The organism is Acinetobacter sp. HY1485, from assembly GCF_027568475.1.
In the GTDB taxonomy this organism is placed as follows: Bacteria; Pseudomonadota; Gammaproteobacteria; order Pseudomonadales; family Moraxellaceae; genus Acinetobacter.
The window spans coordinates 1-41347 of record NZ_JANKZG010000013.1 but is presented as its reverse complement, the minus strand read 5'-3'; the positions used below and the strand labels follow the sequence as shown (position 1 = coordinate 41347).

Annotated in this window: 50 protein-coding genes and 1 riboswitch; of the genes, 10 read left to right on the top strand and 40 right to left on the bottom strand. The window is 35.6% G+C overall.

The genetic code is table 11. The annotated features are described in order from the left end of the window. Positions 1-173: 173 nt before the first annotated feature. Together PCI70_RS11265 and PCI70_RS11260 are read right to left on the bottom strand one after the other, a co-directional pair. Positions 174-755, bottom strand: coding sequence for a hypothetical protein (locus tag PCI70_RS11265; RefSeq protein ID WP_269915391.1), 582 nt, complete (start codon positions 753-755; stop codon positions 174-176). 151 nt (positions 756-906) lie between these two features. Beyond that, positions 907-1209: a hypothetical protein gene (locus PCI70_RS11260; protein ID WP_269915390.1), complete on the bottom strand. Its 303-nt coding sequence runs from the start codon at positions 1207-1209 to the stop codon at positions 907-909. A gap of 80 nt (positions 1210-1289) precedes the next feature. Here PCI70_RS11260 and PCI70_RS11255 point away from each other — a divergent pair, with 80 nt between their 5' ends. After that, the gene (locus tag PCI70_RS11255) at positions 1290-1505 is read left to right on the top strand and encodes an excalibur calcium-binding domain-containing protein (protein WP_269915389.1); all 216 of its coding nucleotides are present in this window, start codon (positions 1290-1292) and stop codon (positions 1503-1505) included. Here PCI70_RS11255 and PCI70_RS11250 read toward each other — a convergent pair. From PCI70_RS11250 to PCI70_RS11155, 20 genes are all read right to left on the bottom strand, one after another. Next, on the bottom strand, positions 1502-3964 hold the full coding sequence (locus PCI70_RS11250) for a P-loop NTPase fold protein (protein WP_269915432.1): 2463 nt from the start codon (positions 3962-3964) through the stop codon (positions 1502-1504). The two genes, PCI70_RS11255 and PCI70_RS11250, sit on opposite strands and share 4 nt — an antisense overlap. Positions 3965-4026: 62 nt before the next feature. Further along, positions 4027-4236, bottom strand: a complete 210-nt coding sequence (locus tag PCI70_RS11245; RefSeq protein WP_269915431.1) for a chromosome partitioning protein ParB — start codon at positions 4234-4236, stop codon at positions 4027-4029. A gap of 32 nt (positions 4237-4268) precedes the next feature. Continuing rightward, positions 4269-4898, bottom strand: a complete 630-nt coding sequence (gene parA, locus PCI70_RS11240; protein WP_269915430.1) for a ParA family partition ATPase — start codon at positions 4896-4898, stop codon at positions 4269-4271. Between the two features lie 84 nt (positions 4899-4982). Next, on the bottom strand, positions 4983-5912 hold the full coding sequence (gene repM / locus PCI70_RS11235; protein WP_269915429.1) for a replication initiation protein RepM: 930 nt from the start codon (positions 5910-5912) through the stop codon (positions 4983-4985). 733 nt (positions 5913-6645) lie between these two features. Next, positions 6646-7170 (bottom strand): inorganic diphosphatase, encoded by a 525-nt coding sequence (gene ppa / locus PCI70_RS11230; protein WP_269915428.1) that lies wholly within the window; start codon positions 7168-7170, stop codon positions 6646-6648. Positions 7171-7183: 13 nt separating this feature from the next. Continuing rightward, on the bottom strand, positions 7184-7498 hold the full coding sequence (locus PCI70_RS11225; protein WP_269915427.1) for a DUF190 domain-containing protein: 315 nt from the start codon (positions 7496-7498) through the stop codon (positions 7184-7186). Between the two features lie 163 nt (positions 7499-7661). Next, positions 7662-7729, bottom strand: a riboswitch (Fluoride riboswitch). 268 nt (positions 7730-7997) lie between these two features. Beyond that, on the bottom strand, positions 7998-9215 hold the full coding sequence (locus tag PCI70_RS11220; protein WP_269915426.1) for a glycoside hydrolase family 28 protein: 1218 nt from the start codon (positions 9213-9215) through the stop codon (positions 7998-8000). 145 nt (positions 9216-9360) lie between these two features. Next, positions 9361-10860 carry a contractile injection system protein, VgrG/Pvc8 family gene (locus PCI70_RS11215; RefSeq protein WP_269915425.1) on the bottom strand — a complete coding sequence of 500 codons (1500 nt, stop codon included), beginning with the start codon at positions 10858-10860 and terminating at the stop codon, positions 9361-9363. Next, entirely contained in the window at positions 10857-11279 is a 423-nt protein-coding gene (locus PCI70_RS11210) for a phage tail protein (protein ID WP_269915424.1), read from the bottom strand. The genes PCI70_RS11215 and PCI70_RS11210 overlap by 4 nt, the downstream gene beginning before the upstream one ends. Positions 11280-11284: 5 nt before the next feature. Next, positions 11285-15199, bottom strand: a complete 3915-nt coding sequence (locus PCI70_RS11205) for a phage tail tape measure protein (protein WP_269915423.1) — start codon at positions 15197-15199, stop codon at positions 11285-11287. Next, the gene (locus tag PCI70_RS11200) at positions 15196-15309 is read right to left on the bottom strand and encodes a GpE family phage tail protein (protein ID WP_442865215.1); all 114 of its coding nucleotides are present in this window, start codon (positions 15307-15309) and stop codon (positions 15196-15198) included. The genes PCI70_RS11205 and PCI70_RS11200 overlap by 4 nt, the downstream gene beginning before the upstream one ends. 17 nt (positions 15310-15326) lie before the next feature. After that, on the bottom strand, positions 15327-15662 hold the full coding sequence (locus PCI70_RS11195) for a phage tail assembly protein (RefSeq protein WP_269915422.1): 336 nt from the start codon (positions 15660-15662) through the stop codon (positions 15327-15329). A 71-nt stretch (positions 15663-15733) separates the two neighbouring features. Further along, entirely contained in the window at positions 15734-16249 is a 516-nt protein-coding gene (locus tag PCI70_RS11190) for a phage major tail tube protein (RefSeq protein WP_269915421.1), read from the bottom strand. 6 nt (positions 16250-16255) lie between these two features. Then, on the bottom strand, positions 16256-17422 hold the full coding sequence (locus PCI70_RS11185) for a phage tail sheath protein (RefSeq protein ID WP_269915420.1): 1167 nt from the start codon (positions 17420-17422) through the stop codon (positions 16256-16258). Between the two features lie 86 nt (positions 17423-17508). Further along, complete coding sequence (locus tag PCI70_RS11180; RefSeq protein WP_269915419.1) at positions 17509-18000, bottom strand: hypothetical protein; 492 nt, start codon at positions 17998-18000, stop codon at positions 17509-17511. A 1-nt stretch (position 18001) separates the two neighbouring features. Then, complete coding sequence (locus PCI70_RS11175) at positions 18002-21709, bottom strand: phage tail protein (RefSeq protein WP_269915418.1); 3708 nt, start codon at positions 21707-21709, stop codon at positions 18002-18004. Further along, complete coding sequence (locus tag PCI70_RS11170; protein WP_269915417.1) at positions 21709-22320, bottom strand: phage tail protein I; 612 nt, start codon at positions 22318-22320, stop codon at positions 21709-21711. The genes PCI70_RS11175 and PCI70_RS11170 overlap by 1 nt, the downstream gene beginning before the upstream one ends. Then, positions 22320-23210 (bottom strand): baseplate assembly protein, encoded by an 891-nt coding sequence (locus tag PCI70_RS11165; protein WP_269915416.1) that lies wholly within the window; start codon positions 23208-23210, stop codon positions 22320-22322. The genes PCI70_RS11170 and PCI70_RS11165 overlap by 1 nt, the downstream gene beginning before the upstream one ends. Beyond that, the gene (locus PCI70_RS11160; RefSeq protein ID WP_269915433.1) at positions 23210-23554 is read right to left on the bottom strand and encodes a GPW/gp25 family protein; all 345 of its coding nucleotides are present in this window, start codon (positions 23552-23554) and stop codon (positions 23210-23212) included. The genes PCI70_RS11165 and PCI70_RS11160 overlap by 1 nt, the downstream gene beginning before the upstream one ends. Then, a complete protein-coding gene (locus tag PCI70_RS11155; RefSeq protein WP_269915415.1) occupies positions 23554-24087 on the bottom strand; it encodes a phage baseplate assembly protein V in 534 nt (177 codons plus the stop codon). The genes PCI70_RS11160 and PCI70_RS11155 overlap by 1 nt, the downstream gene beginning before the upstream one ends. A 158-nt stretch (positions 24088-24245) precedes the next feature. Here PCI70_RS11155 and PCI70_RS11150 point away from each other — a divergent pair, with 158 nt between their 5' ends. Further along, positions 24246-24662 (top strand): hypothetical protein, encoded by a 417-nt coding sequence (locus PCI70_RS11150; protein WP_269915414.1) that lies wholly within the window; start codon positions 24246-24248, stop codon positions 24660-24662. Here PCI70_RS11150 and PCI70_RS11145 read toward each other — a convergent pair. The 11 genes from PCI70_RS11145 to PCI70_RS11095 form a co-directional block, all read right to left on the bottom strand. Then, a complete protein-coding gene (locus PCI70_RS11145; protein WP_269915413.1) occupies positions 24647-25279 on the bottom strand; it encodes a phage virion morphogenesis protein in 633 nt (210 codons plus the stop codon). The two genes, PCI70_RS11150 and PCI70_RS11145, sit on opposite strands and share 16 nt — an antisense overlap. Next, a complete protein-coding gene (locus PCI70_RS11140; protein WP_269915412.1) occupies positions 25272-25796 on the bottom strand; it encodes a phage tail protein in 525 nt (174 codons plus the stop codon). Before PCI70_RS11140 ends, PCI70_RS11145 begins: the two co-directional genes overlap by 8 nt. Further along, positions 25771-25962 carry an ogr/Delta-like zinc finger family protein gene (locus PCI70_RS11135; protein WP_269915411.1) on the bottom strand — a complete coding sequence of 64 codons (192 nt, stop codon included), beginning with the start codon at positions 25960-25962 and terminating at the stop codon, positions 25771-25773. Before PCI70_RS11135 ends, PCI70_RS11140 begins: the two co-directional genes overlap by 26 nt. Further along, positions 25959-26798, bottom strand: a complete 840-nt coding sequence (locus PCI70_RS11130; protein WP_269915410.1) for an N-acetylmuramidase family protein — start codon at positions 26796-26798, stop codon at positions 25959-25961. The genes PCI70_RS11135 and PCI70_RS11130 overlap by 4 nt, the downstream gene beginning before the upstream one ends. Then, a complete protein-coding gene (locus tag PCI70_RS11125) occupies positions 26795-27067 on the bottom strand; it encodes a phage holin family protein (RefSeq protein ID WP_269915409.1) in 273 nt (90 codons plus the stop codon). Before PCI70_RS11125 ends, PCI70_RS11130 begins: the two co-directional genes overlap by 4 nt. A 1-nt stretch (position 27068) precedes the next feature. Beyond that, positions 27069-27419: a putative holin gene (locus PCI70_RS11120; protein WP_269915408.1), complete on the bottom strand. Its 351-nt coding sequence runs from the start codon at positions 27417-27419 to the stop codon at positions 27069-27071. Positions 27420-27421: 2 nt separating this feature from the next. Then, entirely contained in the window at positions 27422-27634 is a 213-nt protein-coding gene (locus PCI70_RS11115) for a tail protein X (RefSeq protein WP_269915407.1), read from the bottom strand. Next, the gene (locus tag PCI70_RS11110) at positions 27631-28080 is read right to left on the bottom strand and encodes a head completion/stabilization protein (RefSeq protein ID WP_269915406.1); all 450 of its coding nucleotides are present in this window, start codon (positions 28078-28080) and stop codon (positions 27631-27633) included. Before PCI70_RS11110 ends, PCI70_RS11115 begins: the two co-directional genes overlap by 4 nt. A gap of 100 nt (positions 28081-28180) precedes the next feature. After that, a complete protein-coding gene (gpM, locus tag PCI70_RS11105) occupies positions 28181-28912 on the bottom strand; it encodes a phage terminase small subunit (RefSeq protein WP_269915405.1) in 732 nt (243 codons plus the stop codon). Continuing rightward, on the bottom strand, positions 28905-29915 hold the full coding sequence (locus PCI70_RS11100; RefSeq protein ID WP_269915404.1) for a phage major capsid protein, P2 family: 1011 nt from the start codon (positions 29913-29915) through the stop codon (positions 28905-28907). The genes gpM and PCI70_RS11100 overlap by 8 nt, the downstream gene beginning before the upstream one ends. 14 nt (positions 29916-29929) lie before the next feature. Continuing rightward, entirely contained in the window at positions 29930-30727 is a 798-nt protein-coding gene (locus PCI70_RS11095) for a GPO family capsid scaffolding protein (protein ID WP_269915403.1), read from the bottom strand. Positions 30728-30883: 156 nt separating this feature from the next. Between PCI70_RS11095 and PCI70_RS11090 the strand changes: the two genes are divergently transcribed. The 5 genes from PCI70_RS11090 (at position 30884) to PCI70_RS11070 (ending at position 35389) form a co-directional block, all read left to right on the top strand. Then, on the top strand, positions 30884-32653 hold the full coding sequence (locus PCI70_RS11090; protein ID WP_269915402.1) for a terminase large subunit domain-containing protein: 1770 nt from the start codon (positions 30884-30886) through the stop codon (positions 32651-32653). After that, positions 32650-33705, top strand: coding sequence for a phage portal protein (locus PCI70_RS11085; protein ID WP_269915401.1), 1056 nt, complete (start codon positions 32650-32652; stop codon positions 33703-33705). The genes PCI70_RS11090 and PCI70_RS11085 overlap by 4 nt, the downstream gene beginning before the upstream one ends. Then, positions 33706-34686: a hypothetical protein gene (locus tag PCI70_RS11080; RefSeq protein ID WP_269915400.1), complete on the top strand. Its 981-nt coding sequence runs from the start codon at positions 33706-33708 to the stop codon at positions 34684-34686. A gap of 70 nt (positions 34687-34756) precedes the next feature. Next, on the top strand, positions 34757-34936 hold the full coding sequence (locus tag PCI70_RS11075) for a type II toxin-antitoxin system HicA family toxin (RefSeq protein ID WP_269915399.1): 180 nt from the start codon (positions 34757-34759) through the stop codon (positions 34934-34936). A 45-nt stretch (positions 34937-34981) separates the two neighbouring features. Next, a complete protein-coding gene (locus tag PCI70_RS11070; protein WP_269915398.1) occupies positions 34982-35389 on the top strand; it encodes a type II toxin-antitoxin system HicB family antitoxin in 408 nt (135 codons plus the stop codon). Between the two features lie 245 nt (positions 35390-35634). Here PCI70_RS11070 and PCI70_RS11065 read toward each other — a convergent pair whose 3' ends face one another. Genes PCI70_RS11065 through PCI70_RS11050 form a run of 4 tightly spaced genes read right to left on the bottom strand, consistent with a single transcriptional unit; the run spans position 35635 to position 37435 of the window. Then, positions 35635-35856, bottom strand: a complete 222-nt coding sequence (locus PCI70_RS11065) for an ogr/Delta-like zinc finger family protein (protein ID WP_269915397.1) — start codon at positions 35854-35856, stop codon at positions 35635-35637. Between the two features lie 4 nt (positions 35857-35860). Beyond that, positions 35861-36049: a TraR/DksA C4-type zinc finger protein gene (locus PCI70_RS11060; RefSeq protein WP_269915396.1), complete on the bottom strand. Its 189-nt coding sequence runs from the start codon at positions 36047-36049 to the stop codon at positions 35861-35863. Beyond that, positions 36046-37152: a hypothetical protein gene (locus PCI70_RS11055; protein WP_269915395.1), complete on the bottom strand. Its 1107-nt coding sequence runs from the start codon at positions 37150-37152 to the stop codon at positions 36046-36048. Before PCI70_RS11055 ends, PCI70_RS11060 begins: the two co-directional genes overlap by 4 nt. Before the next feature lie 49 nt (positions 37153-37201). Next, positions 37202-37435, bottom strand: a complete 234-nt coding sequence (locus PCI70_RS11050; RefSeq protein WP_269915394.1) for an XRE family transcriptional regulator — start codon at positions 37433-37435, stop codon at positions 37202-37204. A gap of 157 nt (positions 37436-37592) precedes the next feature. Here PCI70_RS11050 and PCI70_RS11045 point away from each other — a divergent pair, with 157 nt between their 5' ends. Together PCI70_RS11045 and PCI70_RS11040 are read left to right on the top strand one after the other, a co-directional pair. Continuing rightward, positions 37593-38318 carry a S24 family peptidase gene (locus tag PCI70_RS11045; RefSeq protein ID WP_269915393.1) on the top strand — a complete coding sequence of 242 codons (726 nt, stop codon included), beginning with the start codon at positions 37593-37595 and terminating at the stop codon, positions 38316-38318. Between the two features lie 524 nt (positions 38319-38842). Then, entirely contained in the window at positions 38843-39403 is a 561-nt protein-coding gene (locus PCI70_RS11040) for a hypothetical protein (protein ID WP_269915392.1), read from the top strand. Between the two features lie 96 nt (positions 39404-39499). On the opposite strand, the gene PCI70_RS11035 is transcribed toward PCI70_RS11040, so the two are convergent. Beyond that, complete coding sequence (locus PCI70_RS11035; RefSeq protein ID WP_269915391.1) at positions 39500-40081, bottom strand: hypothetical protein; 582 nt, start codon at positions 40079-40081, stop codon at positions 39500-39502. 151 nt (positions 40082-40232) lie between these two features. Further along, the gene (locus tag PCI70_RS11030; RefSeq protein WP_269915390.1) at positions 40233-40535 is read right to left on the bottom strand and encodes a hypothetical protein; all 303 of its coding nucleotides are present in this window, start codon (positions 40533-40535) and stop codon (positions 40233-40235) included. Positions 40536-40615: 80 nt separating this feature from the next. Here PCI70_RS11030 and PCI70_RS11025 point away from each other — a divergent pair, with 80 nt between their 5' ends. Further along, positions 40616-40831 carry an excalibur calcium-binding domain-containing protein gene (locus tag PCI70_RS11025; protein WP_269915389.1) on the top strand — a complete coding sequence of 72 codons (216 nt, stop codon included), beginning with the start codon at positions 40616-40618 and terminating at the stop codon, positions 40829-40831. On the opposite strand, the gene PCI70_RS11020 is transcribed toward PCI70_RS11025, so the two are convergent. Then, positions 40828-41347, bottom strand: a 520-nt coding sequence (locus PCI70_RS11020) for a hypothetical protein (RefSeq protein ID WP_269915388.1), incomplete at its 5' end; no start/stop codon positions are given. The two genes, PCI70_RS11025 and PCI70_RS11020, sit on opposite strands and share 4 nt — an antisense overlap.

The window sequence follows — 41347 nt, the reverse complement described above, 5'->3', positions numbered from 1 at the left end:
CAATGAGTTTTTGTATCCTTCGATCAAAGATGTTCGTTATGAATTCTTAGAAAATACCTTAAAAAATGTACAATTAGCATTATGAGTTAATGAGTTAATGAGTTAATGAGTTAATGAGTTAATGAGTTAATGAGTATTTTGTAGGAAGTGTAAAATATTCCTGCCTTTTTCAATTATTCAAATTCTTCCGCAGGTGCTATGCTCACTTCAAGAAATTGCATATTTAATGATGTTGTTGTTTTTGATGCTATAACTTTGTAATCTTTATAAAATGTTTGTTCGCTAAAAGACTCATCTTTTTGAATTCTTTTTTCTAACCTATTCATTAACTTTTGTAAAAATTCATCTCTTAAATAATCATCTTTACCTGAGTCTAGTACTTCAAAGGCAGCCAATGAAAGTTTAGAAAAACTTTCAATTAATGGTTTTTTCAAAGAAAAATTTTTATCTTCCAAAATCAAAGAGGTTGTAACTTCTTTTACTTTATTTTCTTTACTGTTGTCTAGTTGAACATTCAACTTAACAGCTCGATTTTCACGATTTGTAAAAAATTTTCTTGTCCCAAAATCTCCTCCATACCATTGAATATATAATTCATTTATAGGTGTCAAAAATTGTTTTTTAGCAACAATGTTAAAGTTATTTTTATATTCTTGAGCTGAAATATCAAAAGTTTGTATTTTGTCTGCAAAAGCATCTACAGAAATTAAAAAAGTACTCAATAAAATAGTATGTTGGAGGAGTTTTTTAAACATAAAGATTTATATAAAACAAACATAAAAGCATGAGTTGATTATAAATAGTTAAGAAAAAATATAAATTTTTTAATCAAATTATATCATCTAAATATATATTTAAAATAAATAGAGGAATGGTTCTGTTTTTTCATTTGGTTTATAACTCTACTTATTTCCCTTCAAACAAATAGCCGTATAGCTCATATAGCCAATCATATGCCTCTTTTTCATTCTCAAAATATATATTTGATTCTTCCATTATTTCATCGTAACTAATATCTCTATTCTTAAATAAGGTATCAAATTCTGCTTTAAGTAAAGTTAAGTGCTCTGGACGTCTATTATAAACTCTTTTGTACTCTTCAATAACTTCATTAAAAGGCTTTTCCTCTTCATAACCTACATCAATAAACCATGCTGCTATTAATTGATATAATGAATGGTAAGAATTACTCAAGGATATTGTTGTCATCTTAAAATATTTCCTTAATTAAATTATGCAAAATATTTAGTTGAATATATAATATATTAATTTTGTGAAGTGTACCAAAAATGAAAAAGCTATTTGTTGTTTGCTTAGGATTAGCTGTATTACCAACCGCAAGTTTTGCAGTGAGTTGTAAGAGTTTTAAAACCCATGCTCAAGCACAGGCTTACTTTAATGCTAAAAAACCAGGGTACAAACGCTTAGATCGTGACCATGATGGCAGTGCTTGTGATTGCTTGCCAGGTGGTCCTCAAAAGGTTTGTCCTAAAAAAAGAAATTAACCTTTTTTTTGAAGGTGTTTTAGTTTTTTAATAATATTTTCTTTATCTAAATTCTGCTGATGAATTTCTTTTAACGAAATATTTTTTTCAAATAATCTATTATAGAAATCCCTTTTTTCCAAAAAAATTATAAGATCTGAAATTAAATTTTGTTTTATATTTTTGTCAACATAATCAATATCTATACTTTCATCTATTAAAAGTAGAATTAAAAAATTAGCTTTATCACAAATCAACCATTCGTTCTCATAATTTCTATATTCTTCACTACCTAAAAATCTAGGATTAATATTTAGAATATTCTCAGAGAAATTATATTCATTTAATTCAAGAAAAATAGAAGTTATTTCTTTTTGATAATGTTCATTATGTTTAACATATTTTACATACATATAAATCCATGCATATGTTAATTCCTCTCTTCTGAATTTATGACAAACTTCAAGAATTTTATTTTTTAGATCTGTATGATTTTTAACTTTAGTTAGAAATAGGTAAAAAACATCAGCTTCATGAATCAATAAATTATCATTATTTATTAGTTCCCAATCAAAAATCCTTACTAATTCAATTTCTTTAAAGAAAGAAAACTTCTCATGATTACTTGCTTTAACAAAATGAGAATAAAAATAAAAAACTAATTTCCTATCGTCCGATTTTTCAAGAATTTCATGATAATCTAAGCCAATTTTCTTACTAGTTTTTTGTATATATGAAACTGGAAGTATATTTATATTTCTGTTATTATTATAAATAATATTAGAAAAAGCTTTCTTGAAAATGATACCTAAAACTTCTTTTAACTCCTCTGGAAATTTAAGTAACTCTTCGTAATTACGACAAAAAGCTTCTGAAATATTTTTATTATCCAAATACTGATAGATTCTATCAATTATTGCGTTTTTGATTGGTAGAATTTCTATTTTTTCCTCTAAAATTACACATAATACATAAACTAACTTATGAAAAGGAGTTTCTGAACTTAATGCACGTATAAAGGATAATGTACATTTATCTTGATAAGATTTAAATATCCTTTCTATATCTTTAATATTATTACTATGAATAATTTCTTTTAAAATTTCTGTTAAAAGAATTTCTTCTCCATTATTTTCAACAAGCCCTAAAGTTAGGCTTGATAACTCGTTTAATTTACTTCTATTTTCTTGTATTTGAAGATTACTCGATTTTATAACCAAATTTTCGTTACTAATTTTATTTCTATAAATTTCTTTTATAGCTTTTTTAATATCCTCTTTACTATAATTTAAACTTAGAAAACTATACGAAACTGTAACATCTAACGAAAAATTTTCTTCGAATTGTGTATATAAATATATTGTTACTAGAAGTTTTTTCAACTTTCTTACTGTTAAATCTAAGTCATTTGCATTAACTAAGTTAATAATAAGGTCTCTAAGTTCATCAAGTTTATCTTTAGTCCAGACTTCAGAAAACACTTGCTCTATGTAAAGCTCTACAGCATAGTTAAAATTCGAAGTAAACAAAGAAGGGGTATGCAGAATAATTGGAAAACATTTATCTAAAAATGAAATTTCATCTTTTTTATCCGTTTCCCAAATAGTTAAAAATGCTTGTCTATCGTAAGGAATAATGAAATTACAGCCGAATTTTTTTATATTTTGTATCATCCCCCAAATATTTTTAGCTTCATCTTGATCTATTCGGTCTATATTATCTATGACAATAGTTAGCGTGACTTTTTGTGCTAATATAATATCTTTATAGATTTCTGTAAATTCTAAGAATACATTTTCTCTTGTTTCAAATGCTGTATCTTCTTTTTTCTCATGGTTTTTAAAAACTGAAAATTTATCATTTTTTCTACAGAATGTGTTCAAAATAGATAAACAAACAATAGCTATAGGAATCAACCATATGGCTAGCCCTATAATAAAAGACCAGTCTATATTATCAATACCTATATGAATGTTAGGGAATGAACTCTTAATAAAAAATGCAACACCTATAGGAATCAAAGCTGCCGATAAAAGAAATGATTTACCAGCTGTATCTAGTATTTCTTTAGCTACATTATTTTTAACTATTTTTTTATTTTCAATATCGTTAATTATATTATCAAATTTTTCTATTGTTTCTTTAATTTTCTCTTTCTCTTTTTCTTCTATTATTTCTTTAATTTTCTCTTTTTCTTCTTTTAGTTGTTTAGCTAGTTCATATAGAAAATAATATCGAGCTTCCTCACCAGAATGTGCCCAAGCATCAAATATAAAAATGGATTTGTCATTATCTTTTATTTTTTTAGATAAAATATTAGTAATTGTAGATTTACCTGTACCCCAATCTCCCTCTATTCCAATAATTAAATTATTAGAATTTTCATTGATTTTATATAATTTATCAGCAATATTTTGATGTGTTTTTGTCTGAAACAAATCGTCTAGGCTAGGTTCATCTGATAAGAAATTATTGTACATATTACATAAGAGATTCATTTGGTTATTATTATTATAAATGAATATCTTATATGATAATTAAGTTAATTTTTGATTAGCTTTTCAATATACCCAATCAGTACCTGCTTAACACTCATCTTATTTTTGATTGCATACATTTTTAACTCTGCGTGTAAATCTTCGTCTAAATCGAAGTTTACACGCACTTTTTTACCTGTATCTTTTACGTCTTTTAGCTGTACTTCTTTAGCACCAGTAGACTTGCTTGGGCGACCTGCTTTCAAACCACTCATTTACTTAAACACTCCAATGAGTAAAAACTCATTTACTTAAATTTCGATATTAATTCTAATGCCAATGCATTAATTTCTTTGCTTGCATCGCTGTTTGGCTCTGCATCTAAAACGGTTGTACCACTAGCTGCACTTGTTGGGTAAATAACACGTTGGGTAATGCGTATATCTAACACTGGTAATTCATAACCTAAAAGTGCTTCTGAAATTTCACTACCAATTTTTGTACCTTTAATTGCACGAGATACGACAAAAGCAGCTTGAAGTTTGCCATCTGTAATTTCAATACGTTGTTTTACAAGGTCAACTAAATCAGACGTTGCCCAAATATCGTAAGGTGATGGTTGTACAGGAATAAGAACAAAATCGGCTGCTTTAATAGCAGACAATGCAAGGTCAGATGCTTGTGGCGCACCATCAATAATAATGAAATCTTTTTTAGCAACTGACTTTAAATCACGGTCTATAGTTGGGCGATCTATACCAATCACTGTAACAGGATTTTCTTCGTCTACTGCCGACCAGTCTCGTGCAGAACCTTGTGGATCTGAGTCTACCAAAAGCACACTATAATCTTGTTTTTGTAATGCTCTAGCAAGATGTGTAGCAATGGTTGTTTTACCCGAACCACCCTTTTGATTTAAAACAGCAATGACCTTCATTATTTTTCCTTTTATGAGTATTTACTCATATGAGTTAATGAGTTTTTACTTAAATAAGTATATGAGTTTTTACTTAAAAAATCATTATTTATTTTTAAAACCTACACGCTGTAAGGCTTCTAGATTATTTTGAATGAAAATAGGGTCTGCTAAATTCTCAATTAACCGCTTTTCTAGGTCTGTATATTCCTCACCAACTTGTGCGTTTTGGCTTGCAAAAATATCGTCATACGCAAGTTTATTTGCAAAAAATAAGATTTGTTTATCTGTAAGTCCTGTAAACATATCAGGTGTATCTGCATCTTTTTGACTTGCTTTTTTATCTGTAAATCTTTGCTTAAACTGGAATGAAAAACCAACAATATTACGCCCATTTTTATGATGATCATACGTGACCGTAATATCTGTATGTTCATTAATTTGCTTAATAGAGGGTTCTAGAATTCGCTTTTTGAAATCGTGCATACGTTGATATTCATCATCCAATACACCCATTTTTTTTCTAAATTCTTCTAGATCAATCATAGGCGTTTTGCCTGTACTACGCCAACAAATTAAAATCTCGTATAAGCGGATTGCATAGCCTGTAGATAAACGACTAATTTGACGCATTTCATAATGCGTAAAATGTTTTTCTAGGCGAGTAATGAGTGGAATTACAATAGGGGCAAATATAAGTTTTACAGTGGCTTCTGCGTTTACATATCTAATTTCGCTTACCCAGCGTGAGCGTACATGCTCTGTGTTGCCACGCTCATTAATTTCTTGATAGCTGAATTGTCTTGTAAATAAATCGTGACAGGCATCTTTTAATGATTGGTATGCTGTTTGTCGTGCAACATTAAATTGATTGATATAACTTTCTGCACGAACAATGAGTGGATCGTTGGCATTAATTCCTTTGCCTGATTCTCGTGCTTCTATGATTGCTAATAAAATAAGCCGTTGTTCTACAAGGTCTAAGTTATAGCTTGCATTCATTAATGCATTATCTTTGACGACTAATTTATTCATAAGACGCATGAATTATTAATATTGTTAAAACGACTGTATCATATTTTGTCGTCTTATTGGTAGGAATCTGTCGTCTTATAAAAATTATTGAGCAAAAATATGCTTATCTTTTATTCTGAATCTTAGTTATTTTGTTTATTTAAATAGCGATTTTAAACATGGTAGGAATCTGTCGTCTTATGGTAGGAATCTGTCGTCTTATTGGTAGGAATCTGTCGTCTTATTGGTAGGAATCTGTCGTCTTATTGGTAGGAATCTGTCGTCTTATGTCTTCTGTATGCCTTGATATAACTAGCTTTCAGTATGTCTAAAAGCATTAAAAGCTTATTAAAAGCTTATTAAAAACCTTTTTCTATTTTTTTATTTATTTAAATTCATATAATTGTCATATTTATAGATGATTATTTGAACACAAGTAAGTCATTAGCTAATGTTTAGTTTTTTTAAAAGATGTATATTTGAAAAATAATAACAATAACAGAAAAATAATAATAACGAAGGTACAAGACATAATCCTTTTCTTCCAGTAATAGTGAAGAAAAGGATTATATCTTTTAACCATATAAGGGAAGATCTATGAAAAATAGAGAAAAAATAGAATTTACTTTAATTGCATTATTACCTTTTATTATTAGTTTTACCATGCTTTGGATAGAACATAAATATTGAAATTATACTTTTAAGTTATGTATTTTTTCAAAGGGAGTATATATATTTATATACTCCCAATATTTTAGTTATACAAATTAATGCATTTAATTATTTCTTTTCTAGCTTGATCTACATTTCCCCAACCTTGAAATTTAACCCATTTTTCTTTTTCCAAGTCTTTATAATGCTCAAAAAAATGTTGAATGTTGTGTAATATATGTTTATCTATATCTTCTAGACCTAAAATATTTTCGTAACTATTTGATAATTTAGAGTGTGGCACAGCAATAATCTTTGCATCAATTCCATTTTCATCCTCCATATACATAATACCTATAGGACGGCTTCTAATAACAGAACCTACTACAACTGGAAAAGGTGATATAACCAATACATCCAAAGGATCACCATCTTCACTTAATGTCTTTGGAATATAGCCATAATTAGCTGGATAAAACATACATGTGGTTAAAAACCTATCAACAAAAATTGAATCAGATGTTTTATCTACTTCGTATTTTACAGGGTTACTATTTTGAGGAATTTCTATAATAGTATAAAAATCATTTGGTAAATCTAAACCTGATTTAATATGTTCAAAACTCATAATTTCTTCCTTATTAATTACCTGTAGTACCAAATTCAACTGCTGTTTTTACATAAAAGACTTTCAATCCCTGCTTATTAATTAAATTAATTAGGCTCTCTGATTGAGCTTTATTTAAAACAACTTGAAGTTGTATAGGTTGGTCAGCTAATTCAAAAAAGTTTGCAGAATGTACTTTTCCCAAATGGTCTATACCTTCTTGACCTCTAATTATAGTTACTCCAGTTATTTGCAATTTAGCTAGAGATTCTATGATCCAATCTTGTATTGGTTTGTTATTGTAAGATGCGTTAGTTTCGGTAAAAAACGTAATTAAAAATCCATTCATTTTATTTTCCCCAATTAAAACGTAATTTAGAGAAAAAAATAATTTTATAGGGTGTGTGAATTTTTAATATTGTTGAGAGTAAGAAAGTTTTAGATCGAAATTGCATAATGTGCTCCATTATATAAAAACAGAGCGCGACACTACGCACTCTGCATTATGTGAGAGTAACGTAGGTATCATTAGCCAATAGTGGCGGTTTGTCAGAGGAAGATATCCATTTCCTTTTATAAGTATACCTATATTTGAATTTTATATGAAGGTAATTTTTTAAAATTCAGTTGAATCTATTTAAGAAATTATTAGTATATATAGAGTTCACCCTATTTTTACACTTCTAATTTAAATCTTATCATTGTCATTTTTAATTAATTTAGTATCTAAATTGACATGTATTACTAAAAATTAAGAAGCTAATTAACATATTTTTGATACTAATTGAAAAAATAAAGAAAGCCCTTAAACAGAGCTTTCTTTATAGATCAATTGAAAATTCATAAAACTATTTTTTAATATTCGCATTTACAATATTCCAAGTTGTACCTGCTGCTAAATTTAAGCCTTTAAATTCTGCTTGGATCGGTTTTGATGCGTTTTTACCATTAATTACAATTGCACCTGCTGTCGTAGTTTTAATATCGTTATAAAAAATGTTTGACCACAGAGCTTTTGTTTTACCTGCTTTGTTTTCATAAACCGTATCAATCACAACTGGCTTTTTAACATTTGTCATGGTTACGTGTTCATATCGTACTCCTGAAACAATACCAGATGCAGATTGATCGCTTTTAATGCGGAGACCATTTGTGGTGCCATTCATAATAAGACCATTTACATCAATCCCATAAACGCCATCTGTGGTTTCACTACCAATTGACATGCCATGCCCTGCTCCAAACGTATTATTTAGAAAGGACATATTTTTAGAAGCCCCTGCACCTGGGTTCGCTTTAATCGCAACGTTATCGTCTCCTGTACTAATATTACTATGAGCAACAGTGACATTCTGAGAGGAAATAGGGTCAATACCATCGGTATTACGTGCTGTTCCAGGTGTTTTAATTGTAATGCCCCAAGCGGTTAAGCCATTACTTTGCTTGAATACAACATGAAAGTTTGGAGAGTTCGTCATTTTAACTTTATGTAATGTAATGTTGTTGCTTGAGTTAATTTGAATTAGACGAGGTGCATTTTGTTTATTAGGCGAGTTTTTTGCTTGAGCTGCTAAATCCCACCAACTCGAATTTGATCCTGCAATTTTGGCACCACCCTGACCATCAATTGTACCATTTCCATAAATACCACTATTGCTTGCTTTTTCAAAGGTAATCAAAGCATTACAACCGTTACCTGTTTTAGCAAGCTTACCGCAGGTGTTGGTACCATTATCAAATGCTTTTGCATTATTAGATGCTTTCAGTACAACATCTGAATTAATGATTAAGCTTCGGTTTGAAGGGATTGTGATTGCACCACTAGTAAAGGATTTAATTGCTTTGTTTGAAGCAAGTTGAACAGCCTTACCAGCAGCACAGCTATTCAAAGCACTTTGAATTGTTTTTGTACTATCTGTTCCTGTTGCTAATAGAACTTTACAAACTTGGGGTGTTTTTGGTTCTACAACGGTACGTTGATCTTTCGCAAAAATAGATGGGGATAGAACAGATAAACCAATGCTTGTTAAGAGTAGGACGCTTTGTTTTTTAGAAAGATTAATCATTTATATTACTCATATAGAATTTTAATTAAGGCTTTGTTTATCAAAAATTTTTTGATTTAAAAATACTATTTGTTAATATATTTTCATGCAATTTATAACTATTGTAATATTTATGACACAACAAGAGTGATAGGTCTCATTTTGTCTAAGTTTTAATTTTACGAGCAACGTCTTGCTTTGCTTGTAGACGTGGATAATCACGCTGTAATCGCTTCTCAGCAGCCTTTTTGCTGTGGTAGAGGCGATCTATCACCTTAGCGTTAGATTGATCGCCATAGGTCACTAAATGGCGTGTTTTGCCATGATCTGTGGTGTAGTAGGTTTTTAATCCTGTATATGCTTTTAAATCTAGCTGATTATGGGCTTTAAATTTTCCTGTCTCTAAATCTAAGAGTGAGTATTCACGGTCTAAGCGTTGCTGTGCTGCAAGTTTTGAGTAGTACAGATATGTAAACTGTTTGGCATGGCTTTGATCGCCTTTTGAGAGTTTTACCGCTTTTGTGCCTTCTTGGTAGTAAACGGCAACGCCTGTCCACTTTTGCTTTTGTGTTTTTTCTTTTTCAAATTGATCCTCAAAAAGTTCTGCAACATCATCTGCATCAGGAAACCACACTTCTAATGTTAAATCTGTGGTGTAACCGCGTGAGCTATCAAACGTGTCTGTCACGCTTGTACCAAGCCAGTAAGTATCGTCAATATCAGATTTAAAGCCATAGAATAAAAACGTCATTTCGGGGATGAGCGTTGGATCTCCCTTTGCCAGTTTATAGCTAATGGTGGCAGCACTACGTCTAAGCGTTTTTAGTTTGGCTCTTGCCGAGCGTTCTGCTGAGTCTTTGTCTCGATGTAAATGGCGTAGCTCTTTAATATTCTGATTACTTTGATCGCCCACAATAACTTCGAGTTTTTTACCTAGTGTGGCATCGTAATAGAACGCTTTAACGCCTGTGATGTCCTCACCCCCACCGCTAAAGCTATAACGGTGCTGATCTCCATCGTTGCGTTCAATCCACATGGTCGGTAGTTGCTTGCCCGATGCGGTTTTACTTTCACCTGTTTTTAAAAATAATAGGGTGTTGTTTTTGATGGTGGCAATGGCATCGTATTCATCGGATAAGCGTGTAAGTAGATTGGCATCGGACTCGTTTTGATCAAGGTGAACAATTTGTTCATCTGCAAGTTTTGGATCAATGGCAAGCTCTAGATTTTGTTCTAATGCGATTAAAGTGAGCAATGCTTCAAGGGTAATATTGTCAAAACTGCGCTCTTTTTTCTGTTTAAGCGATGCTTTCATGTCTGCACTGGTGGCACGAATATGGATAACATCAGGCGGACCCGAATGTTCAACTTCTTTAACAATGTAATTGCCTTTGTAGACAAGCCCTGACGTTGAGTAGCCGATCCACACGGCTATGTTGGCATCTTTGGGTGGTATCTCTAGTTTGCCATCTTGATCGGATAGTTCTAGGTCTAATGTATCAATCTCTAGACCACGTTTATTTTTGATTTTTAGGCTAATCAATCGGTTATTGATGCGTGAGGTAATATTTGTCCCATCGACTTCTAGTTTGTAGATAGGGGAGGGGTTGCTGTTGAGACTATCATCAACAACCGATTTTACACCTCGTGTAATAAAATTATTCATACAAGACCAACCATGCGTCCCAATGTATTGCCGACCAATGTGCCTGCCTTCATGGTTTGAGTGAGCGTCATTGAAAATTCAATTTTACGAGGCTTACCATCTTTAAAAAAATAGGATTGGGTTTCTTGTAAGTCATCAAGGCGATATAGACCATACACTTTTCCTTTGCCACCAATGAGTGGAAATGCTGTGCCTGTATCACCCATTAAACGTATGGCAGAAATACTCATTTGTGAGCCAAATTCAGGCACGATGCTACCGTTTAGGGTGATGGTGTCGTCTCCACGTCCTAGAAATTGTGATGCAGGCATATCACCCACACGAGCATTACTAGCGTGGCGCCAAGCGGTTTTACGTTGCAGTTGGTCATAACTTGCGGTTTTGAGTGAAAATATAAACACTCCAAAAATCATCATCATTGTGTTTAGTCCATATCAAAAAATGAAGTACGTGCTTTTGCCAATTTTTCACGATCTCGTTTGTTCAGCATTGTTTCAACAATAGAGGCAATATCTTGAGCAGAGTGATGTGGCTGTGCATGAATTTGAATTGTGAGTGTATCGCCTTCAATGGTAATTGGGGCAGAGGGTTGTTTACTTGGCTGTGGTGTTAAATGGATCGGGCGAATTTTGGCAAGAATTGGCTCTAAAGCGATATCTTTTACCACTTGTAGACCTGTCGTTACCTTGGTTGATAAGTCTATGTGTGGGGTATCCTGATTAAACAGGTTCAGGGTATTGTTAAATTTCCCTTTGAGTGAGTCCTGCCCTTGCTCTACACCTACGCCTAAACCATCTACAATAAAGCGTCCTAGCCCTTTCATGACACGAGAAGGGGAGTGGATATCCATTGTTTTACGTGTCCAATCGGGCATCCAACTATTAACTTTTTCCCATACACCTTTGAGCTTATCGAAGCCTTTTTCGATGCCTGCAACTAAACCATCAATGATCATAGAGCCAAAGCCTGAGAACGTGCTTGGCAATTCGATCCCGAACCAATTTAGAACGCTTGCAAAGGCTTTATAAAATAAGCCAAGTGGCGACCAGTTCATAATGAGTGCCCCAATGCCAATAAGTCCGCCATCAAACGCTTTTTTGATGTTATTCCAACGGTCTGTAAACCAATTGGTTACAGGGGCAAAAACTTCTGTGATGGTATTGTATGAGCTACTTGCTCCTGATTTTGTTGCTTCCCATGCGGTGCTTGCGCCTGCTGATACAGTATTCCATTTATCGGTAAACCAATCCCCTATTGGGCTAAAGTATTCACATATACCGTTCCAAGCATCGCTTGCCCCATCTTTTACACCTTGCCAAGCATTATTGGCACTTGTTTTAACGCTATCCCATTGCGTTGAGAACCAATTGCCAATACTGCTAAAGAAACCACATATCCCATTCCAAGCATCGCTTGCACCGTCTTTTAGCCCTTGCCAAGCACTGTTGGCACTTGTTTTAACAGTATTCCATTGTGTTGAGAACCACTGCCCTATCGGGCTGAAAAAGGCACAAATACTATTCCATGCCTCACAGGTTGATTGCACCACACCATTCCAAACATCAGCAAAGAAGCCTTTGATAGATGACCAATTGGCAATGATCATGCGTGGTATACCGATAGGAAAAAGTAAAAAGTTTAAAATAGGGTTTCTTGCAAGAAATTGATCGACTGAATTAACAATACTTTTGAATGTTGTCCAAAGATCTGTAAACGTCTGTATAACCCAATTGACCCCTGCATTGAACGTATTTTTAATGGTGTCCCAAACTGATCCAATTCCATCGGTAATACCATTCCATGCATTGCTTGCACCTGTGGTAATGCCATTCCATACGTCTTGAACGCTTGTTGTAACTTTATTCCATTTATCAGCAAACCAATCACTAATACCACCAAAGAAGCCACACACGCCATTCCAAGCATCACTTGCGCCTTTTGTGATCGCTTGCCAAGTCTCTGTTGCCCATTTGCTTACGCTGTCCCAAAGTTCTAAAAAGAAGGCTTTGATCGGTTCCCAATTGGTATAAATTAAAATGGCTGCAACCGCTAACAAGGTTAGGGCAAGCATAAATGGGTTAAATACAGTGGTGAGCATGCTAAATGAAGCCATGACAATCCGAAGCGTCATTAAGCCTGCAATAAGAGGTGAGAACACCACAAGCGCACCACCAACGGCAAGTAAGCAACCTGTAAGAATAGTTAAACCAATACCAAGAGCTTTGGCATAAGTTGGATTATCTTTCATCCATGTTGTGAAACCCTGTAAAGCATCTGTTGCCATTTCCATTGCTTTGGTATAAATCGGTAAGATGGTTTGCCCAAGTTCTAAATAAAGATCATGCAGTTTTGCTTTGGCATCTAACTCTTTACCAACAGTTGTTTTTTCTGCTCGGTCACTCATTTGGCCAATATTTTCTGCACCTTCATTGAGTTTTGCATTTTTATGTACGTTGGCACGTTGTTGGTACATAGTGGCAAAAAGGTTAGATGCTGTTCTGTTTGAAAAAATATTGCCTATGGCATCTAGCACATCTGATTCTTTGGTGATGCCCTGTTTTGCAAGTTGCGGAAGCATGACTTCTTCCATCCATGCGAATTGATCTTTTTTAAATAATTCTGCACCCTTAATTGCCCCAATATCCATATAAGAGGCATCACCTGTTTTATTATGATGGATTTTTTTGGGATCACCGAGCAAACCATAACCATCCATTGCTCTTACAGCTTTTTGGGTAGTTTTTCCCTGATAAACATTCTGATAAGCAGACATCATCGCTGTACCAACGCGAAAGCCTCCCATCTCTTGAACAATAGGTTCCATCTTGTAGTAGAAGGCTTTGTTATCTATGCCCTTGGCTGCAATCCCCCCTGTTTTGATAGCATTGAGCCATTCCTCTGCCTGAACACGTCCGCCTGTTGCTGTAATGACTTGTTGTAGCATGTTAGCTTGTTCTTTAAAGGCAGCTTCATTTTTTAAGCCACCTCTTAATTCAATAACTTTGAGCATATCCATGAATTTTTTTTCATTTTCTGCCCCCTGTTCATGCCCAAACATTGTTTCGTTTGCAGCTTTCATTTTAGCAAGTATTGGAGCTGCCATTTCTGCATGATGTACGTCACCACCAAATACGGTGAGTGCATCACGGGCAAGGGCTAAGTTCTCTTTAGTGCTTGTACCAAAAGTCTTCATGCCCTTTGCAAAAGCAATAATTTCATCAGTATGTTCTTGCCCTACACCGAGTGCTCCTACACGATTACGTTCTATTTCATAGTTTTTACTTTCACCAATCATTTTAGATAAACCATAAGCAGCCGTTACACCTGTTGCCATCATGGTTGCACCGCTTGCTGCAGCCATCTGTGCATTTTGCTTGATGTTATTACTGCTTTCTCGCACACGGTTTAAATTGGCAAGTTTCTTTTTTTGGCTATCTAACGAGGTATTGGTTTCGGTGATTTGCTGTTTAAGTTTACCTTGCTGATCTGCTAAGTTATGCGATGATAAACCTGTTTCTTTTAAACCTTCTTCTAGCTGTTTGAGCTTGGTTTTTTGTGTGCCAATGGTAGTGGTCAGTTTTGATGCTTCGGTTTCAGTGGTTTTAAGTTTCTTACTTAAATCGTCTAGTGCCTTTTTTTCTTTTTGTTGCTGTTGCTCAAGTTCTGCCACGCTTTTTTTGTAGCGTGATGTGGCAGTGTTGGCTTGCTCAATTTGTTGGCGGAGTTTGACTTGGGTTTGTGCTAAACCATTGGTTTTAATGCCTGCTTGTTGAAGCTCGTTGCGTGTGGTTTGTAGAGCTTGTTTTTGTGCAAGCAAAGAGGCTTTAAGTTGGTCTGCTTGTGTCGTTGCTTTTTTAAATTCTTGGCTGAGTTTGGCACTGCCATTGTTCTGCATCTGCTGTTTAAGCTGTTGGATATGCTGTTGCAGTGCCTCTAGGCTTTTAGTGCTATCAATAATGGCACGTTTTTGCGTAAAAAAGCCGTCTACTTTGCGTTGGTTGGCATTAAGAAAGCTAACACGTTGATTGGTTTGTTCTAAGGCATGTTGCGCTGTTTGAAGCTCTTGCGTGTAGTGTTTAAACTTATTATTGGCTATTTCAGTTTTAAGCTGTGCCATACGCTGTTGCATTTGGTGCAAAGCAGTATTGTTTTGTTCAATGGCTGTTTTTTGTTTTTCGTAGCCTTCAATCTGTTTTTGTTGGGCTTGTAGGTTTTTAAGCTGATCTTGGGTCTTTTTTAAAGCCTGATTGGTGGCATTACTGCCCCCAATCATTGCTCTTAATGCAGGGGACAGGCGATCTTTAGCTCCGAATAGAATTTCAAGTTTTAAGGATTTCATTCTTCTTCATCTGTTCCGTTTCGTTCTAAGGCTTTTTGATGCCACTGCATAAGTTCGGTTAAAGGCATATCGGCATACACTTGCGGTGACCAGTGAAAGACCACCGCAATGTTGGCGATGGCATCGTCTACTGTTGGCGTAAAATTTCCGCACGTTGTGATTTCGGTTGCAAAAAAAGCATCAATGCACCGCCAATTTGAGCGATGTCACATGGTTCTAGTTGTTGTGCTTGTTGTTGCGTCAGAATTGGTGTGCTGATACGAGGCAGTACCTTAAGAATAGAATTGACATCGCCTTGTAGTAGATCGGCAATTTTAATGCCTGATAATGCTTGAGTATTCGGTTTGCGAATATCGAGTTTTTCTAAGCGTTCGCCACCGATTTGAATATCGGAATCAAGTTCGATGGTTTGTACGTCTAGGTTTAATGCTTCTAAGTTTTCTTGCTGTTGTGCAGTTGTCATGTGTTTTATCTCTTGAGTTTTTGAGTTTGAACTTAAATAAGTAAAAACTCATTTGAGTGTTTGAGTTGTAATTAAAGACCTACGTTTTTACGGTGTTCAGCGTATTTATCCACGCCATCGACTTTAAAAATCATGTTTGGAATATCAATTTCGATAGTTTCTTGACCATCGACAATAAGTTTGTAATACGTCCAAATCGTTTTGATTGAATGCTCGGTAGCATCCCCCGGTTTCGCTGATCCCATGTCGATTTCTTCATGACGACCACGCACCACAATTTCCACAGGCGTTGTTTCACCTGTGTCGTCACGTTGGTATGAGCCTGCAAAACGTAAACCAAAAGCATCTACTTTCACAGCACCGAATTGTTTAAGCACAAGTGGATCTAAACCCCCAAGTTTCCATGACAATTCGTTCATGTCATCGTTGTGACCCATGTCGATTTTGACGTTGCCCATCATTCCACCGCCACGCCAATTCTCTAGCTTCTGCGATAGTTTGGGCAGTGTTACTTCTGCAACTTGCCCCATGTATGAATTCCCCTCGTTAAAGAGGTTCATCATTTTGAGCTTACGAGGTATAGCCATTTCTTTTTATCCTGTAATTTTTGAGGCGAAATCAGCTAAATATGTGTCTGTAATTCGCTGACGTAGTTGGAGGTTTTCAAGGGGTGGAACTGGGGTGTAATCGTAGTCAATATAAAACTTACCTGACTTTAAAACTGCTGCTGTATTGATGGTTTCATCAATCCAACACTTACCACCAAGTAAATAACCACCACTGACCATTTCTCGAAGTTTGGCGTTAATCCCTTCGACAATATCTCGTGCAAGACTTGGTGTAAGTGGTTTATCAACCGCCCACATATGTCCTTCTGCCATTGTGTCAGCAATGATTTGAGCAGTACGGGTATAGTTTTCAAAGGCGAATAGTGGATCGCTCGAACAAGTGCGAGAACCCCAAAAACGGAAACCATCACGTTGAATGAGCGTGGTTACTTCATGCTCGTTGAGGTAGTTGGCATCGGTACTTGAGCTTTGTAAGTCAAAGTAAATATCTTTGCTTATACCTGTAACGCCATTTACCACCACGTTAGAAAGTGTTTTATGCCAACCTGTTTCGTTGTCAATTTTGGCACGTAGCCCCAACGCACGAGCGACTGCATCGAATGTTGTAGTTTTACTTTCAGTAGTGTCCCATCCTAAAAATTCAGGGAAAATCACCATGACTTCACGTTGCCCAAAGTTTTGGCGGTAAGCTGTGGCTTCTTCTTTGGTTTGACAGCCATACGCTGATACATAGGCAAAGCCACGTAACTGTGCTGCAATACTGATAAGGGCAGTGGCAACAGGCAGTGTATCTAAGCGAGGTACACCTAAAATACGTGGTTTAACCCCAAGTTTAGGTTCGGCAGTGAGTAAGGCTTTCATGCCTGTATATTTGCCATTTTCAGACCCACCGATAATGGCGGTGGTTTGTTGGTCTGCATCTTGTAATTGTTCAACACGAACTACGACCACGCCTGCATTGGCTTGATCTGCAATGGCTTGTAAGGTACGTGAAAGTGTACCGTTTGAGCCTGCTGAAGTGAGGGCACTTTGAGGGTTAGTAATAAGAACTGGCGTATTGAGTGGGAAAACGAGAGGGTCTGCATCGGATGCAGTGACCACAACGCCAATAATAGACGTGTTTACGACTGTAATTGGACGTGTCCCATCATTAAGTTCTTGTGTTTGTACACCATGATGATATGAAGACATAATAAAAAACCTGTGGAATTTGCCACAGGTTTACAGGATTTGTTAAGTTCTGCACTTAGTTTTAGTTTTTAAAGTGATTTTAAAAACTAAAGGTTCATAGCTTCTTGCCACATGGTATCAATTTGATCATCACTCAGCTGTAAAAGTTGACACATATAAGATACAGATTCACTATTTCGTTCAAATGTTGTGGACTCTTGATACTCAATTTCCATTTTAAATTTGAGTGTTTTATCGGTAATTTGATCAATTAACTGCTCAATTTTTTCTAGAAGCTGGTACTGCAATAAAACAAGTTTGAATTGTCTTCTTGTTAAAGGAAGTAAGCATTTTTTTTGATCGTCTTGTTTTTGCTGATCTGACCGTGTATCTCTCCATTCTCCCTCAACCCATGTCATATAAAAGTGAGGTCGGGGCGGTGAAAAACTAAAATCATCTAAAATATATCGACCTTCATTTAAAGCATCTAAAAAATACTTATGCTGTTGTTCATCAATAGCCACTAAATCATCAGGAAGATCGGTATAGTCCAAAGATGTATCATAAAATTGCTGTGTTTTGGTGCTAAATTGGATCATCTTATTTTCCTAATACTAGAATTTCGGCTGTTACCGTTTGTGTTGTACTGGCATCACCGTTATAGATCGTAATACTGCTTGTCGTTCTATTATCAATATTTAAGGTGTTACTGCCTGTATTACGACCTGTTTGACTGACAAACGCTTTTAAAATTGCATTTGGAAATGTAATTGGAAAATTAACGGTTTGCACTTGTGTTTTGGTTAGTTTGACTTCCAGCCATTGTAAAATTAAACCTGATGGCAATTTTTGATAGCCATTTGTATCAAGTGATTTATCAAAGCCTTGTACTGATAAATCAATATTTAATGCATCAATAATCGTGCTTCGACTATTATTTTGATCGCCTAAGTTCTTACTCACTTGAACAGGCGAACAAAAGGTTTGATTGTCTGTACCGGTTAGCCCAATGGCAACGATCTTACTATCACGATTGGCGTAAAAGCCAATGGCGTTATTGCTTGCAATGGCATTCGGGGCAGTAATCTGAGCGTTATCTTCTGCATGAAACCCATTACTTTTGTTATATGAACATTGCAAATTTTTACCTGAGACCTGTCCACCATTTTTTGCATAGATCCCATGTATCGTATTATCTGTAACAATGAGTGAATTGGCTTTAATCACCGCTAAATCTTCAGAAATTAAACCATATTTATTTAAGTTTAAAATTGCCGATTCAGATTTTATGATACTACTGAGCGTGGCATATAAGCCTGCATTCTTGTTTGCAAATAAACGTGTTTGATAATCTGTGGTTGTATGGCATTCAATAGTGCCATCTTCTGCATAAATACCATTTTGATTAAGTGTGGCACTGACTCCTTTTGCATAGACAATACTTTTGTTAAATGCACAAAAGCCATGTGTTACATTGTTATCTGCTTTTGAGTAATGACAAGTGACTACGCCTGCTGCTTCAGCACAAAAGCCTGCGCCAAGCGTGGTGTGTGCTGTATCGTAAGCCTCGCTGTATTGACAATCTAAAGTAGCTGCATAAGCATGAAATGCTACAGCTCCTGCATTAGTAACTTTGATGCCACCGCCTTGTGTATTTACAACATTGGAACCTGAGCCACTACTAATAATAGATGCGCCATTCATGGCACGAATACCATAGTACATCTTATTGATAATTAAATTTGCACCAAGTTTTACATCCGTTTTACCAATAGCACGAATACCTGAACCAAAGCACTGATCGTTCCATTGTCCTTTTTTAATCCAACCTTTAGTGCCATTAATAGTGAAGCCGTTTAGCCATGAAACGCCATAACCTTCACTAAATAAAAATCCATCATGGTTTGCTGTGTTATCGATATTTAAAATACATTTTGATGGATCTGTTTCATTACCCCGAATAGTGAGTTTATTACCATCAAATACTTTAGAGGTAATGGCAGATAAAATATTATATTTCCCATCAGCAACCAGAATATTAACGGCAGAATTGCCTACAATTCTTTTCTTTTCAAGCCAATCGAAAGCATCTTGAATGCTCGGAAAAATCTCAGGCACTTTTAAATCTAAAATAGTATTAATAATATCGCCTGCTGGATACTTTACTCCGTTATAGACAAGGTTTCCTTCTCCTTGAGTAAAGCGTAGCCGAGCAATCAAGGATTTATCTGTGATTTTATAGTCCCCTTTGGGAATTTCAGTCACGTCTGTATCGAAAGCTGAACGGACACAGGCAGTATCGTCTGTGTTGCCATCGCCTGACGCTAATAGGCTATCTAAAATATAGCTTCCACCACTTTGTGATAATCCAAAGTTTGCACTTGATTGAATGGGATAGCAAAAGTATTGGTTGCCTGCACCACCAAAATTGGGTGCAATAATTTTACTGTTGCGTTTAGCAAAAAAGCCATTTTGACCATTATCATTGGATGATGCTTTTGGTGCATAAATATAGCCTGCATTCTCTGCATGAAAGCCGTTTATTTTGTTGCGCTCTGAACGAATAGCCGAGCCTGTAATTGTACCGTTCTCGATGGCTGCAACCCCATGCAAGGTATTATCGGTAACTGTAACGGCTGTAATATCTGCGGTTGCATTTTTATCGCATAGCACACCATAGTTACTTGTTTTACAGATGGCTTTATTTGCACCAATGAAGCCCTTATAGGTACAATAAATATTGGCATCTGTATTCTCAGTAAGTAATGTTGTCCATGCACCTAGTGTGTTGCATTCAACTGTACCACCCCATGCAAGAACCCCATATTTATTGAATGAAGCACTGACCCCATGTGCCCACGCTGTACCATTACTGAGGGCATAAAAGCCTGCTTTGAGATTGCCGTTGGCTTTTGCATATTCACAAATAATAAAGCCACCTGCTTCTGCACAAAAGCCAAAGCCTAGCCCTTCTATTGTATGGGCAGTATCGTAGGCTTCTGCACAGTTTACTTGCATACTTGCAGCATAAGCATGAAAAGCAACATCGCCTGCATTGGTGACTTTAATACCACCACCGTATGTCCCTTCTGCGTTTACACCATTGGCAATAATTGAAGCACCGTACATGGCACGTAAGCCATAGTACATCTTATCAATAATCAGGCTTGTTCCAAGTGTAACTTGTGCGCCACCGATGGCACGTACTCCTGCGCCATAAATTTGACTATTCCATTGCCCTTTTTTAATCCATCCTTGTGTTCCAATAATCGTGAAACCATTTAGCCAACCAATCCCTGTACTATCGCTAAAGAAAAAGCCATCATGATTATCTCGGTTATCAACGTATAAAATACATTTTGATGGATCTGTTTCATTACCTCGAATGCTCAATCGGGTATAGTCTCGCACACGATGTGTAATGGAGGCACTACTGCGATATTCACCATCTGCAACAATAATATCGACACTTGAATTATTTTTAATTCGTTTATGTTCAAGCCAATTTAATGCAAGCTGAATACTACTAAAAACGCTTGGAACATTTAGTTTTAAAGCTTGGTTTTGAATATCCCCAAATGGATATTCTATGCCTGCATAAACTAAAAAGGCTGAACCGCTTGTGCTTTGTAATTCTTGAACCAATTGTGGATCGCTAACTTTATACTTACCACCATGAAATTGGGTATAGCCTAAGGTCAGAGCTTCACGCACAAATTTCTCATCATTTGTAATGCCATCACCTACTGCACCCAATAGTCTTAAATCAATGCCTGCTGCTGTAATTGCATCCTTTAGGATTTTGCCTTGACGTGCTGAGAGTGGTGCGACAGGATCATCATTATTAAGATTATCTGTTACGCTTTTTTGCGTAACAAAAACCAAAGACTGGTCAAGTGTGAGATTGATGGCAGTCGTATTTTCAACAGCAATAATGGTACGTAGGGTATATTCAGCAACCGACCCATCATCAATACTTGGTTTATACATAGGCGGATGATTACCAATGGCGATCAATGTATTTCCTACATAAATACCTGTTTCACGAATATAAAAACCACCTGTCTCTGCAGGAATGACAACATCTATAATAAGTTGATTTGCTGCACTTCGATTAATACTGACAGAGTTGGGTTTAACTCGTGCTTTTTCACCGACTAAGGCGGTTCGCTTATCATCAGGGTTAGGCACTTGCCCATTTCCATCACCAACAGCAACGGCAGTAATATTAAGTGGCTGTTTGCTATTGATAGCTTGAGTAATAAGTCCTTTACCTGATTCTGTCAGTAAAGTGTAATACTGTGACATTATTTTTCTCTCGAATAGGTGGTGGTAAGTACAGAAAAATGCTGTACCGTTGCGGTATAAGTAGGAAGTTGCTGTATTTCAGGCAGAGGGCTAACTGTGGTTAAAATTGCAGAATGCTGTATAGCTGCACAAAATACTTTTCCAAAAGGCTGAATTTTGACTTTTAAGTTTGTGAGGTGACGTGACGCAGGTTTTGCATCTTCAATTAGGCGTTTTGCCTCGTTAAATGTTTCTTCTGTAAGCTCACGCCCATTGAGATCTAATTCAAGTTCAAACGTACCAGGTACACCTTGAGGTTTTTGGTTAAACCATTCATTAAACTTACAGCTATATCCAAATTGACTAAGAACCGTTCTAACAGCCGCACATGTTCCTTTAATTTGATGTTGCCGAAAGGCTTTTTTGATGAGTGTACGTTGTAGAGAGGGTTGCCAACTGTTTTCCCATCGATCAACTGAATACTGCCAAGCTAAAAATGGCAGAAAACTATTGGGCACTTTATCAATTGTTGAAATAGATTTAATTTGAACAGGAAGCAATGTATTTTTAGCCGTCACTTGTTCAAGTTTATATTCAAATTTCGTCCGATTAGGTGGAAGTAATGTTGTCATTAGTTTCCTAACTCAATCTTTAAATCTGTACAAAATCCTGCTTGTTGATTAGTTAATATAATGTCTTTATTTGGCTCTTCTAAAATAAGATGATTAACACCTGAAATATGGAGCTTTGCATGAATTTCGCTAAGGTAGATAGATCGTCCTAAACGTTTTTGTTGACTGATGTATTCTTGAATATTGCTTTGAACGACATCGAGTAATGAGGCATCTTCAGGATAGCGATTTATGTAAATTTTGGCATGGATTTGATAGGGAATAATCTCAGCACTTTTTACACTCACACGATCACCAATAGGTCGAACATCTTCGGCATTCAAGGCTTTAGCTACAAGCTGTATTAAGTTATCTGTAGCTGCATTATTGGCTGTATCTTTTTGTAAAAGATAAACCTCAATGATTGCAGGGTCGGGGGAGATGACTGAAACATCTGCAACTCGTCCATCGGCTGAAAAAGCATAGTATTTATAGGCATTTTCGGGGCCTGCTGTACTCAGTGAGTCAAATTTCATTTGAGTACGTGTACGTAGTTCTTCATCTGTTTCGTAAAGAGCAGCAGTGTCGTTGGTTGCCTCTGAAGAAAGTAAACGGATTACATCATAATTGGCAGCTACAGCATCTAAATCTGAACCTGTTGCAAATGCCAGTAAATTGGATAAGGCAGCGTTATTGATACGATTCCGTAGCGTAAGCTCTCTATAAACATTTTCTTGTAAGTATTTGGTTAAAGGTTCACTTTCACGAGCTAAGATATTTTTGATGGTCGCTTGTTCTTCTTCAGTTTCCCACTGTGAAACTAAATCATTCTTACGTTCTTCCAATAGTGTTTCATAGTCTAAAGTCTCGATCATTTGAGGGATTGGAAGCTGTTTAAAGTTGACGTTCACTAAGCTGCTCCCATACGTAGGGGTATCTGTAAGTTAATATTTTGATTTGTAGGTAAGTACACTGCATCTAACCCTAAACTTAATAATCCACTTTGAAGTTCATAGATATGAATTTGATCAATACTAATGCGGTTCTCCCACTTCAAAAGAGGGGTGTAAATTGCACTGTAAAGCTGTAAGATCAGCACATCATTCATCGGCTGATCAATGAGTTCGGGAATTTTAGAACCGTATTCTCGTCTCATAATGCGTGAGCCGATGGGTGTTGTTAAAATATCTGTAATAGACTGGTGAATATTTTCAATTTCGGTTTTAAGTGTTTGTCCTGTAGTTCTTGAAAGCATCATGGACTCGGTACTCCCGATGTATTACTACCTGATTGCACACCACTTGTTTTATGTTTTTTAAGACTAATATCGCCTGCTTTAACATCTGCATCAGTGGTGATGTCTTTAGTGCAATGTAATTTACCATCGACCAATAAATCAGCTTTGATCGTTGCTGTTGCACCATTAGGTAAAATTGCCCCTAAGTGATGGGCTTTTTTGTCATAAGAAATCACCGCACCATCTTCAAACATACGGATCACAACATTAGGATTTTGTGAGATGGTTGGGAACTCATCGTTATTGAGGCCAACAATGACCACACCCTGTGCTAATTCACCACTTGGACTAAGGACAAGGCACTCTTCGCCTTTGCTTGGCAAATCATGCGTTTGATCTTTACCTGCTCTTGCATTTAACAGACGCAATTGTCCTGTTACAATGCCATTTAAACTGACTGTAACGGTATGAAAAGGGCTTGAGGGTGTAACGCTATCAATTTGTCCAAAACGAACTATATTTTCCAAGCGTCTAATGGTGTCTGCATTCATACTGCAATCGTGTTGCAGTCTTACTTTTTTTGCATCTAGTTTTAGTTTTTAAAGTGGTTTTAAAAACTAAAAGTTTTGGACTTGATTTTTTATTTTAAAGTCCCATGTTAAAGAATAAGCTACCAAACTGTTTGGCAGTAGATGATGAGAGGTTCGTGATGAGCTTTACAGAACAAGACATTTTATCTAAATTAAATAAAAATAAGCATGAATACACTGGTCGTGCAAAAAAAGATATTCCTGAACCTGATGGGCGTGATGATTGGCAAGTCAATAAAAAAGAAGAATATGAAGTTGCTTACTTTATTGCAGATTATTTAAATAAATATCAGAAGATAAATATTGAAAATGAAGAAGATTTTAAAGAAGCTACTACAAAATCAAATTCATTTCAAGAATATTTAAAATGTCAGGGAGTTACAACATTTGAAGAGTTTATTGAATACTCAAAAAGTAGAGATCTTACTTTAGAGAATATATCAGAAATTGAAGAGGCTTTACATTCCTCACTTGAAAGAAGTCGTAAAAAACTAGAACAAGAAATTGCTGAAAAATTAGGTCATATTTTAAAATAATTCAAAAGCTCATGTTCAATCATGAGCTTTTCTTCTTGACTAAAGCCCAATAATTCACGTCTAGCATACTTGGTATATTTCCCACCTTTTTCAACCTCCCCCATCAAACCAAATTGATGAATGTTTAGAATATTAGAAAGCTGTGCATTAAATCCAATTTCAGCGCCTTGTGTGGTTTTTTTAATTCTTAAATATTGAGCATTACGAACATGCTTAAACATTTTATTACGAGTGGCTTGTCCACGCTCTGATGTTGCAGTGGTTTTATGGTTGGGTAAGTAACGAACAATTCGAGTTTTAACAAACGTGCGTGTCCCTTTTACAACCGTATCATAACCAATTAACCGTGTTAGCGTTCTGCGGTAGCTACTCAGCTCGACAAGGCGTTTTTGTCTATTCGCTTTTTGATAAATAAAGCTCACAGGTTTTAATGCTCTAACTGGTCTTTTACGTTCTTTATACGTTGAACCATCGGGATTTTGTTGGCGTGTGATGCGTTGCTTTTGGCTCTGCCGTATTTTTTTAGCAATATGGCTTGCCAGTTCTTGTTTTTTTTGTGGGCTAAGTTGTTGTAATAGCCCATTTAAATGTTCTGATAAAAATTCTAAATCAGCCATGATGAGGGAGCTTCACATCTAAAGATTTATAATCATCTGCTTGTATAGATTGCCAAGATGCCAATGGCGTTCCATCTTTATCAAATAACGTGACGGCTTGTGGCTCACAGACTTCTGTATATTGTGGTTCTTCAGGATAAGTAATTTTAAGCTGATCACCTTCTTTCTTAACCACTGTACGTTCTGTAAGTGGTAACTCAATCACAAGATCTACTTTGCTATTATCAATAACATCGACATTGAATTTAATTGCATCTTCGACTTTATCTAAATTGGCTAAAAGCTCAGATTGATTGGTGCGTATCCATTGCAATAACGGAATGGCAATTTTAGCCACCTCATCGGCATAGTCTGTACACACAATAGTAAGTGTATATTTATATTCAAATGATAAGCCTTGAGCGAGGGTAGAGCAGATATTGCCACCCTCTACAAATATCAAAAGCTGATCGGGATTCCGCTTAAATTCAGGAATAGCATTCGCTAAAAATTCACGCAGCTTTTGCGGTTTTTGCATAGCTCACCTGTGGTTCAGAAATCCAATGGTCAAACGACTCAGTTGCTTTGAATGTTGCAGAGCAATTTACATTTTGACATTGGTAATAAATTTCTTTGATGGTTTGGGTGATATAACGACTCGTCCGTGTATGCGATGCATGACGACAATTTGGGCATTTCATCATGCGAGTTTGTCCTTTTTATAAAGTGGTTCTAAGTGATCCCATTGTTTTTGGAATTTGGCTTGGTAGCCTAATTTTTTGTAAGCCGAGCCGTTGTATAGCGTAAATACAGCTTCCCAATCTTCTTTTTGTAATGCTTCAAGTAGACTAATTGCTTTATTGCCCACCTTGCCGGTCTTGGTTTCAACAAACCGTAAAAAGGCATCTAGTTGGTAACTTTCATTTTCAAACTGAAGTTTTACAAATTCTTGAATTGAAGCATAGCCAAGCGTTTTGTAGTTTTCGCCCATGATTTGAAACTCCCCCCACGAGCAAGCCATCAAAGCACAGTCCTCATCTATTTGTTTGGCTTGTTCTAAACGTGCATATTCGCCACTATTGCCCACATAGCCACCAGTAACCACATTAACGATGTTGGGTAGCTTCGCCATTTTGTTTTTGGCATATTCTTCACCATATTTTTGTTTTAAATAAAAATACATACGATGACGTTCAAATAAAATCTTAGGTCGCCCATCATCTAAAAAGCCACGTCCTAAGCCTTCAACTGCACCAAAAACCCGAATGGCAAGTTCAGATACATTTAAGCGTTGGGCTGCTTGTTGGTAGTCACGATCTTGCAAGTATTTATTAGTATCTTGTCCTGCAAGTGCCAAGCGTGTTTTATCGCCTACTTTACCATCTGCCACCAAGCCCACTTGACGCTGAAATGCCATCACCGCTTTTTCAGTACTGCCATTAAAATAGCTATTAAGTTCGCCATTATACAAACCCAATCGCTTTAAATTTTTTTGCAAGCTAAGAACTTCTAAACCTGTCGCACCATATTTATAAATCATGCCTTTTTCCCCTTAAATAGCTGTGCCACATTGCCTTTAGCTGTCCAAATAATTCCAAGCAAAACCATGCCAAAAATGGCATCCCAAACAGTCACAGGGTCTTTTAAAAACAAGATATTCACGCTTTGCCCCATAAAGGAAGCCATCAATATCATGGCTAACAATTCATGTTTGCGTTGGTGGTTACTGTTATGATTTTCAAAACATAAAATACGAATGGCTGAAATGAAGTAACAGCACACCGCAACGAATGCAAATAAGTGTTCCACGTTATTTCCCCTTACCACGCAAGGCGTTGATAATGTCTGCTAGGGTTGCGCTTTCAAGCCATGCGAGTATTTTTTGTAAGATGACAATCGCCATGACTGCAACAGTAAAAGAAGCAGTAGAGTGACTGTCGATGAAGGTACGATGTACCAATTCAGGTGCAAGTAAATAACCGATTGCGGTTGAAAATACGAATGCACCGATGCGTTTTTTATACGTTAAATCTTTGCTATAAAATGCAATAAAGGCTGCACCAATAACGGCTCCAAAAAGTGAGTCGCCATTTACAAATGGCAAAAGTGATAAAACGCCTGCACTGGTCGCAATACCAAGTGGTGTAATTGGCTCAGGCATAATTAGTCCCATAAATTTATTGATTGTTGTACTTGTTCAGGTGATGTGATGTCAGGCAAAACCACTACCATTCCCATCGGTAAAAACACATCACATTCTGCAAGTTGTGGATTGGCTTCGAGTACCTGTTCAACTACGCCTGCACTGCGTCCATAATGTCGCCAACAGATGGCATCAATGGTGTCGTTTTGCATGGCTGTAATGGTTTGGCTCATATCAGCTCAACCGTTGTTTGGTTTTGTTGTAAAAGTTGTTGGATCGCCCAATGCTTGTTGCGTCTATATTCGTCAATGGTAGAGGTAAGATCTTCTGCACGTTTATTGCCTGCATTGGTGCTGTCATAGCCCCGATACTTCTCGCATACTTTTGCAGAAACGCCATTGCTCACCGCTGAAAAATAGAGAATTTCTTTATCTGATTTTTCACCAATCCACTGCGTGGCTTGTTTGACTAAAGTGGTATTGGGTTGAACCAATGAGGCAAGTAAGCGGTTCACATCAAGAATTTCTTCAAAAATGGTTTGTTTAACTCGTGCATCTGTCACTGAGCCATCTACTTTGACAATATCCCGAATTTCATCCACCGAAATTTCAGGGAAAAAACCGTTCGCACTAATTTTCTGTTCTTGTGGTGTTGCTCTACCATTTGCAATCAACCCCATATCAAACTCCTAAGTGCATGGGTGGGAACATTGGTAAAGACATTGGCTTATCAAAAGCAAGGTCATGACCATTGTTCGCCCATGCGGTGCAGGGCACTTGTTAAGGCATATTGCCTTGTAAATCGTTCACGAGCTTAGTCGCAGTTTTGAGGTCGTTTTTACCACGACAGCGATCATCTAATTTAATCGCTTGCTCTAAATAGGTTTGAGCCTTTAAAGCGATTGGCAGTGGTGTTTCTGTAGTGCTTTGAGCTGTTTTGAGTTCAGCTTTACCCAATGCCATATAAAAACGTGCTTTAACTTGGTCAGGCATATCAAATGCGTTTTCAGGGAACTGATCCACTTTGTGTAAAAGCGTTTCTAAATCCACCAACACATTTAAATTAAATGGCTCATCTTCATCTTCTGCATTCAATAATTTAAGCTGTGTTTCTGCCACTTGTTCATAGACAAAGGTTGCCACTGTCCGTTCAAACTGATCAGGGGTATTAAGCTTGGCTTGTAGCATGTACTGCATCAGGTTTAAGGCATAGTCATATAAACCCATGTCCACCGTCCAAACCAACATATTGCCAATGACCTCATCAGGCACGTTTGGCTGTGTTTCCAAAATGCCATCTACATAAGGTTGGTACTGAATAAACAGCTCTTGTTTTTTTGCAATTTTGGCACTGGTGGCTTGGATGCCTTTTAACAAACTTTGATCACGTTTAAGTTGCATTAAAAGTTGTTCATACAGTGTGGTCTGTCGCATTTCGCCAAACTCGGCAGCATGTTTTGCTGCCTGTTTCGCTTGATGCTTTTGATAATGCTCTCGAGCAAAATTACGCATCCGTCACCTCAATGTTTTCTACCATTGCCATCAGACCTAAGTCTTCAATGAAATAGTCTTCATTTGATGACTCGTAGTTTTCGATTTGGTCACGTTTTGGATTGTCAATTACCATACGACGACGTGCGCCTTCTTGCACATAAATCGACAAGTTGGCAAAGGTCGTTACAATTAATGTTCCTTCAGGGAAGAACGGTGCAGCATATACAGGTAAATTCCCCATACGTTTTTGGCTAATAATTAAATCGGCTGCTAATTTTTCGCTATTGGGTTGGGTCTGATTGACCAATGGGAAATATTTATCTGCCTGTAATTTACGGTTACAGATCACCACCAAATCAGGGTTGTCTTGATGGACTTCATCAATCATTTCATCGGTGATGTTCATCACCAATGCATCTAAATTGGCAAAATGACCATTTTTACCGACTTTGACTTTACCTGTACTATCTAGGTCACTCATTACACGAGACGCATTTTCTTCACGTTGTTTTTGCAACCATCCTTTATTTACATCTTGCAGTTTTGGATTGGCAACAATATCGGTATTTTGAGCATAAGATGTGCCATTAAAACCAATCATGATACGGTCTAAGGCTTGACGCTTTTGGATTTCAGCACTAAAGCGTTTGTAAAAATCTTTAAATTTTGCCCATTGATCTAACTTGGCATAGGCAATAGCCGTATCAAAGTTAGTTTTACGGCAAAAATAAGTACGCTCATCCATTTGTGATGGATCAATAGCTTGACGCTCTTTTTCGCCTGTATTGGTACGTGAAGCAATTGGACGTGAAATACCAAGCCCAACGGCTGAACCTGATTGCTCATCAACTAAATTAATATTAATTTTCTTTAAAAATTCAGATGATAACTGAATCTTAGTTTCAAGGGTTTGTTGAACACTTGGATCAACAGCAAATTTATGCTCTACCGCATCTACTTTATTCAGTGTGGCAAGTGCCACCATGCAGGCAGTAAAGGTTTGACGAGTGTTAAAACGCATTGTTATATTCTCTTTTAGCAATCTACGCCATGAACATTTTCTTGGCTAAAATTGGTGTTTTCTGATTGGGGACGTGTAGGGGTGCTTGGTGTGTGATCTAACTTTTCTTTTAGCTCGTTATAATCGTTTTCAAGCGTGTTGAATTTTGTTTCGAGTGCTTCAATAGACTGCCCGACTTTTTGGGTTTCGGTTGCCACTTCTACAATGGCTTGTTCTTGTTGTGCAAAGCTGTGGCTTTGTTTTGTATCCTGTTTAGTAAACAGTGCCTTAACCTTATCTAAAACAGAGGCTTTATCCTCTTCAATTTCGATTTTAGTTTCCGATGCAGCACTAAATAAATTGCCAGGGTGTTGTTTTTTATGCGTCAGTGGGTTGACTGTTGCCCCTGCTGCAAACTGCAACATTTCAGTACCAAGCGATGCAGGGTTATCGGTCACCGCTAAACCGATTAAATAGGCTTGATCTGTATCTGAAAATTTCGGACTCACCTCCATTGAGGTAAAGAGTTTTTGTCCTGCTTTAGTCAGTTTCACTAAATTGTCATTGGGTTTAATCTGAGCGTATAACGCAGGCTTTTCTTGACCATTGATGGTTACATTTTCTGTTTTTAACGCTAAAACATTACCGTATGACCCAAACGAGCTTTCGGGATGTGCGCCTTTAATATGTTCGCAATTTACCCCTGCTGTATATACTTTTGGATCATAATTAGCTGCCATTTCTTGAATCCATGTAGAATCAATGACACGCCCATCAGTGGTTGCCCCTGCAACGGCAATACAGAACCATTTTGTTTTTGCTTTTTCGTTCATAACAAACACCTAAAAATAAATTAGATGCAGAATGAAGAATAATAGGCATATCGTGCAACGACAAAAAGTTTTTAAAGTGACTTTAAAAACTTTTTGTGGCTGATAAATCACATTTAAACTGCCAATCTTGCGATAACTTTTTTAATTCGTGTCGCTATGAATGATTTATCCCCCATTGCTAACCTCTCTTTAATTTTAGATAACCGCCTAAAAGCAAAGTTTTTATATTGGCTTGGGTGGAAAGTGGTGGATATTGCTGAAGCCACAGGCGAAAAAGAGCGCACCATCAGCTCATGGAAAACACGAGAAAAATGGGAAGAAGAAAAACCTGAGAATCGGATTGAAGAAGCTCTTGTTATTAAATTAGCAACACTCATCTTAAAAAACAAAAAGACCAGTGGTGATCTTAAAGAAATTGATTTATTGATGCGTCAATATGAACGCTTTGCTCGGATTGAAAAATATCGTGAGGGTGGTTCTGAAAGTGACTTAAACCCAAATCTGCAACAACGTGCGATCAAGAAAAAAGCCAAATCCAATCATTTTGATGAAGAACAAACCGAGCAACTGATTAGTTTGTTTGAAGCAGAAATGTTTGATTATCAACGCACTTGGTACAGAGCAGGCGATCAACGGACACGAGTGATTTTAAAAAGCCGTCAAATTGGCGCAACGTGGTATTTTGCTCGTGAAGCCTTAGTCGATGCAGTGGAAACAGGGCGTAATCAAATCTTTTTATCGGCATCTAAAGCCCAAGCCCACATTTTTAAAGGTTATATTCAAGCCTTTGCCAATGAAGCCTGCGGTGTAGAACTCACAGGCGATCCTATCATTTTATCCAATGGGGCAAGCCTTACCTTTTTAGGGACTAATGCCAAAACAGCACAGGGGCATCATGGCAACTTTTACTTTGATGAGTTCTTTTGGACACATGGTTTTAATGACCTAAATAAAGTCGCATCGGCAATGGCACTACATAAGAAATGGCGTAAAACGTATTTTTCTACCCCATCGACTATGGCACACCAAGCCTATGAATTTTGGACAGGTGAACGCTATAACAAACGCAGACCCAAAGACCAACAAATCAAACTCGATATTAGCCATGAAGCCTTACAACATGGTCGTCAATGTTCGGACAAAATGTGGCGACAAATTGTCACTATTTTAGATGCTGAAAATGGCGGTTGTGATTTATTTGATATTGAAGAACTAAAATTTGAATATTCAGCAGAAGAATTTTCTAACTTGTTGATGTGTGAATTTATTGATGATGGGGCATCGGTATTCCCATTGGATATGCTTCAACCTTGTATGGTGGATTCTTGGGAAGTGTGGAAAGACGATTTTAAGCACTTTCATCAGCGTCCGTTTGGCAATAAAGCAGTTTGGATTGGCTACGACCCTGCGTTAAGTGGCGACAGTGCAGGCATTATCGTGCTTGCACCACCTGATCAACCCAATGGCAAATTTAGAGTTTTGGAACGTCATCAACTCAAGGGTGATGATTTTGCACAACAAGCCCAATTTATTAAGCAACTCACTCAAACCTATAACGTGACTTATATCGGTGTAGACAATACAGGAATGGGGGCAGGCGTTGCAGAATTAGTACGTCAATTCTTCCCAACACTCACCGAGTATAGCTATTCGCCCGAAGTTAAAGCCTACCTTGTGATGAAGGCATCAGACGTGATCCGTAAAGACCGCTTAGAGTTTGATGCAGGCGCAACTGATTTAGCCCACTCGCTCATGAGCATTAAGAAAACCCTGACTGCAAGTCAGAAAAAAGTAACGTATGTGGCAACTCGCTCAGAAGAAACAGGACATGCCGACCTTGCTTGGGCACTCATGCATGCACTTGCCAATGAGCCACTACACGGACAAGACATAAATAAAAAATCAACTTTGGAAATTTACGCATGAGTTTAAAAACAATGTTATTGGGTAAAGCCCAAAATCTTTTAGAAAATAGCCTTTTTTCGACAAGAAATGAGGGTGGAGGACATGAAGCATTCACGTTTGGCGAACCCACGCCTGTACTTGATGGGCATGACCTTTCTAACTATTTAGAGTGCTACTGGAATGGACGATGGTACGAGCCACAAGTCAGCGTGAATGGTTTATCTAAATCGTGCAAAGCCACGCCTTATTTAAGCAGTGGCATTATTTTTAAACGTAATTTTTTAGCCAATTTATTTGTGCCACATCCTCATCTCTCACGCAAAGCCTTTGAACAAATTGCCCTTGATTTTATTTGGTGTGGTAATGCCTACGTTGAAAAACGTCAATCTCGCTTGGGCAGTACATTGGAGTATAAGCCTGCACTTGCAAAGTCAATGCGTGTAGGGCGTGATGGTACTTTTATTATGCTTTATAACGGTGATGAAGGTTTTGAAGAATGGACGTTTGCACAAGGCAGTATTTGTCATATTCGGGAAACCGACATCGACCAAGAAATTTATGGTGTACCTGAATATGTGGCAACGCTACAAAGCGCATGGCTCAACGAGTCGGCAACTTTATTCCGTAGAAAATACTATAATAATGGCTCACATGCAGGCTATTTGATGTATGTAAATGACCCAAATTTAGATGCAAATGATGTCTCATCATTACGTTCTGCCCTGCGTAGCAGTAAAGGGCCTGGTAACTTCAGAAATGTATTTTTACACTCACCCAATGGCAAAAAAGATGGGGTTCAAATTATTCCTATTTCTGAAATTGCAGCCAAAGATGATTTTGCAAGTATTAAAAATATTTCACGAGATGATATTTTGGCAGCACTTCGCATACCACCACAATTGATGGGAATTGTACCACAAAATACAGGGGGCTTTGGTTCAATTAAAGATGCAGCCGAAGTATTCTATCAAAACGAGATCCAACCGCTACAATCACGCATTATGCAAATTAATGATTGGGCAGGCGAAGAAGTGATAAAATTTAAAAAATATGAATTAAAGAGCTTGGATTAAATGTTTAATAATAAAACTCGAAATCAACACTATATCGCCCAAGTAGAACAAAAATTAAACTGTATAGATAACAGCGTTCCAAAACCCAAAAGACGAATCTATGAATTTGAAATACTTGATCAATCACATCAAGAATTTAAACTCACTAATCAACAGGGAGTAAAAATTACTAATAATCTAAGTTTTAATGACTTATATACTTTAGAAGTTTTTGAAAATGGTACAAGAGATAATTTTGAAAGTTTTTTTAGTGAATTAGAGTCTAAAATAGAAACTTTGAGTCATAAACTTCTTGATAGTTCAGAGTTAGAGCAACATTTTTTATTAGATTTTCTCTGTGCAAAATTAATGAATAGTATACGCAATCCTTTTTGTATTGAAAAAACAGTAAATACTTTTGGTTCATTTTGTAGTTATTTTCCAACAGAAGAAAATTTACTAGAAATCTTTCAGAAAATTGATAAAATTAATGTTGATACAAAAATTTTATCTAATTTGAATATCAATTCAATTACGTATAAAAAATGGCTGAAAATTATTTTTTATATGGTTGTACCTTTTAAAGGTCCGCAAACTGCAAACTACTCTTTTTTAGAAAAAATAGCTTCTAATTTTTTCGATAATGAGAAAAATATTATACATATTTTTTTATCAGTTTATGATGATCCATCATGCCTATTATCTGATAGAAGCTACATCGCTCTTTCTGACAAAGAAAATGTAGTAAATTACACTTTCAATGTAACTAAAAATGCATTTATTATTTTTAATTGCATACCCAAAACCTTACAAAATATAGCAGAGCTTCTCAAAGTTCCTCTTGACGAATTAAATATTCCTATAGAAGTATTTGAAAAGCTTAGAACTTCTATAAAAATTTTAAAATATAAAAATGAAGAATCTTTACTAGAAACATATAACCAAAATGTGATTTCACAATCATATAAAAAGTTTTACGCATCATTTTTATATAATAAATAATAACCCTAGAGGTATTGACTTATTATAACTCTAGGGTTATAATAACCTTATACAATCAAGAGCAAGGAATATGCAAAGTCGTGAGTTAATCAAAATGATTCAAGCAGACGGTTGGTACGAAGTTGCAGTGAGGGGAAGTCATCATCAGTTTAAACATCCCACAAAAAAAGGACGAGTAACAATACCTCACCCCAAAAAGGATTTACCGCTTAACACTGTCAAAAGCATTTTGAAACAAGCAAGTCTTTAAGACTTGCTTTACCCGACTTAAATATTCAATAAATGAGGTACTTAAATGTTATATCCAATTGCAATTGAAAAAGGTTCAGCTACTGAAGCATATGGCGTACAAGTACCCGATATTGCGGGGTGTTTTTCAGCAGGTGATACTTTTGAAGAAGCTTTAGACAATGCAAAAGAAGCCATTGCTTTTCACCTAGAAGGGCTAGCAGAAGATGGAGACGAAATTCCAATGGCTTCAAGTATTGAAAAATTTATCAACCATGATGACTATAAGGGCATGATCTGGGCAATCGTTGATATTGATGTAAGCCGTTATTTAGGCAAAGCAAAAAAAATCAACGTCACATTACCAAGCCGTTTAATTCAGATGATTGACGATCATTTAAAAAATGATACACGTTTTACTTCTCGGTCTGCTTTTTTGGCAGAAGGTGCAGAAAAGCTATTACGCACTCACTAAATTTTTTAATATTAAAAACCTCATCACCCGATGAGGTTTTTTTTCGTCTCAAAAAAACAAAAAGCAAAATAAAGTGTGTGTTGCCTGCTGCGCGCAGTTACCCCGCCCACCTGCGCTGTGCAAATGTGTCGATTTCCCGACAGTATAAATCCCCTGCATAACATATCTGTAAACCCCAATACATAAGGCTTTTAGAGCCTAATATTTATTATTTTTGAATACTGCATTTTACTGCACAAAATACACTAGGCTGTTTTTCTAAAAACATCTAAATTTACGTCAGGATTTGGCATATTACTGGGTGAAACTTGATGTGTAATGGCAAACTCACCTCTTGCCGTAAATCCACAAAATACATTACTGCACTGAAAATACGATACTCTAAATAAACTTGCTTCTAACTTACTTGCAGTCACTTTCATTTTTGCATTGCAATGAGGGCAAGCAAATAGTTGTCTTGATGACATAAGTTTATCCTCGTTTTTCTGCAACAGTGGCACATTCAATACACAATTTTATGTTGCCATATTTCTGTCGTTGAACAGGAATATCATTTCCGCATTCTTCACATTCCACCAACGAAGGTGTTTGATAGTCTTGTTTTACCCAAGCCACTTGTTTGAGTTGAATTTCTTGTGCCTGATCAATCATATCTGTCATCGTTTTTGTCTTTCCATACCAGTTGTATATCCCACAGCTTTTAAATCTGTCAGATGTTTTTCTACAAAATCGGGATTACAAAGTAATCCCACTAAACGTGTTTGAAATGCTTGTAAGCTTTCTCCTGCACCTGCATGAATACTTGAAAATAATGCGTGGTTTGCCAGTTTTTTAGCAAAAAAGCGGATTTGTTTAGGACTTAAAATAATTTTTGGTTTTTCAAAGCTATGCTCAATGCTTTTATTTTGCGTTTTAAGCGATGTTTGAGCGTTAGATGGTATCTGAGTGTCATTTTTTGTTTTTTTGCTGTTTATAGGCTGTTTTTGAGCTTCTGACGTGGTTTGTTTTTTAGATGTAGAACCTTTGTTTTCAGAAACAGAAGGTTTTTCATATTTTGTATAGGCTTTGAATAACCAACTTGCTAAGTACGAATGTTTTAACTCGTCTGTGATTTGGTTGTTAGCATTGTATTCTTCAAACTGCTCAAATTCGTATTTGTACCAACTTGCATCTGTCAGTTGTTTTAAAGAGATTGTAGTACCCAATATTTTATTTTTCTGTGAAACATGCTTTTCTAATTTTTTAAAATCAAACCAGTCCTTTTTTTTATTTTCTTTAAATATTTCTTTTTCTTTCTTTTGTGTGTCCAGATTTTGGACTGCTAGCGGTTCGAATTTTGGACTAGTGCAGTTCAGATTTTGGACTACTCGGTCTTGTTTTTGAAGTAAAGAAACCTCGTTAATTTGGTATTTATTTCCACGTCTTGTGCAGGTAGATAAAATAGTGATAACGCCCTTTTCAACTAATTCAGTAATCCCTTTTGAGATAGTTGAACGGCTAATTTTTCTTGAGTTTTCAAGTCCTGCAGTTTGCAACTGCGAATAACTCACATAATCAGACTCTTTTTGATATCCATTAATTCGAGATTCGAGTTCAAAATATACATGTCGAGCAGCATCGCTTAAGAATGGATATACTTCGCGTCTGTAGAGTTGGCTTGATTGCACATAGCCTTGCTCAAATTTATCTAGATTTTTATAAGATTTGAACGAAATTACTTCGCCATTTTGTACATTTTTTGGTATACTTACTGCCATATTCATAGTTGTTAAATCCTTATTTTATGTGATAGTGAAATAAAGGTACTAAGCCTCAGGTGTTGGTAGCACTTGAGGCTTTTTTATTGTTTATAAAAAAATGAATTAATCCCTGATGTGTTAATTTCCCATTAGAAGCGCTTACCATTAAATCAATACGTTCTAATGTTGGCTTTCTACTCTTATATATAAGACGTGTAGTTATATACCCTTTTGTTAATTTAACTTTTTTACAAAACACATCTTTTTCTTCACTTGTAAGAGATTTCCAAAACTTAAGAAAATCCACATTTCACCTGTTAGGGGTATAAAGTTATCCTGAGTTTACCTCTAAACTGGAAAGCATTCAATGATTAAGGTTTTAATTACTTTGTCTTTTTTCACCTGTTAGGCATAGAATGTATATTTTTATTAAAAACAATGTTTATTGAACTTGGTAACAGAAGATGATTTTTCTTTCCCCACTCGCTCAAACTCGCAGAACTAATACTTTAAAGCTACTACAGCAAAAAGGTATTAGGAAAACAGAACTTGCTAATGGTCTGAATATGCGCCCTTCATTAATTAGTGCTTATTTAGGTAAAAATCCGACTAAGACAATTGGAGATACAGTAGCAAGAAGAATCTGCGATTTTTTTAATATATCAATTGAAGAATTAGATTTTAATAAAGAATATTTAGCTAAAGCGTCATTGCAAAATGTTCCTTCAATCAGTGAAAATATAAATTCAAGTGAATTTAAACTGATTCACGTTCCTTTATATTTAAATACTAAAGATTTTTTAGAGTTTGAATATAGTAACAATGAAAAGAAACAAGATATTGAAATGATTGCAGTAGATGAATTTAAATTAAATGAACGCAAAATTCATGGGGATAACGTTAAAGCCATTACAGCAGATGGTGAGGCTATGCTTCCAAAAATCCCATATAACGCTCAAATCTTTATTGATATATCAAGAAGAGTAATTAATAAAGATGGTGGTATATATGCTATTGAAAGTGGTGGGATCTTAATGATTAGGCACGTTTATAGGCTTCCTGAACATAAACTTAGACTAGTAAGCTCTAATCCAGATAAAGATTTATATCCAGATATATTTTTAACTTCAAAAGAAAACTTTAGGGTGATTGGACAAGTTTTTCATGTGGCATTTCCCATAGATTTATAATTTTTCTTATAATTTTGAATATTTTTACAAAAAAAATTGTATTTTTTATCTTCTAAATTCACCCAATAAAAACTTTTCCTTGCAAAAATTCACCTAATAGGTGAAAATAAAAATACATACAAAAAAGCCACGATGACTTTGGACGGCTATCGTGGCTTTACACATAAAATGCGAGGTCATTATGTCTTTTAAATCTAAAATCGTCAAATCAGTTTTGTTCATTACAATGACAAGTATAACAACAGCTTATGCTTTTATGTCACAACCTAATATTTCTACTACCCAGCCTAAAACGTCTTATCAACTTATAAGTGTTAATTTTGAACAGCACAAGCCATTGTTTCAACGCGTGATAATCAACAGCTTATCCACGTTTTATTTAAAAACCAGACCAAAGACAACCGTCAAGTCATTAACTGTATTGATGATGCGTATGTGACTGATCAACTTGGTAATGTAGATAAAAACTATGTGCTAGAACGCGAAGATTTTACCCAAGTTGTGTCTGTGTTGGAGGCTGTATAATGACTCTTATCAAAACAGAGCTAAAAGAAACTGTCATTATTTGCAAAGAGTTAGAGTTTTTAGACAAGTCAGGTAATAGAGTTGCAAAATTAAATTTAGAAGAAAATTTGGCAAAACGTACTGGCATCGTTGAATTAGAAATTGGATGGTATGAAGGGCGAGCGGCTTATTGTAATTTGAACCAACCTTTTGACCAATTTTTAAAAACTGAAAGTTTGAAGCATCTTATCTTTAAAGCCTTCAATGTTCAGATTGAACGTAAAGTAAAAAGTGGTGAAGATTTTATCTTATGGATTTATAAAACAGGTCTACAAGATATCAAAAAAGCTCGTAAAGAAAATCGTATAAATGCTTTTGACTTACGCTGGGCTTATGATGAACTTAAAGAAATTAATGGTGCTGACGATACGCCTTTTTTTATGTTTGCTAGAGAAGATTTAGCAAGAGCTTTAATTAAAATTTATGGTGATGATTACAATGAGTTTTTGTATCCTTCGATCAAAGATGTTCGTTATGAATTCTTAGAAAATACCTTAAAAAATGTACAATTAGCATTATGAGTTAATGAGTTAATGAGTTAATGAGTTAATGAGTTAATGAGTTAATGAGTTAATGAGTATTTTGTAGGAAGTGTAAAATATTCCTGCCTTTTTCAATTATTCAAATTCTTCCGCAGGTGCTATGCTCACTTCAAGAAATTGCATATTTAATGATGTTGTTGTTTTTGATGCTATAACTTTGTAATCTTTATAAAATGTTTGTTCGCTAAAAGACTCATCTTTTTGAATTCTTTTTTCTAACCTATTCATTAACTTTTGTAAAAATTCATCTCTTAAATAATCATCTTTACCTGAGTCTAGTACTTCAAAGGCAGCCAATGAAAGTTTAGAAAAACTTTCAATTAATGGTTTTTTCAAAGAAAAATTTTTATCTTCCAAAATCAAAGAGGTTGTAACTTCTTTTACTTTATTTTCTTTACTGTTGTCTAGTTGAACATTCAACTTAACAGCTCGATTTTCACGATTTGTAAAAAATTTTCTTGTCCCAAAATCTCCTCCATACCATTGAATATATAATTCATTTATAGGTGTCAAAAATTGTTTTTTAGCAACAATGTTAAAGTTATTTTTATATTCTTGAGCTGAAATATCAAAAGTTTGTATTTTGTCTGCAAAAGCATCTACAGAAATTAAAAAAGTACTCAATAAAATAGTATGTTGGAGGAGTTTTTTAAACATAAAGATTTATATAAAACAAACATAAAAGCATGAGTTGATTATAAATAGTTAAGAAAAAATATAAATTTTTTAATCAAATTATATCATCTAAATATATATTTAAAATAAATAGAGGAATGGTTCTGTTTTTTCATTTGGTTTATAACTCTACTTATTTCCCTTCAAACAAATAGCCGTATAGCTCATATAGCCAATCATATGCCTCTTTTTCATTCTCAAAATATATATTTGATTCTTCCATTATTTCATCGTAACTAATATCTCTATTCTTAAATAAGGTATCAAATTCTGCTTTAAGTAAAGTTAAGTGCTCTGGACGTCTATTATAAACTCTTTTGTACTCTTCAATAACTTCATTAAAAGGCTTTTCCTCTTCATAACCTACATCAATAAACCATGCTGCTATTAATTGATATAATGAATGGTAAGAATTACTCAAGGATATTGTTGTCATCTTAAAATATTTCCTTAATTAAATTATGCAAAATATTTAGTTGAATATATAATATATTAATTTTGTGAAGTGTACCAAAAATGAAAAAGCTATTTGTTGTTTGCTTAGGATTAGCTGTATTACCAACCGCAAGTTTTGCAGTGAGTTGTAAGAGTTTTAAAACCCATGCTCAAGCACAGGCTTACTTTAATGCTAAAAAACCAGGGTACAAACGCTTAGATCGTGACCATGATGGCAGTGCTTGTGATTGCTTGCCAGGTGGTCCTCAAAAGGTTTGTCCTAAAAAAAGAAATTAACCTTTTTTTTGAAGGTGTTTTAGTTTTTTAATAATATTTTCTTTATCTAAATTCTGCTGATGAATTTCTTTTAACGAAATATTTTTTTCAAATAATCTATTATAGAAATCCCTTTTTTCCAAAAAAATTATAAGATCTGAAATTAAATTTTGTTTTATATTTTTGTCAACATAATCAATATCTATACTTTCATCTATTAAAAGTAGAATTAAAAAATTAGCTTTATCACAAATCAACCATTCGTTCTCATAATTTCTATATTCTTCACTACCTAAAAATCTAGGATTAATATTTAGAATATTCTCAGAGAAATTATATTCATTTAATTCAAGAAAAATAGAAGTTATTTCTTTTTGATAATGTTCATTATGTTTAACATATTTTACATACATATAAATCCATGCATATGTTAATTCCTCTCTTCTGAATTTATGACAAACTTCAAGAATTTTATTTTTTAGATCTGTATGATTTTTAACTTTAGTTAGAAATAGGTAAAAAACATCAGCTTCATGA

What these genes read in the sequence shown, in the direction of transcription:
- PCI70_RS11130 (WP_269915410.1), bottom strand. Translation starts at nt 26,798, where the DNA reads ATGATTTATAAATATGGTGCGACAGGTTTAGAAGTTCTTAGCTTGCAA.
- PCI70_RS11205 (WP_269915423.1), bottom strand. Translation starts at nt 15,199, where the DNA reads ATGAAATCCTTAAAACTTGAAATTCTATTCGGAGCTAAAGATCGCCTG.
- PCI70_RS11185 (WP_269915420.1), bottom strand. Translation starts at nt 17,422, where the DNA reads ATGTCTTCATATCATCATGGTGTACAAACACAAGAACTTAATGATGGG.
- PCI70_RS11255 (WP_269915389.1), top strand. Translation starts at nt 1,290, where the DNA reads ATGAAAAAGCTATTTGTTGTTTGCTTAGGATTAGCTGTATTACCAACC.
- PCI70_RS11135 (WP_269915411.1), bottom strand. Translation starts at nt 25,962, where the DNA reads ATGATGAAATGCCCAAATTGTCGTCATGCATCGCATACACGGACGAGT.
- PCI70_RS11030 (WP_269915390.1), bottom strand. Translation starts at nt 40,535, where the DNA reads ATGACAACAATATCCTTGAGTAATTCTTACCATTCATTATATCAATTA.
- PCI70_RS11260 (WP_269915390.1), bottom strand. Translation starts at nt 1,209, where the DNA reads ATGACAACAATATCCTTGAGTAATTCTTACCATTCATTATATCAATTA.
- PCI70_RS11175 (WP_269915418.1), bottom strand. Translation starts at nt 21,709, where the DNA reads ATGTCACAGTATTACACTTTACTGACAGAATCAGGTAAAGGACTTATT.
- PCI70_RS11245 (WP_269915431.1), bottom strand. Translation starts at nt 4,236, where the DNA reads ATGAGTGGTTTGAAAGCAGGTCGCCCAAGCAAGTCTACTGGTGCTAAA.
- PCI70_RS11045 (WP_269915393.1), top strand. Translation starts at nt 37,593, where the DNA reads ATGATTTTTCTTTCCCCACTCGCTCAAACTCGCAGAACTAATACTTTA.
- repM (WP_269915429.1), bottom strand. Translation starts at nt 5,912, where the DNA reads ATGAATAAATTAGTCGTCAAAGATAATGCATTAATGAATGCAAGCTAT.
- PCI70_RS11210 (WP_269915424.1), bottom strand. Translation starts at nt 11,279, where the DNA reads ATGATGATGATTTTTGGAGTGTTTATATTTTCACTCAAAACCGCAAGT.
- PCI70_RS11065 (WP_269915397.1), bottom strand. Translation starts at nt 35,856, where the DNA reads ATGTCATCAAGACAACTATTTGCTTGCCCTCATTGCAATGCAAAAATG.
- PCI70_RS11170 (WP_269915417.1), bottom strand. Translation starts at nt 22,320, where the DNA reads ATGACAACATTACTTCCACCTAATCGGACGAAATTTGAATATAAACTT.
- PCI70_RS11140 (WP_269915412.1), bottom strand. Translation starts at nt 25,796, where the DNA reads ATGCAAAAACCGCAAAAGCTGCGTGAATTTTTAGCGAATGCTATTCCT.
- PCI70_RS11250 (WP_269915432.1), bottom strand. Translation starts at nt 3,964, where the DNA reads ATGTACAATAATTTCTTATCAGATGAACCTAGCCTAGACGATTTGTTT.
- PCI70_RS11035 (WP_269915391.1), bottom strand. Translation starts at nt 40,081, where the DNA reads ATGTTTAAAAAACTCCTCCAACATACTATTTTATTGAGTACTTTTTTA.
- PCI70_RS11095 (WP_269915403.1), bottom strand. Translation starts at nt 30,727, where the DNA reads ATGAACGAAAAAGCAAAAACAAAATGGTTCTGTATTGCCGTTGCAGGG.
- PCI70_RS11100 (WP_269915404.1), bottom strand. Translation starts at nt 29,915, where the DNA reads ATGCGTTTTAACACTCGTCAAACCTTTACTGCCTGCATGGTGGCACTT.
- PCI70_RS11115 (WP_269915407.1), bottom strand. Translation starts at nt 27,634, where the DNA reads ATGAGCCAAACCATTACAGCCATGCAAAACGACACCATTGATGCCATC.
- PCI70_RS11190 (WP_269915421.1), bottom strand. Translation starts at nt 16,249, where the DNA reads ATGGCTATACCTCGTAAGCTCAAAATGATGAACCTCTTTAACGAGGGG.
- PCI70_RS11085 (WP_269915401.1), top strand. Translation starts at nt 32,650, where the DNA reads ATGAGTTTAAAAACAATGTTATTGGGTAAAGCCCAAAATCTTTTAGAA.
- PCI70_RS11225 (WP_269915427.1), bottom strand. Translation starts at nt 7,498, where the DNA reads ATGAATGGATTTTTAATTACGTTTTTTACCGAAACTAACGCATCTTAC.
- PCI70_RS11145 (WP_269915413.1), bottom strand. Translation starts at nt 25,279, where the DNA reads ATGGCTGATTTAGAATTTTTATCAGAACATTTAAATGGGCTATTACAA.
- PCI70_RS11120 (WP_269915408.1), bottom strand. Translation starts at nt 27,419, where the DNA reads ATGCCTGAGCCAATTACACCACTTGGTATTGCGACCAGTGCAGGCGTT.
- ppa (WP_269915428.1), bottom strand. Translation starts at nt 7,170, where the DNA reads ATGAGTTTTGAACATATTAAATCAGGTTTAGATTTACCAAATGATTTT.
- gpM (WP_269915405.1), bottom strand. Translation starts at nt 28,912, where the DNA reads ATGCGTAATTTTGCTCGAGAGCATTATCAAAAGCATCAAGCGAAACAG.
- PCI70_RS11215 (WP_269915425.1), bottom strand. Translation starts at nt 10,860, where the DNA reads ATGAATAATTTTATTACACGAGGTGTAAAATCGGTTGTTGATGATAGT.
- PCI70_RS11180 (WP_269915419.1), bottom strand. Translation starts at nt 18,000, where the DNA reads ATGATCCAATTTAGCACCAAAACACAGCAATTTTATGATACATCTTTG.
- PCI70_RS11110 (WP_269915406.1), bottom strand. Translation starts at nt 28,080, where the DNA reads ATGGGGTTGATTGCAAATGGTAGAGCAACACCACAAGAACAGAAAATT.
- PCI70_RS11220 (WP_269915426.1), bottom strand. Translation starts at nt 9,215, where the DNA reads ATGATTAATCTTTCTAAAAAACAAAGCGTCCTACTCTTAACAAGCATT.
- PCI70_RS11060 (WP_269915396.1), bottom strand. Translation starts at nt 36,049, where the DNA reads ATGACAGATATGATTGATCAGGCACAAGAAATTCAACTCAAACAAGTG.
- PCI70_RS11070 (WP_269915398.1), top strand. Translation starts at nt 34,982, where the DNA reads ATGTTATATCCAATTGCAATTGAAAAAGGTTCAGCTACTGAAGCATAT.
- PCI70_RS11150 (WP_269915414.1), top strand. Translation starts at nt 24,246, where the DNA reads ATGAGCTTTACAGAACAAGACATTTTATCTAAATTAAATAAAAATAAG.
- PCI70_RS11040 (WP_269915392.1), top strand. Translation starts at nt 38,843, where the DNA reads ATGACTCTTATCAAAACAGAGCTAAAAGAAACTGTCATTATTTGCAAA.
- PCI70_RS11055 (WP_269915395.1), bottom strand. Translation starts at nt 37,152, where the DNA reads ATGAATATGGCAGTAAGTATACCAAAAAATGTACAAAATGGCGAAGTA.
- PCI70_RS11160 (WP_269915433.1), bottom strand. Translation starts at nt 23,554, where the DNA reads ATGCTTTCAAGAACTACAGGACAAACACTTAAAACCGAAATTGAAAAT.
- parA (WP_269915430.1), bottom strand. Translation starts at nt 4,898, where the DNA reads ATGAAGGTCATTGCTGTTTTAAATCAAAAGGGTGGTTCGGGTAAAACA.
- PCI70_RS11080 (WP_269915400.1), top strand. Translation starts at nt 33,706, where the DNA reads ATGTTTAATAATAAAACTCGAAATCAACACTATATCGCCCAAGTAGAA.
- PCI70_RS11075 (WP_269915399.1), top strand. Translation starts at nt 34,757, where the DNA reads ATGCAAAGTCGTGAGTTAATCAAAATGATTCAAGCAGACGGTTGGTAC.
- PCI70_RS11025 (WP_269915389.1), top strand. Translation starts at nt 40,616, where the DNA reads ATGAAAAAGCTATTTGTTGTTTGCTTAGGATTAGCTGTATTACCAACC.
- PCI70_RS11090 (WP_269915402.1), top strand. Translation starts at nt 30,884, where the DNA reads ATGAATGATTTATCCCCCATTGCTAACCTCTCTTTAATTTTAGATAAC.
- PCI70_RS11265 (WP_269915391.1), bottom strand. Translation starts at nt 755, where the DNA reads ATGTTTAAAAAACTCCTCCAACATACTATTTTATTGAGTACTTTTTTA.
- PCI70_RS11195 (WP_269915422.1), bottom strand. Translation starts at nt 15,662, where the DNA reads ATGACAACTGCACAACAGCAAGAAAACTTAGAAGCATTAAACCTAGAC.
- PCI70_RS11155 (WP_269915415.1), bottom strand. Translation starts at nt 24,087, where the DNA reads ATGAATGCAGACACCATTAGACGCTTGGAAAATATAGTTCGTTTTGGA.